The sequence below is a fragment of the Sphingomonas sp. genome (assembly GCF_964263785.1).
In the GTDB taxonomy this organism is placed as follows: domain Bacteria; phylum Pseudomonadota; class Alphaproteobacteria; order Sphingomonadales; family Sphingomonadaceae; genus Sphingomonas.
The window spans coordinates 1-53,694 of record NZ_CAXVWL010000075.1; the positions used below are offsets into that span (position 1 = coordinate 1).

The 53,694-nt window shown below is 67.5% G+C and carries 59 protein-coding genes, 1 tRNA gene and 1 pseudogene; 21 read left to right on the forward strand and 40 right to left on the reverse strand.

Translation table 11 applies throughout. From position 1 onward, the window contains the following. Window positions 1–235: 235 nt before the first annotated feature. Both ACE5C1_RS10215 and ACE5C1_RS10220 read right to left on the reverse strand, forming a co-directional pair. Window positions 236–907, reverse strand: coding sequence for a carbonic anhydrase (locus ACE5C1_RS10215; protein ID WP_374943971.1), 672 nt, complete (start codon window positions 905–907; stop codon window positions 236–238). Next, entirely contained in the window at window positions 904–2,484 is a 1,581-nt protein-coding gene (locus tag ACE5C1_RS10220; protein WP_374943972.1) for a SulP family inorganic anion transporter, read from the reverse strand. The genes ACE5C1_RS10215 and ACE5C1_RS10220 overlap by 4 nt, the downstream gene beginning before the upstream one ends. A gap of 182 nt (window positions 2,485–2,666) precedes the next feature. Between ACE5C1_RS10220 and ACE5C1_RS10225 the strand changes: the two genes are divergently transcribed. Both ACE5C1_RS10225 and ACE5C1_RS10230 read left to right on the forward strand, forming a co-directional pair. Further along, window positions 2,667–3,206 (forward strand): J domain-containing protein, encoded by a 540-nt coding sequence (locus ACE5C1_RS10225; RefSeq protein ID WP_374943973.1) that lies wholly within the window; start codon window positions 2,667–2,669, stop codon window positions 3,204–3,206. Next, window positions 3,203–3,502: a (2Fe-2S) ferredoxin domain-containing protein gene (locus ACE5C1_RS10230; RefSeq protein WP_374943974.1), complete on the forward strand. Its 300-nt coding sequence runs from the start codon at window positions 3,203–3,205 to the stop codon at window positions 3,500–3,502. The genes ACE5C1_RS10225 and ACE5C1_RS10230 overlap by 4 nt, the downstream gene beginning before the upstream one ends. 73 nt (window positions 3,503–3,575) lie before the next feature. Here the strand turns inward: ACE5C1_RS10230 and ACE5C1_RS10235 are convergent, their stop codons facing one another. The 10 genes from ACE5C1_RS10235 to ACE5C1_RS10280 are packed head-to-tail and all read right to left on the reverse strand — an operon-like array spanning window position 3,576 to window position 7,029. Further along, entirely contained in the window at window positions 3,576–3,980 is a 405-nt protein-coding gene (locus ACE5C1_RS10235; RefSeq protein ID WP_374943975.1) for a SufE family protein, read from the reverse strand. Between the two features lie 42 nt (window positions 3,981–4,022). Next, entirely contained in the window at window positions 4,023–4,259 is a 237-nt protein-coding gene (locus tag ACE5C1_RS10240; protein WP_374943976.1) for a hypothetical protein, read from the reverse strand. An 11-nt stretch (window positions 4,260–4,270) separates the two neighbouring features. Beyond that, entirely contained in the window at window positions 4,271–4,540 is a 270-nt protein-coding gene (locus tag ACE5C1_RS10245; protein WP_374943977.1) for a hypothetical protein, read from the reverse strand. A gap of 48 nt (window positions 4,541–4,588) precedes the next feature. After that, the gene (locus ACE5C1_RS10250) at window positions 4,589–4,879 is read right to left on the reverse strand and encodes a hypothetical protein (RefSeq protein WP_374943978.1); all 291 of its coding nucleotides are present in this window, start codon (window positions 4,877–4,879) and stop codon (window positions 4,589–4,591) included. A gap of 18 nt (window positions 4,880–4,897) precedes the next feature. Then, the gene (locus ACE5C1_RS10255) at window positions 4,898–5,176 is read right to left on the reverse strand and encodes a hypothetical protein (protein WP_374943979.1); all 279 of its coding nucleotides are present in this window, start codon (window positions 5,174–5,176) and stop codon (window positions 4,898–4,900) included. 13 nt (window positions 5,177–5,189) lie between these two features. Then, complete coding sequence (locus ACE5C1_RS10260) at window positions 5,190–5,483, reverse strand: hypothetical protein (protein ID WP_374943980.1); 294 nt, start codon at window positions 5,481–5,483, stop codon at window positions 5,190–5,192. Window positions 5,484–5,510: 27 nt separating this feature from the next. Further along, entirely contained in the window at window positions 5,511–5,888 is a 378-nt protein-coding gene (gene pspC, locus ACE5C1_RS10265; protein WP_374943981.1) for an envelope stress response membrane protein PspC, read from the reverse strand. A gap of 1 nt (window position 5,889) precedes the next feature. Beyond that, window positions 5,890–6,168: an envelope stress response membrane protein PspB gene (gene pspB / locus ACE5C1_RS10270; RefSeq protein WP_374943982.1), complete on the reverse strand. Its 279-nt coding sequence runs from the start codon at window positions 6,166–6,168 to the stop codon at window positions 5,890–5,892. Between the two features lies 1 nt (window position 6,169). Then, window positions 6,170–6,841: a phage shock protein PspA gene (gene pspA, locus ACE5C1_RS10275; RefSeq protein ID WP_374944035.1), complete on the reverse strand. Its 672-nt coding sequence runs from the start codon at window positions 6,839–6,841 to the stop codon at window positions 6,170–6,172. A 44-nt stretch (window positions 6,842–6,885) separates the two neighbouring features. Next, a complete protein-coding gene (locus ACE5C1_RS10280; RefSeq protein ID WP_374943983.1) occupies window positions 6,886–7,029 on the reverse strand; it encodes a hypothetical protein in 144 nt (47 codons plus the stop codon). Window positions 7,030–7,201: 172 nt separating this feature from the next. Between ACE5C1_RS10280 and pspF the strand changes: the two genes are divergently transcribed. Both pspF and ACE5C1_RS10290 read left to right on the forward strand, forming a co-directional pair. Then, window positions 7,202–8,245: a phage shock protein operon transcriptional activator gene (gene pspF / locus ACE5C1_RS10285; protein WP_374943984.1), complete on the forward strand. Its 1,044-nt coding sequence runs from the start codon at window positions 7,202–7,204 to the stop codon at window positions 8,243–8,245. Between the two features lie 67 nt (window positions 8,246–8,312). Further along, window positions 8,313–8,924, forward strand: coding sequence for a superoxide dismutase (locus tag ACE5C1_RS10290; protein ID WP_374943985.1), 612 nt, complete (start codon window positions 8,313–8,315; stop codon window positions 8,922–8,924). Window positions 8,925–9,054: 130 nt separating this feature from the next. On the opposite strand, the gene ACE5C1_RS10295 is transcribed toward ACE5C1_RS10290, so the two are convergent. The 6 genes from ACE5C1_RS10295 to ACE5C1_RS10320 all read right to left on the reverse strand — a co-directional run bounded on the left by ACE5C1_RS10295 (window position 9,055) and on the right by ACE5C1_RS10320 (window position 14,344). Further along, window positions 9,055–9,708, reverse strand: coding sequence for an inner membrane-spanning protein YciB (locus tag ACE5C1_RS10295; protein ID WP_374944036.1), 654 nt, complete (start codon window positions 9,706–9,708; stop codon window positions 9,055–9,057). 160 nt (window positions 9,709–9,868) lie between these two features. Continuing rightward, entirely contained in the window at window positions 9,869–10,798 is a 930-nt protein-coding gene (gene ftsY, locus ACE5C1_RS10300) for a signal recognition particle-docking protein FtsY (protein ID WP_374943986.1), read from the reverse strand. Further along, on the reverse strand, window positions 10,795–11,985 hold the full coding sequence (locus ACE5C1_RS10305) for a MiaB/RimO family radical SAM methylthiotransferase (RefSeq protein WP_374943987.1): 1,191 nt from the start codon (window positions 11,983–11,985) through the stop codon (window positions 10,795–10,797). The genes ftsY and ACE5C1_RS10305 overlap by 4 nt, the downstream gene beginning before the upstream one ends. Before the next feature lie 37 nt (window positions 11,986–12,022). Further along, window positions 12,023–13,594 carry a putative bifunctional diguanylate cyclase/phosphodiesterase gene (locus ACE5C1_RS10310; protein ID WP_374943988.1) on the reverse strand — a complete coding sequence of 524 codons (1,572 nt, stop codon included), beginning with the start codon at window positions 13,592–13,594 and terminating at the stop codon, window positions 12,023–12,025. Window positions 13,595–13,714: 120 nt separating this feature from the next. Beyond that, on the reverse strand, window positions 13,715–14,014 hold the full coding sequence (locus ACE5C1_RS10315; RefSeq protein WP_374943989.1) for an addiction module antidote protein: 300 nt from the start codon (window positions 14,012–14,014) through the stop codon (window positions 13,715–13,717). 24 nt (window positions 14,015–14,038) lie between these two features. Next, window positions 14,039–14,344: a type II toxin-antitoxin system RelE/ParE family toxin gene (locus ACE5C1_RS10320; RefSeq protein WP_374943990.1), complete on the reverse strand. Its 306-nt coding sequence runs from the start codon at window positions 14,342–14,344 to the stop codon at window positions 14,039–14,041. Window positions 14,345–14,557: 213 nt separating this feature from the next. On the opposite strand from ACE5C1_RS10320, the gene ffh reads away from it, so the two are divergent. The 4 genes from ffh to rimM are packed head-to-tail and all read left to right on the forward strand — an operon-like array spanning window position 14,558 to window position 17,200. Beyond that, window positions 14,558–16,054, forward strand: coding sequence for a signal recognition particle protein (gene ffh, locus ACE5C1_RS10325; protein WP_374943991.1), 1,497 nt, complete (start codon window positions 14,558–14,560; stop codon window positions 16,052–16,054). 30 nt (window positions 16,055–16,084) lie between these two features. Then, window positions 16,085–16,531: a 30S ribosomal protein S16 gene (rpsP, locus tag ACE5C1_RS10330; protein ID WP_374943992.1), complete on the forward strand. Its 447-nt coding sequence runs from the start codon at window positions 16,085–16,087 to the stop codon at window positions 16,529–16,531. A gap of 56 nt (window positions 16,532–16,587) precedes the next feature. Further along, a complete protein-coding gene (locus tag ACE5C1_RS10335; protein WP_374944040.1) occupies window positions 16,588–16,737 on the forward strand; it encodes a hypothetical protein in 150 nt (49 codons plus the stop codon). A gap of 7 nt (window positions 16,738–16,744) precedes the next feature. Then, window positions 16,745–17,200, forward strand: a complete 456-nt coding sequence (gene rimM, locus ACE5C1_RS10340) for a ribosome maturation factor RimM (protein WP_374944037.1) — start codon at window positions 16,745–16,747, stop codon at window positions 17,198–17,200. An 11-nt stretch (window positions 17,201–17,211) separates the two neighbouring features. Here the strand turns inward: rimM and ACE5C1_RS10345 are convergent, their stop codons facing one another. Next, complete coding sequence (locus ACE5C1_RS10345) at window positions 17,212–18,117, reverse strand: NAD(P)/FAD-dependent oxidoreductase (RefSeq protein ID WP_374944038.1); 906 nt, start codon at window positions 18,115–18,117, stop codon at window positions 17,212–17,214. Window positions 18,118–18,201: 84 nt separating this feature from the next. Here ACE5C1_RS10345 and ACE5C1_RS10350 point away from each other — a divergent pair, with 84 nt between their 5' ends. From ACE5C1_RS10350 to rplS, 4 genes and pseudogenes are all read left to right on the forward strand, one after another. Beyond that, the gene (locus ACE5C1_RS10350) at window positions 18,202–18,573 is read left to right on the forward strand and encodes a hypothetical protein (RefSeq protein WP_374943993.1); all 372 of its coding nucleotides are present in this window, start codon (window positions 18,202–18,204) and stop codon (window positions 18,571–18,573) included. A 5-nt stretch (window positions 18,574–18,578) separates the two neighbouring features. After that, window positions 18,579–18,944, forward strand: coding sequence for a type II toxin-antitoxin system VapC family toxin (locus ACE5C1_RS10355; protein ID WP_374943994.1), 366 nt, complete (start codon window positions 18,579–18,581; stop codon window positions 18,942–18,944). Continuing rightward, window positions 18,941–19,656, forward strand: a pseudogene (trmD, locus tag ACE5C1_RS10360) (tRNA (guanosine(37)-N1)-methyltransferase TrmD); the annotation flags it as partial. The gene ACE5C1_RS10355 and the pseudogene trmD, both read left to right, overlap by 4 nt. Before the next feature lie 16 nt (window positions 19,657–19,672). After that, complete coding sequence (gene rplS / locus ACE5C1_RS10365) at window positions 19,673–20,065, forward strand: 50S ribosomal protein L19 (protein ID WP_374943995.1); 393 nt, start codon at window positions 19,673–19,675, stop codon at window positions 20,063–20,065. A gap of 211 nt (window positions 20,066–20,276) precedes the next feature. Here rplS and ACE5C1_RS10370 read toward each other — a convergent pair whose 3' ends face one another. Then, on the reverse strand, window positions 20,277–21,356 hold the full coding sequence (locus ACE5C1_RS10370) for a helix-turn-helix transcriptional regulator (protein WP_374943996.1): 1,080 nt from the start codon (window positions 21,354–21,356) through the stop codon (window positions 20,277–20,279). A 208-nt stretch (window positions 21,357–21,564) separates the two neighbouring features. Here ACE5C1_RS10370 and ACE5C1_RS10375 point away from each other — a divergent pair, with 208 nt between their 5' ends. The 3 genes from ACE5C1_RS10375 to ACE5C1_RS10385 all read left to right on the forward strand — a co-directional run bounded on the left by ACE5C1_RS10375 (window position 21,565) and on the right by ACE5C1_RS10385 (window position 25,330). Further along, on the forward strand, window positions 21,565–23,820 hold the full coding sequence (locus tag ACE5C1_RS10375) for a DPP IV N-terminal domain-containing protein (protein WP_374943997.1): 2,256 nt from the start codon (window positions 21,565–21,567) through the stop codon (window positions 23,818–23,820). A gap of 65 nt (window positions 23,821–23,885) precedes the next feature. Continuing rightward, complete coding sequence (locus ACE5C1_RS10380) at window positions 23,886–24,911, forward strand: aspartate-semialdehyde dehydrogenase (protein ID WP_374943998.1); 1,026 nt, start codon at window positions 23,886–23,888, stop codon at window positions 24,909–24,911. 17 nt (window positions 24,912–24,928) lie between these two features. Continuing rightward, the gene (locus tag ACE5C1_RS10385) at window positions 24,929–25,330 is read left to right on the forward strand and encodes a hypothetical protein (RefSeq protein ID WP_374943999.1); all 402 of its coding nucleotides are present in this window, start codon (window positions 24,929–24,931) and stop codon (window positions 25,328–25,330) included. Between the two features lie 83 nt (window positions 25,331–25,413). Here ACE5C1_RS10385 and ACE5C1_RS10390 read toward each other — a convergent pair whose 3' ends face one another. The 14 genes from ACE5C1_RS10390 to ACE5C1_RS10455 form a co-directional block, all read right to left on the reverse strand. Beyond that, window positions 25,414–27,003: a DHA2 family efflux MFS transporter permease subunit gene (locus ACE5C1_RS10390; RefSeq protein WP_374944000.1), complete on the reverse strand. Its 1,590-nt coding sequence runs from the start codon at window positions 27,001–27,003 to the stop codon at window positions 25,414–25,416. Beyond that, window positions 26,990–28,063 carry an HlyD family secretion protein gene (locus ACE5C1_RS10395; RefSeq protein WP_374944001.1) on the reverse strand — a complete coding sequence of 358 codons (1,074 nt, stop codon included), beginning with the start codon at window positions 28,061–28,063 and terminating at the stop codon, window positions 26,990–26,992. Before ACE5C1_RS10395 ends, ACE5C1_RS10390 begins: the two co-directional genes overlap by 14 nt. Continuing rightward, on the reverse strand, window positions 28,056–28,502 hold the full coding sequence (locus ACE5C1_RS10400) for a MarR family winged helix-turn-helix transcriptional regulator (protein WP_374944002.1): 447 nt from the start codon (window positions 28,500–28,502) through the stop codon (window positions 28,056–28,058). Before ACE5C1_RS10400 ends, ACE5C1_RS10395 begins: the two co-directional genes overlap by 8 nt. Window positions 28,503–28,747: 245 nt before the next feature. Then, window positions 28,748–28,822 (reverse strand) — tRNA-Glu (locus ACE5C1_RS10405). A gap of 40 nt (window positions 28,823–28,862) precedes the next feature. Beyond that, window positions 28,863–30,629, reverse strand: coding sequence for a single-stranded-DNA-specific exonuclease RecJ (gene recJ / locus ACE5C1_RS10410; protein ID WP_374944003.1), 1,767 nt, complete (start codon window positions 30,627–30,629; stop codon window positions 28,863–28,865). A gap of 133 nt (window positions 30,630–30,762) precedes the next feature. Beyond that, window positions 30,763–31,467 (reverse strand): prolyl hydroxylase family protein, encoded by a 705-nt coding sequence (locus ACE5C1_RS10415; RefSeq protein WP_374944004.1) that lies wholly within the window; start codon window positions 31,465–31,467, stop codon window positions 30,763–30,765. Window positions 31,468–31,541: 74 nt separating this feature from the next. Beyond that, on the reverse strand, window positions 31,542–32,477 hold the full coding sequence (locus ACE5C1_RS10420) for an RcnB family protein (RefSeq protein ID WP_374944005.1): 936 nt from the start codon (window positions 32,475–32,477) through the stop codon (window positions 31,542–31,544). 92 nt (window positions 32,478–32,569) lie between these two features. Beyond that, window positions 32,570–33,142, reverse strand: coding sequence for a (2Fe-2S)-binding protein (locus tag ACE5C1_RS10425; protein WP_374944006.1), 573 nt, complete (start codon window positions 33,140–33,142; stop codon window positions 32,570–32,572). A 145-nt stretch (window positions 33,143–33,287) separates the two neighbouring features. Next, window positions 33,288–34,046 carry a class II aldolase/adducin family protein gene (locus ACE5C1_RS10430; protein ID WP_374944007.1) on the reverse strand — a complete coding sequence of 253 codons (759 nt, stop codon included), beginning with the start codon at window positions 34,044–34,046 and terminating at the stop codon, window positions 33,288–33,290. A 105-nt stretch (window positions 34,047–34,151) separates the two neighbouring features. Further along, window positions 34,152–34,715 carry an isochorismatase family protein gene (locus tag ACE5C1_RS10435; RefSeq protein WP_374944008.1) on the reverse strand — a complete coding sequence of 188 codons (564 nt, stop codon included), beginning with the start codon at window positions 34,713–34,715 and terminating at the stop codon, window positions 34,152–34,154. Window positions 34,716–34,741: 26 nt separating this feature from the next. Next, on the reverse strand, window positions 34,742–35,926 hold the full coding sequence (locus tag ACE5C1_RS10440; protein WP_374944009.1) for an acyl-CoA dehydrogenase: 1,185 nt from the start codon (window positions 35,924–35,926) through the stop codon (window positions 34,742–34,744). Between the two features lie 52 nt (window positions 35,927–35,978). Then, window positions 35,979–36,506: a molybdenum cofactor biosynthesis protein B gene (moaB, locus tag ACE5C1_RS10445; protein ID WP_374944010.1), complete on the reverse strand. Its 528-nt coding sequence runs from the start codon at window positions 36,504–36,506 to the stop codon at window positions 35,979–35,981. Then, entirely contained in the window at window positions 36,496–38,310 is a 1,815-nt protein-coding gene (locus ACE5C1_RS10450) for a lytic transglycosylase domain-containing protein (protein ID WP_374944011.1), read from the reverse strand. Before ACE5C1_RS10450 ends, moaB begins: the two co-directional genes overlap by 11 nt. Continuing rightward, window positions 38,307–39,026, reverse strand: a complete 720-nt coding sequence (locus ACE5C1_RS10455) for a uracil-DNA glycosylase family protein (RefSeq protein WP_374944012.1) — start codon at window positions 39,024–39,026, stop codon at window positions 38,307–38,309. The genes ACE5C1_RS10450 and ACE5C1_RS10455 overlap by 4 nt, the downstream gene beginning before the upstream one ends. 129 nt (window positions 39,027–39,155) lie before the next feature. On the opposite strand from ACE5C1_RS10455, the gene ACE5C1_RS10460 reads away from it, so the two are divergent. From ACE5C1_RS10460 to recA, 3 genes are all read left to right on the forward strand, one after another. After that, window positions 39,156–40,811, forward strand: a complete 1,656-nt coding sequence (locus ACE5C1_RS10460; RefSeq protein ID WP_374944013.1) for an electron transfer flavoprotein-ubiquinone oxidoreductase — start codon at window positions 39,156–39,158, stop codon at window positions 40,809–40,811. A gap of 159 nt (window positions 40,812–40,970) precedes the next feature. After that, entirely contained in the window at window positions 40,971–41,795 is an 825-nt protein-coding gene (locus ACE5C1_RS10465; protein ID WP_374944014.1) for a 4-(cytidine 5'-diphospho)-2-C-methyl-D-erythritol kinase, read from the forward strand. Between the two features lie 282 nt (window positions 41,796–42,077). Beyond that, on the forward strand, window positions 42,078–43,154 hold the full coding sequence (gene recA / locus ACE5C1_RS10470) for a recombinase RecA (RefSeq protein WP_374944015.1): 1,077 nt from the start codon (window positions 42,078–42,080) through the stop codon (window positions 43,152–43,154). A gap of 48 nt (window positions 43,155–43,202) precedes the next feature. Here recA and ACE5C1_RS10475 read toward each other — a convergent pair whose 3' ends face one another. Next, a complete protein-coding gene (locus ACE5C1_RS10475) occupies window positions 43,203–43,628 on the reverse strand; it encodes an NfeD family protein (protein ID WP_374944016.1) in 426 nt (141 codons plus the stop codon). 4 nt (window positions 43,629–43,632) lie between these two features. Then, a complete protein-coding gene (locus tag ACE5C1_RS10480; RefSeq protein ID WP_374944017.1) occupies window positions 43,633–44,595 on the reverse strand; it encodes an SPFH domain-containing protein in 963 nt (320 codons plus the stop codon). A 121-nt stretch (window positions 44,596–44,716) separates the two neighbouring features. Here ACE5C1_RS10480 and guaB point away from each other — a divergent pair, with 121 nt between their 5' ends. The 3 genes from guaB (at window position 44,717) to ACE5C1_RS10495 (ending at window position 48,021) form a co-directional block, all read left to right on the forward strand. Next, the gene (guaB, locus tag ACE5C1_RS10485; protein WP_374944018.1) at window positions 44,717–46,174 is read left to right on the forward strand and encodes an IMP dehydrogenase; all 1,458 of its coding nucleotides are present in this window, start codon (window positions 44,717–44,719) and stop codon (window positions 46,172–46,174) included. Window positions 46,175–46,321: 147 nt separating this feature from the next. Next, on the forward strand, window positions 46,322–47,491 hold the full coding sequence (locus ACE5C1_RS10490; protein WP_374944019.1) for an RsmB/NOP family class I SAM-dependent RNA methyltransferase: 1,170 nt from the start codon (window positions 46,322–46,324) through the stop codon (window positions 47,489–47,491). A 29-nt stretch (window positions 47,492–47,520) separates the two neighbouring features. Further along, window positions 47,521–48,021 carry a tetratricopeptide repeat protein gene (locus tag ACE5C1_RS10495; RefSeq protein ID WP_374944020.1) on the forward strand — a complete coding sequence of 167 codons (501 nt, stop codon included), beginning with the start codon at window positions 47,521–47,523 and terminating at the stop codon, window positions 48,019–48,021. Between the two features lie 81 nt (window positions 48,022–48,102). Here ACE5C1_RS10495 and rsmA read toward each other — a convergent pair whose 3' ends face one another. From rsmA to ACE5C1_RS10515, 4 genes are all read right to left on the reverse strand, one after another. Further along, window positions 48,103–48,930 carry a 16S rRNA (adenine(1518)-N(6)/adenine(1519)-N(6))-dimethyltransferase RsmA gene (rsmA, locus tag ACE5C1_RS10500; RefSeq protein ID WP_374944021.1) on the reverse strand — a complete coding sequence of 276 codons (828 nt, stop codon included), beginning with the start codon at window positions 48,928–48,930 and terminating at the stop codon, window positions 48,103–48,105. Beyond that, window positions 48,927–49,922, reverse strand: a complete 996-nt coding sequence (pdxA, locus tag ACE5C1_RS10505) for a 4-hydroxythreonine-4-phosphate dehydrogenase PdxA (protein ID WP_374944022.1) — start codon at window positions 49,920–49,922, stop codon at window positions 48,927–48,929. Before pdxA ends, rsmA begins: the two co-directional genes overlap by 4 nt. A gap of 9 nt (window positions 49,923–49,931) precedes the next feature. Next, window positions 49,932–51,278: a peptidylprolyl isomerase gene (locus ACE5C1_RS10510; RefSeq protein WP_374944023.1), complete on the reverse strand. Its 1,347-nt coding sequence runs from the start codon at window positions 51,276–51,278 to the stop codon at window positions 49,932–49,934. Between the two features lie 73 nt (window positions 51,279–51,351). Next, entirely contained in the window at window positions 51,352–53,595 is a 2,244-nt protein-coding gene (locus ACE5C1_RS10515; protein ID WP_374944024.1) for an LPS-assembly protein LptD, read from the reverse strand. Window positions 53,596–53,694: the final 99 nt, after the last annotated feature.

The window sequence follows — 53,694 nt, forward strand, 5'->3', positions numbered from 1 at the left end:
CGCCGCGGCATACAACCTTCAGCTGCTCGCCCGGCAGGCTGCGCCGGCCTGATACGCGGCGTATCCTCCGGTGGCCGGCGTCACCAGCCATCCGCCACGCCGGTTTCGCGCAGACCTTTTTCAACGGTCTCGGTAGTTTGCAGAAGCATGCCGCAGCTTTGCGGAAAATCGTTCTCCAGCGTCCGGCCGCTATTCCCTGCCGCGGGTGTCGCTCGACCGCAGCGTCGTTGATCCGCTAAGCTTCGCCCATTGCCTCCATCTCGTCCGTGGTCAGCAGCACCCGTTCGGGCCGCGCCACCTCGTGCGGCACGGTATCCCGGTCGATCTCCAGCAGCGGCTGGATCAGCCCGTCGCGGATGTCGTAGACCCAGCCGTGGATCCACAATTCCTGACCCCGCGCGAAGGCGTCGCGGATCGTCTGCGTCTGCGCCAGCTTCACCGCCTGGTCGCGGACGTTGCATTCGACCAGTCGGTTGACCCTGGCCTCCTCGGTCGTCTGCGCGTCGATCTCCTCGGCATGCGCGTCGCGCACCGCGCGCGCATTCGCCAGCCATGCGTGGACCGGTCCCTCGGTGCCACCCGACAGCGCCGCCTTGACCCCGCCGCAACCATGGTGCCCGCACACGATCACGTGGCGCACCCCCAGCACGTCGACCGCATATTGCAGCACCGACATCAGGTTCAGATCGTCGTCGTTCACCAGATTGGCGACGTTGCGGTGGATGAACATGCCACCCGGCGGCGACATCGTCATCTGTTCTGGGCTGACGCGGCTGTCCGAACAGCCGATCCACAGGAACTCGGGGCGCTGGCCGACGCTCTGGCGCGAGAAGAAGTCGTGCCTTTCCTCGGTCAGCTCGGCCGACCATGCCTTGTTGGCGAGCAGCAGCTGCTTGTATTGCTTCATGCGAAACGAACCCCGGTGGTGGGCGCCTGGATCAGCGGTGCGCTGCGTTCGGCGACGTCGCCGCGCACCGTCACGCCGATGCCGCGATAGGCGGCGCCCTTGATGAAGGCGTTGATGATGTCGACGTTGTCGAGATCGACGTAGCTCGTCGACGAAAGGTCGATCAGCAGGTCGGCGCCGTCGGGCACTTGCGCCAGCTTCTTCTGCAGCTCGTACTTGTGGATGAAGTACAGGTTGCGCCGTGCGCGGACCAGGCAGTCGCTGCCGTCACACGCGAAGGTGATCGCGGTGCGGAAGTTACGCGCGACCACGAACACGAAGCCGACTGCCAGCCCGATCACGATCCCCTCCAGCAGGTCGGTGAACAGGATCGCCGCGACCGTCACCACGAACGGCACGAACTGCGTCCAGCCCTGCTTGTAGCGTTCGGTGAACAGCTTGGGCTTGGTCAGCTTGTACCCCGTCGCGATCAGCACCGCGGCGAGCGCGGCGAGCGGGATGAGGTTCAGCACGGTCGGGATCAGCGCGACGCTCAGCAGCAGCCAGCCGCCGTGCAGCATCGTCGACGCCTTGCTCTCCGCCCCCGAATCGACGTTGGCCGACGATCGCACGATCACCGACGTCACCGGCAGCCCGCCGATCAGCCCCGATACGATGTTGCCGGTGCCCTGCGCCATCAGCTCGCGGTTCTTGTCGGTCGTCCGGCGGCGCGGGTCGAGCTCGTCGACCGCCTTGACGCTCAGCAGCGATTCCAGGCTGGCGACGATCGCCAGCGTCGCCGCGGTCGTCCACACCACGGATGTGCCGATCGCCGAGAAATCGGGCAGCGAGAACAGCGAGGGGAAGCGCGCGAGGCTGTCGACCACCGGCACCTGAACCAGGTGCGTCGCGCCGAGCTGCCAATCCGGCCGGATCGCGCCCAGCAGCAGATTGCCCACCACGCCGATGACGACGACCACCAGCGGCCCCGGCACGAAGCGGAGTGCGCCCTCCTTCGGCCGCGCCGCATCCCACCAGAACAGGAACGCCAGGCTCACCGCGCCGATCAGCACCGCGCCCGGCGTCAGGCTGCCGGTCAGGCTGGTCCACAGCGTCGAGAACGTGTTGTTGCCGTCCGAGCCCCAGAATTCGAAACTGCCCTCGAAATCGCCGTCGTAGCCGACCGCGTGCGGGATCTGCTTCAGGATCAGGATAATGCCGATCGCCGCGAGCATGCCGGTGATCACCGAAGAGGGCACGAACTCGGCCAGGATGCCTGCCCGCGTCGCCGAAAAGGCGAGCTGGAGGACGCCCGCGAGCATCACCGACAAAGTGAAGACCTGGAACGAGGGCATGCTCTCGATCGCCGCGAGCACGATCACCGTCAGGCCGGCGGCGGGACCGCTGACCGACAGCGGCGACTTCGACAGCGCGCCGACGACCACCCCGCCGACGATGCCTGCGATCAGCCCCGCGAACAGCGGCGCTCCCGAGGCGAGCGCGACGCCGAGACACAGGGGCAGCGCGACGAGCGCAACGACGATCGACGCCGGCAGATCGGCGCGTATGGAGGACAGGCGGGCAGGGGAGGTCGGCATCAGGGCTCCTTCGCGATGATGTCGGCTTCGCGTACGAAGATGACGGTAACATGACAGATATGTCATCTTCGCAGATGCACAACCCTTTTTTCCGGGACGATCGGAAGATAGCCGCGAGCCGTAGGCGGCGATCGGGCGCTTAGCGGTTGCCCGGCTCGTCCGATCGCCTATCTGGGGCGGCTATGGCCCGCACGCCCACACGAACGACCGATTGGGGCTTCCCGCGCTGGCGCGGCTACGGCGCGGACAGCGCGGCGATCACGGTGCGCCTGTGCGACCGCCACGGCTGCACCGAACGCGGCGACTGCCCCGCACCCAAGTCCCCCAACAGCCCCGAACGCTGGTATTTCTGCTCCACTCACGCGGGCGAGTACAACCGCGGCTGGAACTATTTCGAAGGGCTCGACGCCGAGGAAGCCGCGCGCCGCGAGGCGTCCGAAACCGGCGAGGGCGCTGCTTACGCAGCCTCCAGCCATTATGCCTGGGGCGGCCCGGGCGACGGCACGCGCTCACGCGACGAGATGCGCGCGCTCGATATCCTGGGGCTCGAGAGCGACGCCGACTTCGAGAGCGTGCGCAGCGCCTGGCGCCGCATGGCCAAGGCCAACCACCCCGATGTCCGCCCCGGCGACGCCGACGCCGCGACCAAGTTTCAGGCGGTGCAGGCGGCGTACGAGGTCCTGCGCGCCGCCGAGGATGCGCGCACCTGGCGGCCCCGATGAAGGATCACGTCCGCAGCGACTGGTCGGGCGCGATCCTGGTCTGCGGCAAATGCTCGAAGAAGGCGGGAGGCAAGTCGCTCGCCAAGGCGTTGCGTCGCGAACTCGGCGCCGGCAAGGGCCGCCGCGCTGCGCTCGGGGTGGTCGAAACCAAATGCCTCGGCGTCTGCCCGAAGCGGGGGATCGTAGTGATCGACACCGCAGCGCCTGGCCGCTGGCACATCGTCCCCGCCGACGCGACCGCGGCGGACTTGGCTGAGCGCCTTGAACGGACCGTATCGCCACCCCGTTCGCCCTGAGCGAAGTCGAAGGGCACTTACCGGGCGATGGGCTTCGACGTCGCCGGCACGAACGCAAACGGGACAACGTCCGTTAGGTATAGCGCGCCGCGGTCTCCCGGATCAGCGCGATCATGTTCGGAATGCCCTGCGTCCGCTTGGAGGTCAGGTGCCGGTCGAGCGCGAAGCGCCGCAGCGTTCCCTCCATATCCGTTGCAAGGACGTCCTCGGGGCTATGATCCTGCACCGTAGCCAGCACGAGAGCGACGACACCCTTGGTCAGTTCGGACGTGCTGTCGGCCAGGAAGTGGAGTCGGCCCGTCTTGGATTCCGTCGGATAAAGCCACACTGATGAAGAGCACCCCGGCACCCGCGTAACATCGGCCTTAAGAGCGTCGGGCATCGGCTCCAGTGCGCGCCCCAATTCGACGATCATCCTGATGCGGTCTTCGAAGTCGAGAAAGTCGTATTCGTCGTGAAGTTCGTCGATGGTCGCCATGTCGGCGCGGTAGAGCCTTCTACCGCCGCCGACAACGTCGTCCTACAAATCCACGCCCGCCGCGATCGCCTCCAGCTTCCTGATCCGCTCGCGCAAATCCGCGATCTCGATCCGCGCGCCCGCGCTCGGCACCGCGGCCTGCGACTCGTGCCCCTGAACCAGCGCCTCGCGCTTCAAGGCAAGCCAGCCGCGCCAGCCGGACAGTCCGGCGACCGTCACCATCCCCAACCCGGCAAGCCCCGCGCCCGCCATCGTCACGTAGAAGTCCAGGTTGCTCATGGCCCGCCTCCCTAGCGATCGCGCAGCCGCTCGATCTCGCGATCGAGGTCGATGCTGCCGTGGTTGTCGGTGACGACGCGCTCCAGCACGGCGATCCGCTCCTTCATCTGACGGACCTCGTCGCGCAGCCGCTGGGCTTCGCCGGCATCGGCGCCGCCGAACTGGCCGCGCATCCATTCCACCATCTGCTCGCGATTGCCGAAGCCGCGGCGACGCGAACTCAGGACCTTGCCGATCGTCGCGATCAACACGATCAGGACGACCATCGTGGTGCCGTTCATCGTCGTACGCTCCCTTTATGATTGTGTTCCGGTCAGTCGACCGCGTGCCTAATTGACCGAACTGGCATCGCGCAGCCGCTCGATCGTGTCGGACAGGTTGCCGCCGCGATCGGTCGCGATCCGCTCCAGCACACGCATCCTTTGCTCCAGCCGCTCGGTATGGGCGGCATATTGCGCCGCCTTCTCCGCGGTCTGGGCGTTGAGCGCCTGCGCCATCACCTCCTTGTGCCGCAGCCAGCCCTTGAACATCTCGCTGCCGATGCCGAGCACCACGATCGCAAAGACGATCAGCGCCAGGATGCCGATCAGTTCGGCATTCATCGCGACGAATTCGGTCATCGTTTGCCTCCCTGGCGATCAGTTGAGCGGGGTCGGGGCAGGGCGCTCGTCGCGCAACCGGTCGATCTCGTCCGACAGGTCGATGCCCTTGTCGGTGACGATCCGCTCCAGCACCCGTACCCGCTGCTCGAGTCGCTCGGTCTGCGCCGCATATTGCGCAGCCTTTTCGGCGACCATCGAAGCCTCCAGCTCCATCCGCCGCTCCTTCAGCTTCATCCAGGGGCGGACGAACACACCCCCGAAGATGGCGAGCAGTCCGCAGCAGATGCCGAGGATAGGGATCAGGATAGGGTCCATTTTCGTTCCTTTCTCAGCGGTCGCGCAGCGCGTCGATGGCGCGAGCCGTGCGATCGGCGGGATCGGTGGCAATGCGCTCCAGCACCGAGATCCGCTCCTCCAGCCGCCCGACCTGTCCATTCAAGCGCTCGTTCTCGCTGGTCAGCAATGCAACCTTTCGCTCCGCGTCGGGCTCGCGACTGATGTTGCGGCCCCAATCGTCGCTGATCGAATATCCGTGCTTGGCGCGGATCCAGTTGTTGATCAGCCAGCAGCCCATCGAAATGGCGACGATCGCGAGCACGAAGAACGGTCCACCGAAATTCATCTTCATTCTCCCTTGGGCTCCCGCGTCTCAGCGCAGGCTGTCGATCTCGTCGGCGAGCCGGCTGTTGCGGCTGGTGTAGTGCAGCTCCATGTCGGCGAGCCGGCGATCGACATCGCGCAGCTTGGAGCGGACCTCGGCGCTTGATCGCTTGGGATTGGAGCGCACGCCCTGCCAGAATTTGGCGTCGCCGGCGTCCTGGTACAGGTCCACCGGCTTGACCGGCGCCAGCCAGGCGGCGGCGACATAGGCCAGGATCACCCACCCGCTTGTGGCGAAGGCCAGGACCACCGCCAGCACGCGGACCAGCGTGACGTCGAGCCCGCTATAATCAGCAATTCCCGAACACACGCCTTTGAACTTGGCATTGGACTTGTCGAGGTAGAATTTGGTGCGGCTGGCAGGCATCTCAGTTGCTCCGGCTCGGGTTGCGATCGATCTGATAGGTCGGCTGCGGCGTGCTCAGCCCCGGCTTCCAGTCCGGGTTGTCGGCGGCGACGATCCGCTCGACGGTCATCAGCCGGTCTTCGAGACGACGCGCGAGATTGTACATCTCGTCGAGCATCTTCTCGTCTTCCTCGGTGATCTTGGGCGCCTGCTTCCACTTGGTGATGTAGTGCATGATCACCCAGGGCATGCCGATGAAGATCGCCGGGATGACGGTCATGGGAACGATAACGTCTTCCATCTCAACCCTCCCCATTCTTGTTCAGCCGGGCTTTGAGCGCAGCCAGTTCGGCGTCGACCCGGTCGCTGGCACGCAGCTCGGCGATTTCCTCCTCAAGCGTCTTCGGCAGCGCCAGGCCCATCGCCTCGGCGCGGCCCTCGGCCTCGTCGGCGCGGCGTTCCAGCACGTCGAAGCGGCTGAACGCGTCCTGCGTCTTCGCGCCCGCATACATGTCGCGCAGGCGGAAGCGATTGTTGGCGGTCTCCATTCGCGTCTGGACGCTCGCCTGCTTGGTCCGCGCCTCGCGCAGCTTGGTCTGCAGCTTGGCGATGTCCTCCTCCGACGCACGCAGCGCATCGTCCAGCACGCCGACTTCGGCCTTGAGCTGATCGACCATGTCCACCGCCTTCTGCCGCTCGACCAGCGCCGCCTTGGCCAGGTCCTCGCGGTCCTTTGACAGCGCCAGCTCGGCCTTTTCGGTCCAGTTGGCCTGAAGGTTCTCCAGCTTGGAGACATGCCGCCGCATCTCCTTCTGGTCCGCGATCGTCCGCGCAGCGGATGCGCGGACCTCGACCAGCGTCTCCTCCATTTCGAGGATGATCATGCGGATCATCTTCGCGGGGTCTTCCGCCTTGTCGAGCAGCTCGGCCATGTTGGCGGCGACGATGTCGCGGGTTCGGGAGAAAATGCCCATCGGATACTCCTGGATGGCGGTAAAGGCGGCTTTGGGAAGCTGGATCATGCCGTCAGGCGGGCCCCGGCCGCAACCGGAGAAACGGCCGGTCCGGCAGCGGGCCCGACCGCCGCGATCACTGCGGTGGCGCTGAAGACGATCGTGCAGGCGATGGCGGCGACGGTGCGGGCGATGTCGGTGCTGAACATGGAAACCTCCTGATGAACCTTGTGGACCGCCGCAGCGGCGGGATGCACAGTGCTTTGCAGGCAGCGTGCCAGTTTTGATTGCTCAAGCATTACCGACACTTAGCCAAAAGACGCCGGGCCGCCGTTTCGCGGGACTTGCCAACAGTCGGGATTTTGCGCCAACCGTCGGGGCATGGAGCGCGCCAGCCAGGTCATCGGTCAGTCCGGGGTCTTCCTCGACACGCTGGAGCGCGCCAGCCGCGCCGCCGCGCTCGACCGCCCCGTCCTCGTGATCGGCGAGCGCGGGACCGGCAAGGAACTGGTCGCCGAACGCCTCCACCGGCTCTCCCCGCGCTGGGATCAGCCGCTCGTCATCATGAATTGCGCGGCGCTTCCCGAGGCGCTGATCGAGGCAGAGCTGTTCGGCCACGAATCGGGTGCGTTCACCGGCGCGACCAAGGCACGGACCGGTCGCTTCGAGGAGGCGGACGGCGGCACATTGTTTCTCGACGAGCTCGGCACGCTGTCGATGGCGGCGCAGGACCGGCTGCTGCGCGCGGTCGAGTACGGCGAGATCACCCGCATCGGCTCCTCGCGCCCGATCCGCGTCGACGTCCGCATCGTCGCCGCGACCAACGAGCATCTGCCCGACAAGGTCGACCGCCACGAGTTTCGCGCCGACCTGCTCGACCGGCTATCGTTCGTGGTCGTGACCTTGCCCCCCTTGCGCGCGCGATCGGGTGATATCCTCGTGCTCGCCGACCATTTCGGCCGGCGGATGGCAGCGGAGATCGGCTGGGAACGCTGGCCCGGTTTCGGCCCCGCCGCGCTCGATGCGCTGACCGGGCATCGCTGGCCCGGCACCGTCCGCGAACTGCGCAACGTCGTCGAGCGCGCGGTATATCGGTGGGATGGCGACGGCCCCGTAGACGCGATCGAACTCGATCCCTTCCAATCGCCCTACCGTCCTCGGTCTCAGGCGGCCGCGGCGGTCAAGCCTGCAGAGCCCGAGCCCCCGGGCAACGACGACGAAGTCACCGCGTGCGAGGTCGGCCCATCCGACTTCAAGTCCCGCGTAGCCCGCTTCGAACGCGAGCTGCTCGCTTGCGCCTTGGCCGAAAATCGCTTCAACCAGCGCCAGACCGCCGACTCGCTCGGCCTCAGCTACGACCAGCTCCGCCACGCGCTGCGCCGCCACGACTTGATAGCGGCGGACGGCAAGGGGACGGTTGCGTAACGAACGCGGGGGAGCCATTTGACAGGCGCGAGCGTTTGAGACGCGACCAATTCAAAGGAGAACCGCAATGGCCTTCGAACTTCCCCCGCTCCCATACGCCTACGATGCGTTGGAACCGACGATCTCCAAGGAGACGATGACGTTCCACCACGACAAGCACCACTCCGCCTACACCGCCAAGCTGAACGAGGGCGTCGACAAGGACCCGGCGCTGGCGGGCAAGTCGATCGAGGATATCCTCGGCATGATCTCGTCGCAGCCGCCGCTGGTTCGCAACAACGGCGGCGGGTATTGGAACCACGATTTTTTCTGGAAGACGATGAAGCAGGACGGCGGCGCGCCGTCGGGCAAGCTGGCCGAGGCGATCGATCGCGACTTCGGTGGCCTCGACAAGCTCAAGGAAGAGTTCAACACCAAGGGCGCTGGGCAATTCGGCTCAGGCTGGGCCTGGCTGATCGCCGATGCGAACGGCAAGCTGAAGGTGACGAGCACGCCGAACCAGGACAACCCGCTGATGGACGACGCCAAGGAGCCGGGCACCCCGCTGCTCGGCAACGACGTCTGGGAACATGCCTATTACCTGACCTACATGAACGACCGGCCGGGCTATCTGAAGGCGTGGTGGGACGTGGTCGACTGGGACACGGTCGGCCAGCGGTACGAGGCGGTGGCGGGCTGAGCGCAGTTTCGAATAGATCGTCAACCCGGGCTTGACCCGGGGTCCCGCTTCTTCTTGCCCCACGGTAGAAAAAGAGGCGGGGCCCCGGCTCAGGGCCGAGGCGACGGGAGGATTTGAACCCAGTCGCGTGTCACTCCACCGGCGGCTCCGGCACATCCCCCGACTCCAACCCATGCCGCATCAGCATCGGCACGTTGGCGAAGGCGAACAGCAGGGTCAGCGGGATCGCGCCCCACAATTTGAACCCCGCCCAGAACGACAGATCGTCGGTCGGCAACGGCGCGGTCGTCCGCCAGACCGCTTCGTTCAGCGCCGCCATCGCCACGAAGAAGATCGCCCAGTTGCGCGTGACCTTGCGCCAGCCGGTTGCGGTCAGGCCGGGATAGGCGGACCCGAGCAGCCCCTGCAACAGTGGCCGTCCGGTCGCCAGCCCGAAGCCGAGCACCGCCGCCAGGCTGAGATAGACTATCGTCGGCTTCATCTTGATGAAATTGGGATTCTGGAAATAGATCGTCAGCCCGCCGAACACCACGACCAGCGCGCCCGAGATCAACAGCATCGGCGATACCGATCCCGTCTTCACCTTCGACACCGCAATCGCGATCACCGTGGCGATCATGAAGGCCGTGGTCGCGACGATGACGCGGGCGATGACGATCGCCCCGGCCTGGTCGATCGCGGGCAGGAACCCGGTCGTGCTCGCCACCAGCCGCATCATCGGCACGCCCGGCGCCAGCAGGTTGACCGCGAAGAACACGAGCAGCGGCCCGTAGTCGATCGCCATGCGCAGCGCGGGGGAGTGGCTGGTCGTTTTCGGCGAGGTCGTCACGCTTCAATCCCGTTCGTGCTGAGCGAATTCGAAGCACATGGCCCCAAACGACACGTCCGCGGCGCGGGGCAGGGCCCTACGACTTCGCTTAGGGCGAACGGCACCATCGAGCCGCTCACTTCCCCACCCCTTCCACACCCGCAATGATCCGGCTCACCTCGCGCGCATCGAAGGGCCGCAGGTCGGTCATCCCTTCGCCGAGCCCGATCGCATGGATCGGTAGGCCGAACCGCTCCGCCGCGGCCACGAGCACACCGCCGCGCGCGGTGCCGTCGAGCTTGGTCATCACCAGCCCGGTCACGCCCGCGACATCGCGGAACACCTCGATCTGGTTCAGCGCATTCTGCCCGGTCGTCGCGTCGAGCACGAGCACGACGTCGTGCGGCGATTCGGGATTGATCCGCCCGAGCACCTTGCGGATCTTGGCCAGCTCATCCATCAGCTCGCGCTTGTTCTGCAGCCGTCCCGCCGTGTCGACGATCAGCACGTCGATCCCGGTCGCGGTGGCCTGCTTGACCGCCTCATAGACGATCCCCGCCGCGTCGCCGCCCTCCTTGCCCGACACGATGGGCACGCCCACGCGCTGGGCCCAGGTCGCCAGCTGCCCGATCGCCGCCGCACGAAAAGTGTCGCCCGCCGCCAGCATCACCCCGTAATCCTGCTCCATGAACAGATGCGCCAGCTTGGCGATCGTCGTCGTCTTGCCCGATCCGTTGACCCCGATGACCAGGATCACCTGCGGCCGCGGAAAGGCCTCGATCTCCAGGGGACGCGCGACGGATGCCAGCACCTTCTCGACCTCCTCGGCCACCACCAGCCGGATGCCGAGCTCCTCCATGTTGCGCTCGAAGCTGCCCTCGCCGAGCCGCCGCCGGATGTGCCCCGCGGTCGCGGGCCCCAGGTCCGACGCGATCAGCGCCTCCTCGACGTCGTCGAGCGTCGCGTCGTCGAGCCGCCCGGTACCGAGCCCCGCCAGATTGCCGACCAATCGGTCCGACGTGCGTTTGAAGCCGCCGAGCAGCTTGTCGTGCCACGATGTGCTCATACGATCATGCCTTCGAGAAAGGTGCCGGTCGCGGCGGTCACGCGCACGCGCTGGATGGAACGGGGCGGGGCGGAAGGCAGCCGCACCTCGGCGAAACCGGCGGCATGGCCCCGGTCGCCCGAACGCTCGACCAGCACCGCTTGCTCGCTCCCGATCAGCGATGCCAGCCAGTCCCGCCGGCGCGCATTTCCCGCCGCGCGCAACCGCGCCGCCCGCTCGCGCACCACGTCGGGCGCGACCTGCGGCATCCGCGCGGCGGGCGTTCCCGCGCGCGGCGAATAGGGAAAGACGTGCGGGTGGACGACGTCGCAATCGTCGAGGATCGCCAGCGTGTCCGCGAACATCGCTGCGTCCTCGGTCGGGAAGCCCGCGATCAGGTCCGCCCCGATCGCCACGTCTCGCTTTGCCTTGACCCGTGCGACCAGCGCGATCGCGTCCGCGCGCGTGTGGCGCCGCTTCATCCGCTTGAGGATCATGTCGCTCCCCGCCTGCAACGAAAGGTGGAGATGCGGCATGACCCGCGGTTCGCCGGTGACCAGATCGAACAACCGGTCGTCGATCTCGACCGCATCGAGCGACGAGAGCCGTAGCCGCTCCAGCGCCGGCACATGGGTGAGAATGCGCTCGACCAGCGACCCGAGCGCCGGCGTCCCCGGCAGGTCGCTGCCATAGCTCGTCACGTCGACCCCGGTCAGCACCACCTCGCGGTGGCCCGCATCGACCAGTGCCGCGATCCGCTCGATCACCGCCCCCGCGGGCACCGATCGGCTCGCACCCCGCCCGAACGGGATCGCGCAGAAGGTGCAACGGTGGTCGCAGCCGTTCTGCACCTCGACGAACGCACGCGCATGGCCTGCGAAGGCGGGGGAGGCCGCGGCGACGGCGCCCCAGTTGGCAGGTGCCAGCTTGTCCAGATTGCCGACTATGCGCGTCACCTCGGGCATCGCCGCGAAGCCAGCCGGATCGATCTGCGCCGCGCATCCGGTGACGACGATCTCCGCGTCCGGCCGCCGCCGCCGCACGCGCCGGATCGCGACACGCGTTTCGCGCACCGCCGCGTTGGTCACCGCGCAGCTGTTGACCACGACGATGTCGCGCCCCGCGATGAGCGCGCGGATCGTCTCGCTTTCGGCGATGTTCAGTCTGCACCCGAGCGTCACCACCTCGGGCCCGGCGGCCAAGTCCATGCCCGCGATCTAGGGACCGCGCACGCCGGTGTCCACGTCAGCCCGCCAGACGCCGCCCGATCGTCTCGCCCGAGAAGCGCAGCAGCCGCCGCTCGGCGAGCAATTGCCGTGCCTTGGCAACGGGCAGGGGGCGGCCGTAGTGATAGCCCTGGCCCTTGGCGCAACCCAGCGCGCGCAATCGCTCCTCGATCGCCTTGTCCTCGATCCCCTCGGCGGTGCAGGGCAGGTTCAAACTGTCGCCGAGCCGCGCGATCGTGTTGACGATGGCGGCACTTTCGGCGTTGCCGACGATCGTCTGCACGAAGCTCTTGTCGATCTTGATCCGGTCGAACGGCAGCGCGCGCAGATGCGCCAGGCTGGAGTAGCCGGTACCGAAATCGTCGAGCGCGATGCGAATGCCCTGGTTCTTCAGGCTCCCGCAGATCGACTGCGCCAGCGCCAGGTTGTCGAACAGCGAACTCTCGGTGATCTCCACCTCCAGCCGGTGCGCGGGGAACCCCGTCTCGGTCAGTGTCTTGATGATCTTCTGCGCCAGCCACGCGTCGCGCAACTGGGTCGGCGAGATGTTGACCGACAGCGTCAGCGATCCGTCCCAGTCGCGCGCGGCGGCGAACGCCTGGCGCATGATCGACAGCGACAGCTCGCCGATCATGCCCGATTCCTCGGCGATCGGAATGAACTGGTCGGGGCCAATCAGCCCGCGCGTGGGATGTTCCCAGCGCGCCAGCACCTCGAAACCGCTGAGCTTGCCGGTGACCAGGTCGACCTGCTGCTCGAAATAGGGAACGATCTGCAGATCGGGAATGGCGCTGCGCAGGCCGTTCTCCAAGTCGTTGCGCACCTGCAGCGCGCGCTCCATCGCCGGATCGAACCACGCGAACCGCCCGCGGCCCGCGCGCTTGGCCGCGAACATCGCGATGTCGGCGGCGCGCAGCAATGCATCGCCCGAGGCACAATCGAAATCCGACCGCGCGATGCCGACCGAGGCGCTGAGATGGATGGTGATCGTGTCGAGCCTGAACGGCTGCGCGAGGCGCGCCACCAGCTTTTCGGCCAGACGCACGACCACGTCCGGATGGCCTGCGTCGAACAGCAGGCCGCAGGCGAATTCGTCGCTTCCCAGCCGCGCGGCGAGCGCCCCACTAGGCAACAAAGCGGCGATCTCGACCGCGACCGCGCGCAGCAGCAGATCGCCGACGGCGACGCCGTGCATGTCGTTGACCGATTTGAAGTGGTCCAGGTCGATGAACAGCATCGCCACCGCCTTGTTGCGCGTGCGTGCACGGGCGAGCATCGTCGCGCTGTCCTCGGACAGGCTGCGGCGATTGAGGAACCCGGTCAGCGGATCGCGCGACGCCAGCTGGTTGGCGCGCTCGTCCGCATCGCCCAATTGCACCAGCGTCCGGCTCAACACCTGATGGCGATGCCGGGCGAAGACAATGATGGCGACGTTGAGCAGCATCGCGATCAGCAACGTGCGGTCGACCGCGCCGCCACCACGCGCTTGCGCCACCAGCGTCGCCGCAACGCTGCCGCCGGTGGCGACGAACATCAGCAGCGACGTGCCGACGATCGCGCCGGTCACAAACGCGCCGCGCGTTCCCAGCATGGCCCGGCGTTCGGCATTCGGCGCAACGTCCATCCGGTCCTTCTCCGTCACTGCAGCGCGGTGCCACGGCGCGGGTGTAGAAGTGGTAAACGTCTGCCGGTGTGTCTGCGCAGCTCGGACTTATGCGGTTTGCGTCGCGGCGGTCGCTCCCAGTTTCAGGCCGAGAGCGTCGACCACCTTGAACAGCGTCTCCAGCGTCGGGTTGGAGTCCTCGGCAAGCGCTGCATACAGCGTGGTGCGATTGATGCCCGTCGCCGTCGCGACGCTGCTCATGCCCTTGGCACGCGCGATCGTGTTGAGCACGTGCGCGACAAGGCGGCGATCACCCGTGGCCAGCGCTTCGGAGAGCATTTCCGCCTGAATGTCGACATCGCCCAGATGGGCTGCCGGATCGAACGGCGTTGTGGAAATACGGGTCATGGTCGGCCTCCTTTTGCCGGATGTTCAACCTTCCGCAGCGTGGATCACCGCGGCCAACGCCTGAGCGGCGGCGATATCACGGGCTTGGGTGCCCTTGTCTCCGCCACCCAGCAGAACGATCAGCGTTTCGCCACGACGCGTAAAATAGACGCGATATCCCGGACCCGTGTGGATGCGCATTTCCGACACGCGGCGACCAACCGACCTGACGTCCGGGAAATGGTCTGCTTGCGCGTATGCGATGAGCTTCGCAATCTGCTTCTTGGCCGTCTCATCACGCAGGCCGTCGAACCACCCGGAGAATGCACGGGTCTGTTCGATCCTGTTCATGCGCTCTTGTAGCAGCCGCGGCAAAGCGCGTCTATTAAAAGAGACAACATCTTGCGATCCGCGTCCTTGCAGTAAGTGTCGATGTCGGCTAGGGCCGAATCACGTTTCCGTTCACCGGAGGCAGAAGTTCCAAGCGCCCTCGGGCGCCCGCTGGCCGGCGAGGTTTCGCCCGCCGGCGCTTTTGCGTTTGGGGACATGTCCGAGGTCAGGCTTATGTTCGACAGTCTCAGCGATCGGCTCGGCGGCGTCTTCGACCGCCTTCGCGGTCGCGGCGCGCTGACCGAAGCCGACGTCCGCACCGCGATGCGCGAGGTTCGCGTCGCGCTGCTCGAAGCCGATGTCGCGCTGCCGGTTGCGCGCAAGTTCGTGGACGAGGTTACCGAACAGGCGATCGGCCAGAACGTCCTGCGCTCGATCACCCCGGGGCAGCAGGTCGTCAAGATCGTTCACGACGCGCTCGTCGCGATGCTCGGCGCCGACGAAAGCGAGCTTTTGCTCGACGTCACCCCGCCCGCGGTCGTGATGATGGTCGGGCTCCAGGGCTCGGGCAAGACCACGACCACCGCCAAGATCGCCAAGCGGCTGGCCCGAGGTCATGGGGGGCGTCAGGGCAAGAAGGTGCTGATGGCGTCGCTCGACGTCAACCGCCCCAACGCGCAGGAACAGCTCGCGACACTGGGTACGCAGGGCGAGATCGCGACGCTCCCGATCGTCGCGGGCCAGCAGCCGGTCGAGATCGCGCGCCGGGCGATGCAGGCGGCGAAGCTCCAGGGCTACGACGTCCTGATGCTCGACACCGCCGGGCGCCTGCATGTCGACCAGGCGCTGATGGACGAGATGAAGGCCGTTGCCGACATCGCGCGGCCACAGGAAATCCTCCTCGTCGTCGATGCGCTGACCGGTCAGGACGCGGTGAACGTCGCGCAGAATTTCTCCGAGCAGGTGCCGCTGACCGGCGTCGTCCTCACCCGCATGGATGGCGATGCGCGCGGCGGCGCGGCGCTGTCGATGCGCGCGGTCACCGGCAAGCCGATCAAGTTCGCAGGCACCGGCGAGAAGATGGACGCGCTGGAGGCGTTCCATCCGGACCGGGTCGCCGGTCGCATCCTCGGCATGGGCGACGTGGTCTCCCTGGTCGAGCGCGCCGCGGAGTCGATCCAGCAGGACGACGCCGAGCGGATGGCCGCCAAGATGGCGCAGGGCAAGTTCGACATGAACGACCTGCGCGCGCAGCTGGCGCAGATGGGGCGGATGGGCGGCGTCGGTGCGCTCGCGGGGATGATTCCCGGTCTCAAGAAGGCGCAGGCGGCGATGGCGAACGTCCCCGGCGGCGACAAGATGCTGACCCACATGGACGCCATGATCGGATCGATGACGGTGAAGGAGCGGGTCAAGCCCGAGCTCATCAACGCCAAGCGCAAGATCCGCATCGCCAAGGGCTCGGGCACGACGGTGCAGGAGGTCAACAAGCTTCTGAAGATGCACCAGGAAATGGCCACCATGATGAAGAAGCTCAAGAAGATGGGAGGCCTCAAGGGCATGATGTCGATGCTCGGCAAGGGCGGCATGGGTGGATTGGGCAATGCGCTCGGCGGTGCCGGCATGGGCGATTTCATGAACAAGGCGGGCGGGGGCCTCCCCGGCCTCGGTGGCGGTGGCGCTACCCCGCAACTCCCTCCCGGTTTCGAGAATCTTCTCAAGAAAAAGTAACAACGACCTTAGAACGAAGGAATATATATTATGGCCATCAGCATTCGCCTGTCGCGCGGCGGCTCCAAGAAGCGTCCCTATTACCGCATCGTCGTCGCCGACGCGCGCTCCCCGCGTGACGGCAAGTTCATCGAGAAGATCGGCAACTACAACCCGCTGCTCGGCAAGGACGACGAAAAGCGCGTCGTGCTCGACGCCGATCGCGCCAAGCATTGGCTGTCGGTCGGCGCGCAGCCGACCGACCGCGTCGCGCGCTTCCTCGACGTCGCTGGCGTCCGCGAGCGTGCCTCGCGCGAGAACCCCAACAAGGGCAAGCCCGGTGAAAAGGCGACCGAGCGTGCCGAGGAGCGCGCCGAGAAGCTCAAGGCACAGCAGGACGCCGAGGCCGAGGCGGTGATCGCGACCGACGTCGAGGCCGCAACCGAGACACCCACCGCAGAGGGCGAGCAGGTCGCCGACGCCACCGCCGAGCAGTAGGCATCGAATGGCATCGTCGTGCGTTTTCCGGGGCCAGTCTCCAGGAGCGCATGACGATGCCCGATACCCAACACGCCGACCCAGCGTTTCCCGATCCCAGGACCCAGCGCGATGACGACGAAGACGCCACCAACCACGGCGTCTCCGCCCAAGAGCCCGCCGAAGGCGCCGACGACAACGCCACCCCGGGCTCGCCCAGCGGGTGAGGTCGTCCTGGCGGTCGTGATCGGTGCGCACGGCATCGCAGGCGAAGTGCGGCTGAAGGTCTTCGCCGACGACATCGCACCCTATCGCAGCTTCAATGCAGGCGCGCTGACCCTCAAGTCGGTGCGTCACGGCGGCAACGGCACGATCGCGCGCTTCGCCGAAGTCGCCGATCGCAACGCCGCCGAGGCCGTGCGCGGCACCGAGCTGACGGTGCCGCGCGACCTCCTGCCACCGCTCGGCGAGGACGAATATTATCACGCCGACCTGATCGGCCTGCCCGCGGTCTCGATCGATGGCACGCCGTTCGGCCACGTCGTCGCGGTCGAGAATTTCGGAGCGGGCGACGTGATCGAGATCGAGCGCGAAGGCGGCAAACGCTTCATGGTCCCGATGCGTCCCGAAGCGGTGCCGGACTGGAATACCGAACGGCTGGTGATCGACGCCGCATTCGTGGATGCCTAGTTGTTCTGCGCCTACCGTCGCAGCGGCCGCCGCTCGTCGAGCAGGTTGCGGATCGTCGTCGCGGCGACACCGGCCTCGCCCATCGCGTGGCTGATCTGGTCGAGTCCCTTCACCACGTCGCCGGCGGCGAACAGTCCGGGAATCGAGGTCCGCTGATGCTCGTCGACCTCCAGACAGCCTTCGTCGGTGGCATTCGCCCCCGCCGCAACCGCCAGCTTTGATCGGATGACCGACCCCATTGCCGGATAGACGCTGTCGAACGCCAGCCGCCCCTCGGCGGTGTCGAAGGCGATCCGCTCCTTCTCGATTCGCCAGTCCCCGCACGGTCCGTCCACCCGCGCGACGCCCGCACGCTCCAGCGCATCGCGACACGCGTCGTCGAGCTCCAGCGATCCATCGGGCGCGATCAGCGTCACGTCCTTGGTGTAGCCGCGCAGGAATAAAGCCTCGCGCATGCCGTGGTCGCCGTTGCCGACGATGCCGACCCGCTTGTCGGTCACCTCATAGCCGTCGCAGATCGGGCAATAGCGGATCAGCCCGCGCTGGAGCGCCGGGTCGTGCACCTCGACGGGAATGTCGGGGCGGTTGTTGACCACGCCCGTCGCCAGCAGCACTGTGCGTGCGGGATAGCGCCCGTGATCGGTCACGACGAGGAAGTCCTCCCCCGATCGCTCGAGCGCGGTCACCTCCACGCCTTCGCGCGTGGCGCCATAATGCTCCGCCTGTGCCAGCATCCGCCCGAGCAGGTCCGTGCCCGCGATCCCCTCCGGATAGCCCGCATGATTGTGCGTACACGGGATCAACGCCGCCCGGCTCGATCCGCAATCGAACAGCCGGATCGAAAGGTGGAACCGCGCGAGATAGATTGCGGCGGTCAGCCCCGCAGGGCCCGCCCCGATGATGATGCAATCGTCCATGGCGGGCAAGCGCATACCGGGGACGCTGGTTCCTTGCACGACATGGGACGCAAGTATATACAGTCTGTAGATACGGAGGGTGTCATGGCGGAAGGCAGAAGTTCGTCGGGCGAATGGAAGAGCAACGAACTCGAGCGGGTCTATGGCTCCATCCCGTGGCTCAAGCCCATCGAGACGCAGCGCTATCGCGCCAAGGTGTTCAAGTCCGGCAATTCTCTGGCCGTTCGCATTCCGGCGGGAACGAAGCTCGTCGCCGGTATGGAGATGGACCTGACCGTCGAAGATGGACAATTCCTTTCGCTCGGACCTGTCGAGCAGCCGAAGCGCAAGTTCAACGTTGCCAAAGTGGCGGGCTCGGCCATGAATCTGGAGCCGATCAAGGACGAGGACAGATTGTTCGAAGAGCGCCCGCTCGTCAGGGATACCCTGCGCAAACCGGCGGATGCCGAGCGGTGAGATACATGCTCGATAGCAACATCATCATCTATCTCGTCATGAACTCGGACGAGCGGGTGGTTCGGCGCGCTGGTGAGTGCGACGCCGGCGATCTGGTCACATCCGCGATCGCCTATGCCGAAGTGATTTATGGATCACTCAAGAACCTGCCGCCGGCGATCGACCAATTGCGCGCCTTCGTCGAGGAAGTGCCTATTCTCGATTTCGACTACAAGGCGGCGCTCGCCTATGCGACCCTGCCCTTCAGGCGCGCCAGCTACGACCGGTTGATCGCCGCCCACGCGTTGTCGCACGGCCTTACCGTGGTCACGCACAACGTCGACGATTTCAGCAGGGTACCCGGCTTGCAGGTCGAGAACTGGACGCTGTGACCTTCCGCGCGACCGTCCTCACGCTCTACCCCGACATGTTTCCAGGCCCGCTCGACCTCGCAATCGCGGGGCGGGCCCTGCGCGAGGGGCGGTGGAGCCTCGACCAAGTCAACATCCGCGACTTCGCGACCGACCGACACCGCTCGGTCGACGACACGCCGGCGGGGGGCGGGGCAGGGATGGTCCTGCGTGCAGACGTCGTCGCCGCAGCGCTCGACCCGCAAGCGGATGGCCGCCCGGTGCTGGCCATGACGCCGCGCGGCCGTCCGCTTACCCAGGCGCGCGTGCGCGATCTGGCGGCGGGGGAGGGCGCCGTCATCCTCTGCGGCCGTTTCGAAGGCTTCGACGAACGCCTGTTCGACGCCCGCGCCATCGAGGAAGTGTCGATTGGCGACTATGTCCTGTCCGGCGGAGAGATGGCCGTGCTGGTGCTGCTGGACGCTTGCGTCCGGTTGCTTCCCGGCGTAATGGGCGCGGCTTCGAGTGCGGATGAGGAGAGCTTCGAGAGCGGCCTCCTCGAATATCCGCACTTCACCCGGCCCGCTGAATGGGAAGGGCGCACGATCCCGCAAGTGCTGCGATCGGGGGATCATGCGGCGATCGCGGCCTGGCGACACGCCCGGGCCGAGACCGATACACGGCTAAGGCGGCCGGACCTCTGGGAGCGCCACGTCGGCGCTCGGGTCGGTCGCCCTCTGGCGCGCGGCGACGAACGGGACTGAAGACACATGAACCTGATCCAGACGCTCGAAGCCGAGCAGATCGCCAAGCTGACTGCCAAGCGCGCGATCCCCGAATTCCGTGCGGGCGATACGCTCAAGGTCGGCGTGAAGGTCGTCGAGGGCGAACGCACCCGCGTCCAGAATTACGAAGGCGTGTGCATCGCGCGCTCGAACCGCGGCATGGGCTCGTCCTTCACCGTCCGCAAGATGAGCTTCGGCGAGGGTGTCGAGCGCGTCTTCCCGCTGTTCTCGCCCAACATCGAATCGATCGACGTCGTCCGCAAGGGTGCCGTGCGGCGCGCCAAGCTCTATTATCTGCGCGGGCGTACCGGCAAGTCGGCACGCATCGCCGAGCGCCGCGATACGCGTCCGGCAAAGGGTATCGCGCCCGCCGAGTGACCGGTTCGGGTGGGCGGTGATCGACGGGGCGCGGGAGGCATCCTCCCGCGCCCCGTTGGCGTTGCGACGATCGTGCTGTCCTACAGGCGTGCGTCGTGACATGGGTCTCGCCGCTGTTTCTCATGACCGGTTCTGCGCGGCGACGCACACCGTCGCACGCTGGCAAGGATGCGCATTGGCCTCACCTTAGCCTCACCTTCCGCGCTTGCCGCTACCGCGACAGCCGGTGGAGCAGCGCCACCAGTTCCGCCTGCCGCCCCGTGCCGGTCTTGCCGAAGACATTGCGCAGGTGGGTGCGGATCGTCCAGGCGGACAGCCCCAACGCATCGGCATGCCGCTCGATCGTGTCGCCGTGCATCAGCCGGCCGCACAGCGCGGCCTCTGCCGCTGTCAGGCCGAACAGCCCCGTCGCGCGCTCGATCGCCCTTGCCTCCACCGCGCGTCGGTCGGGGAGGTGGAGCAGCGCCAGCGGCTCGCGCCCGCCGGTCCAGGGACACGGATCGACCAGGATGAAATCGTCGCCAAGGCGAACCGCGCCGCTGAGTTGCGGCCGTCGCAACGTCGCCTCACCGACGGCGCGCAGCAGCGCATTCTGGGTCGAGGGATCGAGCACCTCCACATGCGCGAAGCCGGCGGGACGATGGCGGATGGACAGCCCAGGCGTCGCACGCAGATCGTCGCCGCTCATCCAGCGCACCGCCAGGTCCGCGGTTACGAGAACGTGGACGACATCCGCGTCGGCACCCAGCGATACCGGTCCCGCGTCCCCACGCCACTGCCGGTCGAGCCGTTCGCGGGTAGCAAAGGCGCGGCGCAGATGCGGCGACCAGCGCGCAAAGCGGCGCTCCTGCGAGTCATCGAAATCGGCCTGCCCGCCGACCCGCATGAACGTCAGCGAATACCGCGCATCGTCGGCCGCGAACATCACGCCCATCAACTGGGTGGCGTCACCGTGTCCGCGCATGAAATCGCAGTAGAATTCGCTTTCCAGGTACACGTCGCGCGGCACCAGATGCTCGACGTTCATCGCCGTGCCCAAGGGTTGCGTCATGCCTGCCGCAATCCACGGATCGGTACGATGGTAGTGTTCGCGATAGGATTGCATCGCCGCGGGATCGAAGCCTACCGACGACACTGGCGTGAGCGTATCGCCCATACGGATCATCGTCGAAACCGGCGAGTCGAGGGTGGCGCTCAACAAATGCTGGAGATCGTGCATCGACGACGCTTCCAGGATGGAAGCATAGATACCGTCGATCACCGTATCCGGATCGGTGCCCTTGTTCGCCATCGCCCCCCGCCGACATGCCCACGACATCATGCCACTTTGTCGGGAACGTACAAACCTTATTCATTCAGATGGACATCAAGTCTGCCTCGAAGGAGGACTCGTCGGGATCGCGCGACGATTTGCGGTATGCGCCGCCTTTGACGCAACGCGTTCGCCCGGCGATAAGCCGTCGCGCGTCCAGCATTACCGGACGAGCATGGAGAGACGGATGCGCGCATGGTTGCTGGGACTGGCCCTTGCTTCGACAGGAACCGCGGCATTGGCGGCTGACCAGGAACCGCGCGCGGCGGTGCCGGTGGCCGCTCCGGCCGAGGACGGCACGCTGACCTTCGCCGCGCTGTTCGGCGCCACCGACCTGTCCGGGCGCCAGCCGCGCGCCTTGCGCCTGTCGCCCGATGGGACATTGCTGACCTCGCTGCAGCCGCGCCCCGACGACCGCGACCGGCTGGACCTGTGGGCGCAGGACACCCGCACCGGGGAAGAGCGGATGCTGGTCGACTCGAAGGCGGTCGGCAGCGGCGCCGAACTGACCGAGGCCGAGAAGATGCAACGCGAGCGCGCCCGCATCGGCGGTTCGCGCGGCATTGTCGCCTACGATTTCGCGCCGGACGGCCGTTCGATCCTTGTCCCGCTCGACGGCGACCTCTACCTCGCGACGCTCGACGGCAAGGCGCGGCGGCTGACCGACACGCCCGGCGGCGAACTCAACCCCGTCGTTAGCCCGAAAGGCAGCTTCGTCAGCTTCGTGCGCGACCAGAATTTGTTCGTTCAGCCGCTCGCCGGCGGCGCGGCCCGGGCCGTCACCACCGAGGGCGGCGGCACGGTGCACTTCGGCGAGGCGGAGTTCGTGGCGCAGGAGGAGATGGACCGCCGCACCGGTTATTGGTGGTCTCCCGACGAACGCTTCGTGGCGGTGGAGCGCTTCGACGAGGCCCCCGTCCATGTCGCCACACGCGCCGCGATCGGTGCGACGGGCACCAAGGTGTACGAACAACGCTATCCCGCGGCCGGCACCCCCAATGCGCTGATCGATCTGTACGTGATGAAGCCCGACGGCTCGGCCCGCGTGAAGGTCGACCTCGGCCGCGATTTCGACATCTATCTTGCGCGCGTCGATTGGCTGCCGGACGGGTCGGGGCTCCTGGTCCAGCGCGAGTCGCGCGACCAGAAGCGCCTCGACATGCTGCGGGTCGATCCCGCCACGGGCAAGGCGACAATCCTGTTCACGGAACGGGCGGGCGCACGCAGCTGGCTCAACCTGTCCGACGCCTATCAGGCGCTGGACGATGGCAGCCTGATCTGGCGGTCCGAGCGCGATGGCTACGGCCATCTCTACCGCTTCGCTCGCGGCAAATGGACTCAGCTGACCAAGGGCTCGTGGGTCGTCACCGAGCTTGTCGGGGTCGACCAGGCGAAGGGCAGGGTCTTCTTCACCGGCAACCGCGACGACGTGCTCGAGCAGCAGCTCTACTCGGTCGACATCGCCAAGCCCGACACGCCCGTCCGGCTCACCGAGCGCGGGTGGTGGAATTCGGCGACGATGGACAGCGCCGCGACGCGGCTGATCGTGTCGCGCTCGAACCCCAACCAGCCGACCCAGGTCTATCTCGCCGACACGACCGGCAAGCGGCTGTCGTGGATCAACGAGAACGCGATCGTGCCGGGCCACCCCTACCAGCCGTATCTCGCCAGCCACCAGCCCTCGCAATTCGGGACGTTGAGGGCGGCGGACGGGTCGACGCTGCACTGGAAGATGATTACGCCGCCGCTCGTGCCGGGCCGGAAATATCCGGTGTTCTTCCAGCATTACGGCGGCCCCGGCACCGGCCAGCAGGTCACCCGCGGCTGGGCGGGTGCACTGCCGCAATTCCTGGTCGATCAGGGCTGGATCTGGTTCCAGATCGACAATCGCGGCAGCTACAATCGCGGCAAGGCGTTCGAGGACCAGATCTATCCCGCGATGGGCAGCGTCGAGGTCGAGGATCAGCTGGCAGGCGCCAATTACCTGAAGTCGCTGCCCTTCGTCGACGCGACCAAGGTGGCGACCTATGGCTGGTCCTACGGCGGCTACATGTCGCTCAAGATGCTGGAGAAGAACCCGGGCGCCTATGCCGCCGCGGTTGCCGGCGCGCCGGTCAGCGACTGGAAGCTCTACGACACGCATTATACCGAGCGCTATCTCGGCGATCCTGCAAAGGACCCCGCGAGCTACGAGGGCTCGGCCGCGGTCCGGGACGCATCGGCGATCCGCGATCCCCTGCTGCTGATCCACGGCATGGCCGACGACAATGTGTTCCTCGACAACTCGACCGCGGTGGCGGCGAAGATGCAAGCGTCGGCGACGCCGTTCGAGATGATGTTCTACCCCGGCCAGACCCACGCCGTCGGCGGGTCGGGAGTGGCCGAGCACCTGTGGCGTACGATCCTGGGCTTCCTCGATCGCACCGTGAAGGATCGCAAGTAGCGCGCGCGCGCGCGGGCAGCTATGCGGCGCTGCACAAGCAAGCATAAGCGGGCAGGGAACGAGCAATGGGCTATCGCATAGTGGTCGCGGGCGCGACGGGCAGCGTCGGGCGCGAGATGATCAACATCCTCGCCGAGCGCGAGTTTCCCGCCGACGAGATCGTCGCGCTCGCCTCGTCGCGCAGCCAGGGCGACGAGATCGAATACGGCGACACCGGGCGGATGCTCAAGGTGCAGAACATCGAGCATTTCTCGCCCGAAGGGTTCGACATGGCGCTGTTCGCGATCGGTTCGGAGGCCACCAAGGTCTACGCACCCCGCTTCGCCGCGGCGGGCTGCACGGTGATCGACAATTCGTCGCTTTACCGCATGGATCCCGACGTGCCGCTGATCGTGCCCGAGGTGAACCCGGAGGCGATCGCCGGGTACAAGGTGCGCAACATTGTCGCCAACCCGAACTGCTCGACCGCGCAGATGGTGGTGGCGTTGAAGCCGCTCCACGATGCGGCGCGGATCAAGCGCGTCGTCGTCGCGACCTATCAGTCGGTGTCGGGCGCGGGCAAGGCGGGGATGGACGAGCTGTTCGAGCAGAGCCGCAACATCTTCGTCGGCGACCCCGCCGAGCCGCGCAAGTTCACCAAGCAGATCGCCTTCAACGTCATCCCCCATATCGACAGCTTTCTCGACGACGGATCAACCAAGGAAGAGTGGAAGATGGTCGCCGAGACCAAGAAGATTCTCGATCCCAAGATCAAGGTGACCGCGACCTGCGTACGCGTGCCGGTGTTCGTCGGCCACTCGGAGGCGATCAACATCGAGTTCGAGGACGAGATTTCGGCCGAACAGGCGCAGGACATCCTCCGCGAAGCGCCGGGCGTCATGCTGATCGACAAGCGCGAGGACGGCGGCTACATCACCCCCGTCGAATGCGTCGGCGACTTCGCGACCTTCGTCAGCCGCGTGCGCGAGGATCCGACCGTCGACAGCGGCCTGTCGCTGTGGTGCGTCAGCGACAATCTGCGCAAGGGCGCCGCGCTGAACGCGGTCCAGATCGCCGAGCTGCTCGGGCGGCGGTACCTTCAGAAGGGATGAGGACAACCGCGGCCCTGATGCTCGGCGCGGCACTCGCGGGGTGCGTGCCGAATCCACGCAACGAAATACCCGCGGTACTCGCCGCCGCCGCCGCACGACTGGTTGCGGGCACGCCTCGACCGGTCTGCGTGGAGCGTGAAGTGCTGCGGTTCGCCGATGAAACGCTGACCGATCCGCCGCCAGAGTTCACTGACCTCCTTGCTAGTCGGTTCCGCGGCGGCGGGGGGATCAAGGGACCGTCGATCGCAGGCGTTCCCATCCGGCATGACGGGCAATGCCACCAGCTCTACGGCCCGGTCATCGCGAAGGATCGAGCACTGGTACGCGCCACGCTTTCCGGCCGCCGCAGCGAGGACGTGTGGTTACGGCGAACGGGCGGGCGTTGGCAGGCTCTGTCGGCGGAGCAGCGGGACCGTTAACGGCCGCCATGCCAGTGGAGCGTTACGCACGTCCCCTCACCATGCTCTCGCCAACCGATGGCCCACTGCGCCGGTGGCGATGCTCAATGCCCCATGGCGTCGACATCCGCCTTCATCGGCCCGGCAGCCTTGGGCCGCTTCAGCAGAACGACCAGCGGGATCGCGACTGCGGTCAGGATCATCATCAGCTTGAAATCGTCGAGATAGGCGATCATCGCCGCCTGCCGCGTCACTTCGGCGTTGATCATCGCGGTGACGGACTGCCCCGCAGAGCCCAGGGTCGCGGTCACCGAAGGATCGACCGCGTCGATGCTGTAGCCAGTGATATGGCCGCCGATCTCCTGATGGCTCGTCTGCATGTTGCGCGCGAGCAGCGCGGTGACGACCGATATGCCGACCGAGGCGCCGATGTTGCGGAACAGGTTCATCAGGCTCGACCCTTCGGTGCGGTAGCGCGGATCGAGCGTGGCAAAGGCCATGATGTTGAGCGGAATGAAGATCAGGCCGAGCCCGGCGCCCTGGATCAGCCCGACGACGACGAAGTGGGTGCTGTCCATCACCAGTGTCCAGCCGGTCATCTCCCACAGCGACAAGGCCGCGACGACCAGTCCGGTGCCGACCATCAGCCGCGGATCGACCTGGCGCTGGATCAGTTGCCCGGCGACGTACATCGTCGCCACCATGCCGATGCCGCGCGGCACCAGCAGCAGCCCGGTGTCGAGGACCGGATAGCCGTACAGCGATTGCAGCATCGGCGGCAGGAGCGCCATCGTCGCCATCATCAGCACGCCGACGACGAGCATGAAGAACAGACCCGTCAATAGATTGCGATTGGCGAGCAGGGCGCGGTCGAACATCGCATGCTTGGCGGTGAACAGGTGGACGAAGAACATCCACGCCGCGCACAACGCCACCATCCCCTCGATCCACACTTCCCACGACTGGAACCAGTCCTCGGTCTGCCCCCGATCGAGCATCAGCTGAAGGCTGGCGACCGCGATCGCCAGCAGCGAGAAGCCGAACAGGTCGATCTTGCGCTTCGCGATCGGCCGGGAGGGTAGCAGCGCCCACAGGATCGCAAAACACGCGACGCCGATCGGCAAATTGACGTAGAACACCCAGCGCCAATTATAATTGTCGGTCAGCCAGCCGCCGAGCACGGGTCCCATGATCGGCCCGACCATGATCCCCATGCCCCAGATCGACATCGCCTTGGCCTGCCGCTCGGGCGGGTTGATGTCCATCATCACCGTCTGGCTGAGCGGGTTCATGAATGCAGCGGCAATGCCTTGCGCAACGCGGAAGGCGACCATTTCGGGCAGGCTGGTCGCTAGGCCGCAGAGCATCGATGCAACGATGAAGCCGCCGATCGACACCAGGAACAGGTTGCGGCTGCCGATACGGTCGGACAGCCAGCCGGTCAGCGGAATGGCGATCGCCGACGCGACGATGTAGCTCGTCAGCACCCAGGTGATGGTGTCCGCGGTGCCGCCGAGCGACGTCTGCATGTGCGGCAAGGCGACGTTGGCGATCGTCGAGTCGAGGATCTGCATCACCGTCGCCGCCATGACTCCCACGGTCAGCAGCCCGCGATTGACCACCGGGAGCGCGGCTTTTCCCGTTGCCGACGTCCGAGAGGCGCCGGCGGTGCGCGCCGGACTAGCGGCCGCCACGCACGTCGACCTGGACATCGGCGGAGAGGCCCGCGATCAGCGGCCGCGGGCTGCGCTGGTCGATCGCGATCCGCACCGGCACGCGTTGCGTCACCTTCACCCAATTGCCGTTGGCGTTCTGCGCCGGCAGCACCGAAAACTCGGACCCCGTGCCAGCACCGAGCGACGCGACATGTCCCTTGAGCTTGACACCAGGGTAGGCATCGAAGGTGACTTCGGCGGGCTGGCCGACGCGCATGTGATTGAGGTCGGTCTCCTTGAAATTGGCGTCGACCCAACTCCGCTGGTCGGTGACGATGCTGACCGCAGGCAGGCCGGAGATCATCATCTGGCCGACCTGAAGCCGATCCGACTGGCTGATGATGCCCGACGTCGGCGCGCGCACCGCGGTCCGCGACAGATCGAGTGCCGCCTTCGCCCGCTGCACCCGTGCCGCGGCGATGGCCGGGTTCTCGCCCGGCACCGCTGCGCCCGTCGACACTTTCGCGCGCGCCTCGTCCGCGGTCGCCTGTGCGTTGAGCAGGGTCGCGCGTGCCTGTTCGAGCGAATGCTGCGACTGTTCGAGCCGGGCCCGCGTGGTGAACCCGCGCGCCATCAGTTGCGACTGGCGATCGTAATCCTGCTGCGCCGACAGGATCGTATCGCGTGCTGCCTGGATATCGGCACCGGTGCCGCGCAGGTTGGAGCGCAGCGTCGCCAGCTGGACCTGCGCATTGGCAATGGAGGCGTCGGCTTGCGCGACCGCAATGGAGTAGGGGGCCGGATCGATGCGGAACAGCAGGTCGCCTGCCTTCACCGGCTGGTTTTCCGCCACCGCGACCTCCACGATCCGCCCGGCGACGTCGGCCGATACGGAAACCTTGTCCTGCGCGACATAGGCGTTGTCGGTGGATACGAACCGCCCCGCGGTTGCCCAGAAATAGGCCGCGACCGCCACCACGATCAGCGGCACGCTGACCAGCAGCAACGGACGCAGCCAGCGCCGCGGCGCCTTCGCCTGCCCATCGTCGAGGGCGACGGCATCGATGCGCAGGTCGCGTTGGGGATCGGCATCAGCCATTGGCGGTCTCACGGGCAGGGGATTCGGTGGAGAGGTTGGCGCGCATGCGCTCCAGCGTCGCGGTGAGCACGGCGCTGTCGTGATCCTCGACGCCATCGAGTGCGGCAGCGACCAGATCGTCTGCGACGGCACCAAGCCGATCGAGAAGCGGACGCGAGCGGTCGGTCAGATAGATGTTCCATGCTCGGCGATCGGCCGGATCGCGGCGCCGCTCGACCATGCCGGCCTCGGCAAGACGGTCGATCATCCTGCACAAGGTGATCGGCTCGACCTCGATCCGTTCGGCAAGGACGCCCTGCTGGAGCCCCTCCTCGCGTGCCAGCGTCACCAACGCACGCCACTGCGGACGCGTGACGCCGATGGTGCGCGCGCGTTCGTCGAACCGCCGCCGCATCATTCGCGACACGTCGCCGATCAGAAAGCCGATTCCGTCGTTCATGTACGCGATATAATAAGCATGCTTATGATACGGAAGACCTGTCGCATGCGGACTTTGCAACCATGCGTGCACGGTGTGCATCGAGCCCGGCTGGAATTGTCCGGGCGCGGGCGGACGCGGGCGGCACTTCGCCAATACGCGGCTCCGTCTCGTTCATCTGTCAGGGTGTTCGACACGATGCGAGCATGCCGGGCTTCGGTCCGGCCACCGAAACGGACACGAATGAACAGCCGTTAGTCAAACGATGGTGACCCCTACGGGGCTCGAACCCGTGTTTCAGCCGTGAAAGGGCCGCGTCCTAACCACTAGACGAAGGGGCCGTCGTGGTGGGCTGGCGACTAAGGCGTAGCGCCAACGCGGTCAAGCCGCTCTGTCGGCCCAGGCGGCGTCCTCGCAGTGCAGCTCGGCCGAGGCGCGCCCGTTCCATTCATCCACCTTGGCGCGGCCCGCTAGCCACAGTCGGCGGTTGGGCCCCGCACCGAGCAGCGCCTGGCCGAGCGGGGTATCGGCATGGCGGAACGCCATGGCCTTGAGGCTCTGTCCGTCGTCGCCCGCCACCACCGCGCGGACATGGCCGTTGCCGACGATGTCCGCCTTGATGATCCGAACGGGGCCCGCGGCGATGCGCGGAGCGGGCCAGCCCATGCCGTAGGGGCCGCCGACGTCGAACGCCTCGACCAGCGCAGGGTTGACTCCGGCGGGCGCGACCACCGCGTCGAGCAGCAGCGCGCGGTCCGCCGTCGCGTGATCGACGGTGGCGGCGAGGCGGTCCTCCAGGAAATCGGCAAAGGCCTGCACCCCGTCGGCGGCGATCGTCAGCCCCGCCGCCATCGCATGGCCGCCCCCCGCGACCAGCAGGCCGTGCTCCCTCGCGGCCATCACCGCGGCACCGAGATCGACGCCCGCGATCGAGCGGCCCGATCCCTTGCCCACGCCCGCATCGTCGATCGCAATGACGATCGCGGGGCGGCCGAGTTTCTCCTTCAGGCGGCCCGCGACGATGCCGATAACCCCGGCGTGCCAGCCGTGGCCCGCGACGACTGCGACGCGGCGGTCGCCGGTCATCGCGTCCGCGGCCTCCTGGACCACCGATTCGATGCCGCGGCGTTCCTCATTGAGCCGGTCGAGCTCGGCAGCGATCGCACGTGCCTCATCCGGGTCGCGGGTCGTCAGCAGCCGGACTCCGAGATCGGCGCGGCCGACCCGGCCGCCGGCGTTGATCCGCGGGCCCAGCGCAAAGCCGAGATCGGTCGCGGTCGGCGCGCGCGTCAGCCGCGATGCCTCGATCAGCGCGGCCACGCCGGGGTTCAGCCCACGCGCCATGACCTTGAGCCCCTGCGCCACGAACGCGCGGTTCAGCCCTCGCAGTTGCGCGACGTCGGCGACGGTGCCGAGCGCGACGATGTCGAGCAGGTCGAGCAGCCGCGGCTCGGCACGCCCCGCGAAATACCCGCGGACGCGCAGCGTCCGGACCAGCGCGGCGGCGAGCAGGAAGGCGACCCCGACCGCGGCGAGATGGCCGTGGGACGCGCCCTCCGCACTCTCGTCGAGCCGGTTGGGGTTCACGATCGCGTGCGCGTGGGGCAGGGTGGTGGCGCATTTGTGGTGGTCGACGACGATCACGTCGACGCCCTCGTCGCGCGCCGCCGCCAGCGCCTCGAACCCTTGCGCGCCGCAATCCACCGTGACGATCAGCGACGCGCCCTCGCGCGCCAGCCGGACGAGCGCATCGCCCGACGGCCCATAGCCTTCGAGCAACCGGTCCGGAATGTACGGACGGGCTTCGATGCCGAGATCGCGCAGGACGAGGATCATCAGCGCGGCCGAGGTGGCGCCATCGACATCGTAATCGCCGAAGATCGCGATGCCTTCGCCGCCCTGCACCGCATCGGCGAGGCGCTCGGCGGCGCGGTCCATGTCGCGGAAGCACGACGGATCGGGCATGAACGCACGGATCGACGGCATGCGATGCGCGTCGAGCGCGTCGGGCGGGCACCCGCGCGCCAGCAGCAACTGGGTGACCAGATCGCCGTCGCCCATGCCGCCGTCACGCGCATCCGCAGCGCGCGCACGCCACCGCCACGGCTGGCCTAGGATCGAGGACGCGATGCCGAGTACAGGGGTCACAGTCGAAAGGTCACGCAAAAGTCACGTCCTACAGGCATGCATGCAACGTCGTCGCCAGTCGTTCGCGGCGATGCATGCGGGGTAGGCAGGGCGTTACAGCGATCTGCGTCCTGTAGGAAAGCGCGCTGAGTCGTCAGCTGACCCAGAAGCCTTCGCGGAACCACTTGGTAACGATGTATTTGACTCCCTCGACCACCGGCATGCCTTCGTGGAGGGTGCGTTCGTTGGGGCTGCCGTCGGCCTTCATGTTGTTCCACGCGAGCAGGAGCCCGCGTTTCGGCGCAACGCGGATGCCCGCCTGCGGGAACCAGGTCGCGCCGCCCTCTTCGACGTCGTTCAGATAGATCATCGCGGTCCAGGTGCGCTGGCCGCCGCAGCGTTGCATGTCCGCCCAGTATTTCTCGACCTCGTGGAAATAATCGTGGTGGGCGCGGAATTGCTGGCCGACAGCGTAGCGCTGGCCCTGCATCGTCTCGCCGTTGCGCGGATCTACGCCGAGCAAGTGGGCGATCGATTCGTCGATTCCGCGGACCTGCGGCGACCAGCGGTCCATGTCGCAGCTGTCGCTGGTGCGAAAGCCGACCCCGCCGCGATCCGAAAGCAGCGTGGAGGGGCGGCGCCCCGCATCGATCAGCGCGATCAAGTCGCCGCACTGTTCGGCAGTCAGAAAATCGACCTGGTGGTAGAATTGCACGCCCTCGATCGGGGTGCGGGTGACCGCCCCGGTCGCATCGAGCCGTGCCGCGACGTTTGCGCCGATCTCCGTGCGCGCCGGCGAAGGACCGCCGCCCGATGCGGCGCTGCGCGGCGCGGCGGAGGATTTGCCGAAGAACTTCATCGCCGTCCGAAATTGCGCGCTCGGACGGGAAACGCAAGAGGGACCGGCAGCGCGATGCCGCCGGTCCCGCGAGTTTACCGGAAGATGTCGTATACCGTATCGACGACGCGACCGTAGCGGACATCGACCAGCAACGCGTCGTTGTAGTAGCGCACCCAACGGTACGGGCCGTAGGCGGCGGGCAGGCGATAGTCGTACGGATCGTCGATCCAGTAATTTTCGCCGAACAGCACCGAGCTCAAGGTGACCCCGACCGAGAACCGCCGGTAGCCATAGCCCGAGCCGTAGGGCGCGTAGTAGCGTGGCAATCGGTAGGCGCCGCGGTTTTGGTCACGATAGCCACCGTAATCGTAGCGGCGGTCGTTGCGCCAATCCCGGTTCCACGTGCCGCGGTTCCACGCGCCGCGGTTCGCGGCGCGGTTTTCGTCGCCACGCCACTGTCCGGTGTTGTCGCGATCGCGGGTCCAGTTCTGGTCTCGCTGGCGATAGGTGCCCGCGTCGGCGCGGCCGGTGCCGAACCCGGCCCGCTCGCCAGGGTCGCCCCGATCGCCGCGGAGGCCGGGTGCGGGCCGCTCGTCGCGCCGCCCGATTCCGCCCGGTCGCTGGATCGCACCCGGATCGCCTGCGGCACCGAAGGCTACTCCGGGATCGCGACGGAACGTGCCATCATTCGGTCTCCGGTCCGAGTCGATCCGTCCCGGAGCGTCGGTGCGGCGACCGGGATCGGTACCCGAGACGGAGGGGAGCGTCTGGCGGCGGGCGCTCCAATCGCCGCGCTGCGACAGGTCGCGATCGGTATGAATCCGGGGTGCCTCGGCCGGTGCCTGCCGCACGTCGGGGCGCTCGCCGCCGCCGCGCCGCTCCCCGCCACTCCGCTCACCACTCCGCTCGTCGCCGCCCCGATCGCCGCCACCGCGCCACTGCCGACCGTCCGCCTGCTGCGCGCTCGCTGCCGTGGCGAGGGGAACGAGCGCGGTTGCCGCCAGCAGCGCCTTGAACAGGAACCTCATGGTCTTTGTCCTCCATTGCCGGCGCACGAGCCGGCCCCGATGATGAGGACGCGTTTGCCGGATCCGCGGCGAACCGATGCTGAATTGGTTCGTCAGCGTTGCGACAGCTTCAGAACGCGGGGGGGGTCCTGAGGCGGCACCAGCGCGGGCACCGCACGTGCCGAGTCGGCGGGGTCGATGCCGGGACGGGCGCCCGCGGGAATCGTCTCCTCGCCGCGCATCGCTCGTCCTGCGCGCTGAACCGCCTCGACGACGCGCGGGTACACGCCGCAGCGGCACAGGTTGGTGATCGCGCCGCGGATCGTCGCGTCGCTCGGATCGGCATCGCGGCGGAGCAGCGCGGCGGCGGCCATTACCATGCCGGGGATGCAGAAGCCGCATTGGACAACGTTCTCGGCCAGAAAGGCGAGCTGGACCGGGTGATTGCGCTCGCGCGACAGCCCCTCGATCGTGGTGACGTAGCTCCCCTCGATGCTGCCGATCGCAACCTGGCAACTGCGCACCGCGCGGCCGTCGACATCGACCGTGCAGGCCCCGCAATGCCCGGTGCCGCAGCCGTATTTGGTACCCGTGAGGTTGGACGCATCGCGCAACGCCCACAGCAGCGGCGTGGCGGGATCGAGCCGGTAGCGGACCGGCTGGTTGTTGACGGTGAAGCTGGTCATGTCATTCCATTTACCTCCCCGGCACGGGGATGGGGACCGGCGCGAAGCGGTGGTGGAGGGGCAGCCCCAAGCGATAATCCCGCTTGGCTGCCCCTCCACCAGCCTGCGGCTGGTCCCCCTCCCCGTACCGGGGAGGCATAGCTGATCAATCCCGCCAGCTTCTATCCTTGCGATCGACCAGCCGGACCATCGCCGCGAAATCGGCCGCACCCGGGCCGCCGGGCGGCTGGGTCTGGTGCAGGTCGCGCTGGTGGACCGCGACGACCTCGTCCGAAACGTCGAGCGGCTTGCCCATCGACAGCGTCGCGAGCTGGATCTCGCATGCTCTCTGGAGTGCCCAATGCTTGATGAACGCCTCTGGCAGGGTGCGCCCCATCACCAGGATACCGTGGTTCTTGAGCAGCATGACGCGCTTGTTGCCGAGGTGCGCCAACAGCCGCTCGCCTTCCTCGTCGCGGACCGTCACGCCCTCGAAATCGTGGTACGCGATCTGGCCGGCGAAGTTGCAGGCGTAGAAGTTGATCGGCCGCAGACCGCCTTCGAGCGAGCTCACCGCCATGCCCGCCGTGGTGTGGGTGTGCATGATGCAATGCGCGTCGGGCAGGTGACGGTGGAACAGCGCGTGCTGGACGAAGCCCGCGCGGTTCACGCCATAGTCGCTGTCGGACAGCGTGTTGCCGTCGATGTCGATCTTGACCAGGCTAGACGCGGTGACCTCGGAGAAATGCAGCCCGAACGGGTTGATCAGGAACGCGCCGTCCTCGTCCGGGATCTTCAGCGTGATGTGGTTGTAGATCATCTCGGACCAGCCGAGCAGGTCGAACACTCGGTAGCAGGCGGCGAGCTGCTGACGCGCCTCCCATTCGCTCGTGCTCATGTGCGGTTTCGCCAATGCGGTCGCCATCGTCGCTCTCCGTCCCAGCCTAGTTTCGATTGTCCGGTATCGCATGCAACGCCGGGATTGCCAATTCGGGACGTGCGGCGACAGCGGCCGGACGCCGCCGAACGGTCAGGCGAAACGTGCGAGCAGCGCTGCGATTTGCGCACAGGTTCCCGTTTCGCCGAACCGCGGAAAGACGCGCTCGATGCTGTTGGCGTGCACCGCGGCGTCGCCGTCGACCATCGCGTCGATCGCGAACGTGACGTTGAAGCCAAGCTCATAAGCCTGTCGCCCGGTGGTTTCGACGCCGATGCCCGTGGAAACCCCCGCGACGACGACCTGGGTCACGCCCGCGTCCTTTAACCTCGCTTCCAGCCCCGTCGCGGTGAATGCGCCGGGGGACCGCTTGGTCACGCGCCAGTCGCTCGCCTGCGCGCGCAGCCCGGGCGCGAGCTCGGTCCATCCTGCGGGCGGTGGCCCCTTCATCGCATCGTGCTCGCGGCGACCGGGTGCGAAGCCGTCGACGTTGACCAGCACCACCGGCAACCCGCGCGCCCGAAACGCGTCGGCCAGGTCCGCCGATCGTTGGACGACCCCTGCGGCGGCTTGCGCGACGGCCGGGAGCGCCAGCACACCCTTCTGCAGGTCGACGGCGATCAGCGCCGTCCGGGGGTCCAATGTCGTGAGCGCCACTGTTCGTCCTCCTTGTTCAAAGCGCGTCAGAAGGCAGCAATACCGGTAATGGCCCGGCCGAGGATCAGCGCGTGGACGTCGTGCGTGCCTTCGTAGGTGTTGACCGTCTCCAGGTTCATCAGGTGGCGCATGACGTGATATTCGCCCGAGATGCCGTTGCCGCCGTGCATGTCGCGCGCGTCGCGGGCGATGGCGAGCGCCTTGCCGACATTGTTGCGCTTGACCAGGCTGACCATCTCGGGCGCGAAACGCCCTTCGTCCATCAGCCGCCCGACCCTGAGTGACGCCTGCAGCCCGAGCGCGATCTCGGTCTCCATGTCGGCGAGCTTCTTCTGGTAGAGTTGGCGCCCGGCGAGCGGGGTGCCGAACTGCTTGCGGTCGAGCCCATATGCCCTCGCGGCGTGGAAACAGAATTCCGCCGCACCCAGTGCGCCCCATGAAATACCGTAGCGCGCGCGATTGAGGCAGCCGAACGGGCCCTTCAATCCCTGCACGTCGGGAAGCAAAGCGTCCTCGCCGACCGCGACCTCGTCCATCATCACCATGCCGGTGATCGACGCGCGTAGGGACAGCTTGCCCTCGATCTTGGGGGTCTCCAATCCCTTCATGCCGCGTTCGAGAATGAAGCCGCGGATGCCGCCTTCGTGCGCGTCGCTCTTGGCCCAGATCACGAAGACGTCGGCGATCGGCGAGTTGCTGATCCACGTCTTTGCGCCGGAAATGACGTAGCCGCCGTCGACCTTCTTGGCGCGCGTCGTCATGCCGCCGGGATCGGAGCCCGCGTCGGGCTCGGTCAGGCCGAAGCAGCCGATGAACTCGCCGGTCGCCAGCTTGGGCAGGAACTTGCGCTTCTGCTCTTCGGAGCCGAAGGCGTTGATCGGGTACATGACCAGGCTCGACTGAACACTCATCATCGAACGGTAACCCGAATCGATCCCCTCGACCTCGCGCGCCACCAGGCCATAGGCGACATAGCTCGCGCCGACCCCGCCGTACTCCTCGGGGATGGTCGGGCCGAGCAGCCCGAGCTCGCCCATTTCCCGGAAGATCGAAGGATCGGTATGCTCGTGCTGGAACGCATCGACGATCCGCGGCAGCAATTTGTCGCGGGCGTAGGCGCGTGCGGTGTCGCGCACCATGCGCTCGTCGTCGGTTAACTGTTCGTCGAGAAGGAAGGGGTCTTCCCAGTCGAACCTGGACATGCCTGACATTCGCGCGCTCCTGCTGCCGTGCGGCGGCCTTAGCGTTCATGCGGGCGGTACGCTACCGCTCCATCAGCCGCGGCATCAGCTCGACGAAATTGCACGGCCGGTGGCGGCTGTCGAGTTGGGCGACCAGGATGCCGTCCCACCCGTCCTTCACCGCGCCCGTCGAACCCGGCAGCGCGAAGATATAGGTGCCGCGTGCAACGCAGGCGCAGGCACGCGACTGGACGGTCGAGGTGCCGATCTTGGCGTAGCTCAGCCAGCGGAACAGTTCGCCGAAGCCCGGGATCATCTTGTCCGCCACGCGCTCGACCGCTTCGGGGGTAACGTCGCGCCCCGTCACGCCGGTGCCCCCGGTCGTAATGACGCAGTCCACGTCGCGGTCGTCGATCCAGGCATGGAGCCGCGCGACGATGACGTCGGTGTCGTCGCGGACGATCGCGCGGTCCGCCAGCACGTGCCCCGCCGCTTCGATCCGCGCCACCAGCGTGTCGCCCGAACGGTCCTCCGCCAGGCTCCGCGTATCCGACACGGTCAGGACGGCGATGCGGACCGGCAGAAAGCGGGCGCTCTCGTCAATCGGCAAGCGTCGCCACCTTCGGGCCAGCCGTCGCGCTCACCGCGACCGTGCTGGCGGTCGTGCGCGGCGAGGGCTGGGCGTTCATCCGTACCGCGGTCGCACCCGGGAGCCCCGGAAAGCGCGGCCACATGCCCTGCGCCAACGCGGCGCGGCTCGCCGACTTCGGCTTTCCCGCCTGTCCCTCGTACATCCAGTAATTGCGCAGCACCGTCGTGACGTAGCCGCGCGTCTCCCAATACGGAATGCTTTCGATATACAGCAAAGGATCGCCGCCATCGCGGACGATCGCGTTCCACGCGCCGACCGGCTTCAGCCCCGCATTATACGCCGCGATCACCTTGGGCAGCAGCCCGCCGGTCGCGCCCGAATCGCGCATCCGCTCCAGGCTCCGCTGGCCGATGTCCATGTTTACCGAGGGCCGGGTCAACGCATCCTTGTCGAGCGTCGTGCCGCGCTCGCGCGCGAAATCGGTCGCCGCGGCGGGCATGATCTGCATGAGACCGTAAGCGCCAGCCGGGCTGACCACCCGGTTGCGAAACCCCGATTCCTCCAGCGTGTGCGCATAGACCAGCGCCTTGTCGACGCGCCAGCCGCTGTCGGGCGTCCAGTTCGGCGTCGGATAGCGCGCCTCGGCGGTCGCGGCGACGCCTTGCGGGCAATTGTGTGCGAGCCAGACGGTGGTCGCGGGCAGGTCGAGCGATTCGGCGAGGCGCACCAGGCTGCCGAACTCCGCTGGCTCGCCGATCCGCGCCTGCTGGCGCACCACGGTCTCGGCCAAGCCGGTCTCGCCGACCTCGACCAGCGCGGCGGCGACACGGACGTTGGGGCGCCGGTCGAGCGCGGCCCAGTCGCTGGCGACGAGCTGCCCGAGCTTCATCGGCTTCTGCCGCATGCCGAGCGCCTGCCGCGCGAGCTGGCCGTAGAAGCTCTCGCCGAATTGCGCGGCCGATTTCAGCCTCGGCTCGATCTTCTGCGGGCTTCCGCACACCATGTCGGCACGCGCGGCCCAGTAGAGCGCGGCGGCGCGCAGGTCGACGTCGGTCGCGCGTGCGGCGACTCCTTCGAACCCGGCGCTTGCGCCCGCGCAGTCGCGGCTGCGCCAAGCGGCAAGCGAATCGACCCAACGGCCCTGGATCGCCCAGTCGCCGGTGCCGCCCGCCGCCTTGCCCGCCATGTCGCGTGCACGCACATCGTCGCCCTGGAGGAAATACATCCACGCGACCTTCTGCTGCCACTCGGTCAGCGCCTCGGGAGTCAGCCCCTCGGTCGCCTCGAGCAGCGCCTGCGCGCCGGTGCCGTCGTCGACCTTAACCAACGGCTGCATCCGCACGGCGAGGTCCGCGGCGATCAGGTCGCTCTTGTTCGCCTTGGTCCGCAGGCGGCGCGGCGCGCCGTCCTGCCAGATCAGCGCGCGGGCGGCGGGGAGGGGGGGCAGCCCGGTCACGCCGCGGCTCCGCGCCAGTCGGGCGAGCTGCTCGGCCTGCGGCAGTTCGGGCGCCTCGTTCAGCAGCGCGACGATCGCTTCGGCCTCGACCCTGGGCGAATCCTTGGCGGTGTAGAGCTGCGCGCGTGCGATCGCGTGAAGCGGTCCCGGCTTCATCGCGTCGAGCCCGATCTGCGCGTCGGTCCAGCGGGCGTCGCGGATCGCCTGGAACACCGCGGCATAGGCCGCGCGCTGCGCTGCATCGAGCTGCACCGGGATGTGCGCGGCGGCAACCGTCCGCGCTTCCCCGCCAGGATCCGCAGGCAGAGCCAGGGCAGGGACGGGAAGTGCCAGCAGCACCGCACCGATCAGAGACCGCATCGTCATTCCCCCGTTTCGCTCTCGCGCACCAGCATCCTGAGGTCGCTCCAGCTTTCGGCCTTGCACGCCGGTTTCTCGATCAGGAAACGCGGGTGGTGGCTCGCCACGGCGCGCACTCTTCGGCCATCATGGTTAACGAAGTGTAAACGCCCGCGCGCTTCGGCCAGATGAATGCCCAGCACCGCCCGCGCCGCGCCGTCGCCGAGCAGCAGCAATCGCTTCGGCTCGACGAGCGCGACATGGTGCCGCGCGATCTCCCCCAGCCGCGCCTCGGCGTCGCGCGGCATGCGGCCCGCGGTCGGGCGGCGCCAGCAGGTCGCGGCCATGTGGACGTCCTCGCGCGCGACCCCGATCGCCGCGAGCATCCGCGTGAACAGCCTGCCCGCCGCGCCGCCGCTCAGCAGCACGCCCGCGTCGTCGCGATCCGGGCAGTCGGCCAGGATCATCAGCTCGGCGGTGTCCGGCCCGCTCGCCGCGATCGACGCGCCCGTCCAGGATGCCTCGGGCATGTCGCTGCCCATCCGCCAGTCGAGGAACACGGCCAGCGTCGCGGGCATTGCTGCGGGTGCCACCGCCGCCGGAGCCGGGGGGATCGCGGGCACTGGCGCCGACAGCCAATCGCGCGGAGCATCCTCGACGAGCACGTCGACCCCGGCGTCGCGCCACCATTCCAGCGCGCTGGCGGTCGCCGCCGCCCAATCGAAATTCTGGTCCGCCCCCATTGCCCGTCCTTCATGCGCGGCAGTTGACGTTTCGGTCAACTTCCTCAATCGGATATACGGTCAGGACGTGGTGGCCGCGCGCCCAGCCGGGTGACGCTAGGGCTGCTGCCAGGAGTGTGGATAAAAGTCATGAGCGAACGCGAGTCGATGCCGTATGACGTCGTGATCGTCGGCGCGGGGCCAGCGGGCCTGTCGGCGGCGATCCGGCTGAAGCAGTTGGCCAACGAGGCCGGTGCCGAACTGGCGGTCTGCGTGCTCGAAAAGGGCTCCGAAGTCGGCGCGCACATCCTGTCGGGCGCGGTGATCGATCCGCGCGCGATGGACGAGCTGATCCCCGATTGGCGCGACACGGACTGCCCGCTCGGCGAGACGCCGGTGACGCAGAACCACCATTGGGTGCTCACGCCCAGTAAAAAGTTCAACCTTCCCCACCTGTGGACCCCGCCATTCCTGCACAACAAGGGGACGTTCACCTGCAGCCTCGGCAATCTGTGCCGCTGGCTCGCCGGGCGGGCGGAGGAGCTCGGGGTCGAGATATTCCCCGGCTTCGCGGCGGCCGAAGTGCTGTTCGACGAGCAGGGCCGGGTAAAGGGCGTCGCAACCGGCGACATGGGCGTGGCACGCGACGGCACCCACAAGCCCGATTATACGCCCGGACTCGAGATCCACGCCAAATACACCTTCTTCGCCGAAGGCGTGCGCGGCCACCTGACCAAGGAGGTCATCCGCACCTTCGACCTCGCGAAGGACGCGCAGCCGCAGGTTTACGGCCTGGGGGTCAAGGAATTGTGGGACGTCGATCCGGCCAAGCACGAGCCCGGCAAGGTCGTCCACACCCAAGGCTATCCGCTCGGCGACGACGCCAACGGCGGCGGGTGGATCTATCACCAGGCGAACGGGCAGGTCAGCATCGGCTTCGTCACCTGGCTCAATTACACCAACCCCTACATCTCGCCGTTCCAGGAGATGCAGAAGTGGAAGACCCATCCCGCGGTCGCCGAGCTGCTGGAGGGCGGCAAACGGGTCAGCTACGGCGCGCGCGCGATCAATGACGGCGGGTTGCAGGCGATCCCGAAGCTGGTCTTCCCCGGCGGCGCGCTGATTGGCTGTTCGGCGGGGTTCCTCAACGTGCCGCGGATCAAGGGTACGCATGGCGCGCAGAAATCGGCGATGATGGGTGCCGAGGCCGCCTTCGCCGCGATCCAGGCAGGCCGAGAGCATGACGAGCTGAGCGCCTACCCGGAGGCGTTCGACAAATCATGGCTCAAGAAGGAGCTGTCGGTCGTCCGCAACGTCGTGCCGCTGGTGAAGAAATTCGGCGACTTCATCGGCTCGGGCCTGTCGGGGATGACGATGTGGCTGGAGCATCTCGGCATCAAGATGCCCTTCACGATGAAGCATCATCCCGATCACGAAAGCCTGTGGCGCAAGGATCTGGTCAAGCCGCCGGTCTATCCCAAGCCCGACGGCGTCCTCACCTTCGACCGGCTGTCGTCGGTGTTCCTGTCGAACACCAATCACGAGGAGGACCAGCCCGTCCACCTGACGCTGCGCGACCCCGACATTCCGGTAAACTACAATCTGCCGATGTACGACGGACCGTCGCAGCGCTATTGTCCGGCGGGGGTGTACGAGTTCGTCGGCGTGGAGGAAGGCAACCCGAAGTTCGTCATCAACGCCCAGAATTGCGTGCATTGCAAGACGTGCGACATCAAGGATCCGTTACAGAACATCAACTGGGTGGTGCCTGAGGGCGGGGGTGGTCCCAACTATCCTAACATGTAACGCACACCGGTCGCCCAACATCCTCCGTCACCCCCGACTTGTTCCGGGGTCCAGCGTGCGGCAGACATCGAACTCAGAGCCTCTATCCGCACCACTCGCCGAACCCTGGGCCCCGGAACACGTCCGGGGTGACGCTGGAGTGAGCCGAACAGGCGAGCAATGATCACCGAACCCGCCCCCGCCAAGATCAACCTCGCCCTCCACGTCCGCCGCCGCCGCGCGGACGGCTATCACGACATCGAAACCCTGTTCGCCTTCTGCACCGACGGCGACGAGGTGACTGTTGGATCATGGGACACGGAAGCGTTACTGCTGACCGGACCGTTCGGTTACGCGCTGGCGAAAGAGTGCGACAACTTGGTCTTACAGGCGTCACGCAGATTTCGTGATGCATTCGGCATCGCCAGGGATCACGCCATTACCCTCGACAAGCGCCTCCCCGTCGCCTCGGGCATCGGCGGCGGATCGGCGGACGCCGCCGCGACGCTGCGCGCGCTCGCCCGCCTTCATGACGTCGGCCTCGACGACCCCCGTCTCACCAAGCTCGCCGCCTCGCTCGGCGCGGACGTCCCCGCTTGCCTCGACGGCCGCACCACCCTCGGCACCGGCCGCGGCGACGCCCTGGTCGCGCTCGAAGGCCTCACCGGAACCCCGGTGCTGCTCGTCAACCCCGGCGTGGCGGTATCCACCGCCGCGGTCTTTGCCGCATGGGACGGCGTCGATCGCGGCCCGATCGGCGAAGGCGCGCTGCTCGACCGCGCACGTGAAGGCCGCAACGACCTTGAACAGCCCGCCCGTACGCTCGCGCCCGTGATCGGCGAGGTGCGCGCCATGCTCGATGCCGCTCCCGGCGCGATATTGTCGCGCATGTCCGGATCGGGCGCGACCTGCTTTGCCCTGTTCGCGACCGCGGATACGCGCGACGCCGCTGCCCGGCAGGCCGGCGCGCGCGGCTGGTGGAGATTGTCCACGACGCTCGCCTGACGGCTCTGTCCTACACGGCCCATGCGTGCCATGTGGAGGCCATGCGCCCCGGCCCGGCCTTTGCCACCCGTCACCTTCACGCAACGAAATTTCCAGCATCGGCAACGGAATTGCCGAACGGACGCGACATGTGCGTCACGTCGGTGGGCGCGGTCGATCACGCGCTCCGATGAAAGCGCGTGCGACTGTTCGTTCTTCTCTTGTTCCCAGCGAACAAAGCATATACATGCCGAACAGACGCGTTGCCGCCGCCACGCGCATGTTCTAGCGAAGGGGTTCCTCATGGCCGCTAAACTTCAGGTGATCGACAACGTGGCAGCACCAGCAGTGAACACCGATCGTCAGAAGGCGCTCGACGCCGCGCTGGCGCAGATCGACCGCGCCTTCGGTAAGGGCTCGGCAATGAAGCTCGGCTCCAAACAGTCGATGGAGGTCGAAACGATCTCGACCGGGAGCCTAGGGCTCGACATCGCGCTCGGCGTCGGCGGCCTGCCGCGCGGTCGCGTGATCGAGGTCTACGGCCCCGAATCGTCGGGCAAGACGACGCTCGCGCTCCACGTCATCGCCGAGGCGCAGAAGGGCGGCGGCACCGCCGCCTTCGTCGATGCCGAGCATGCGCTCGATCCGGTCTATGCCAAGAAGCTCGGGGTCAACATCGACGAGCTGATCGTCAGCCAGCCGGACACCGGCGAGCAGGCGCTCGAGATCGTCGACACGCTCGTCCGCTCCAATGCGATCGACGTGCTGGTGGTCGATTCGGTCGCAGCGCTCGTGCCGCGCGCGGAGATCGAGGGCGAGATGGGCGACAGCCATGTGGGGCTCCAGGCGCGCCTCATGTCGCAGTCGCTGCGCAAGCTGACCGGATCGATCAGCCGTTCGCGCTGCATGGTGATCTTCATCAACCAGCTCCGCATGAAGATCGGCGTCATGTACGGCAACCCGGAGACGACGACGGGCGGCAACGCGCTGAAATTCTACGCCAGCGTCCGCCTCGACATTCGCCGCACCGGCGCGGTCAAGGCCGGCGAGGAAGTCACCGGCAACGCGACCCGGGTGAAGGTCGTCAAGAACAAGGTCGCGCCGCCGTTCAAGCAGGTCGAATTCGACATCATGTACGGAGAGGGCATCTCCAAGATCGGCGAGATCCTCGATCTCGGGGTCAAGGCCGGAATCGTCGAGAAGTCGGGTTCGTGGTTCTCCTACGATTCGGTTCGCATCGGTCAGGGCCGGGAGAACTCCAAGACGTACCTCAAGGAAAACCCCGACATGGCCGACCGCCTGGAACGCGCCATCCGCCAGCGCACCGAAAAGGTCGCCGAGGAAATGATGGTGGGGGCCAGCGAAGACGACGACACCTGACGCCGGGATGACCGGGCCTGGATGACGCTGTCACCCGGGCCCGGCTGGTCAACGGACGGGTTCGACCGTCACCACCCCGCCCTCCACCGCGACGATCCGGACCTGCTCGCCCGGCGCAGCATCGGCGCCATGTGCAGGCCACGAACCGTCGCCGACTCGCACCCGGCCCATGCCGCCATCGACTGCGGTCTCGACCTCGACGATCTGCCCGATCATCTGGCTCACCCGATCGTTCAGCCGTGCGTCGGCGGCAACCGGGTAGTCGCTGTACCAGCGTCGCCCGATCACCACCGTCACCACGCTCCAAACCCCGAACGACGCCAGCTGCGCGGCCAGTGGCAGGTCGAGTGCGAGCAGCGCCACGCCGGTGATCGTCGCCGCGATCGCCAGGAAAACGAGGAACACGCCCGGGACCGCCAGTTCGGCGATGCCGAGCGCCAGTGCCGCGATCAGCCACCACCCGGCGTCGCTCACCGGCTCAGCTCCCCGGCAGCTCGAACGGTCCCCGCTTCGGTGCAGGCGGACTCGCCACCGCATCGCCCAGCGCATCCTTGGCGAGCTGGCCGATCCCGCCCAGCGTCCCCATTAGCTGCGTCGCCTCGACCGGGAACAGGATCGTCTTGGCGTTGGGGCTGGTCGCGAACTTGCCGATCGCCTCGACGTATTTCTGCGCGATGAAATAGTTGATCGCTTGGGTATTGCCGCCCTCGATCGCCTCGGACACCGCCTTCGTCGCTGCGGCCTCGGCCTCGGCCGCGCGTTCTCGCGCCTCGGCGTCGCGGAAGGCGGATTCCTTGCGTCCCTCGGCCTCCAGGATGCGCGCCTGCTTCTGCCCCTCGGCGCGCAGGATCTCGGAGGCGCGCGTCCCCTCGGCGTCGAGGATGTTGGCGCGCTTCTCGCGTTCGGCCTTCATCTGGCGGCCCATTGCGTTGACAATGTCGGCCGGCGGGCGGATGTCCTTGATCTCGACGCGGGTGATCTTCACCCCCCACGGCGTCGTCGCGTGATCGACGACGCGCAGCAGCCGCGCGTTGATTTCGTCGCGCTTCGACAGCGTCTCGTCGAGGTCCATCGATCCCATGACGGTGCGCAAATTGGTCGTCGTCAGCTGGAGCAGCGCGACATACAGGTCCGACACCTCATACGCCGCCTTGGGCGCGTCGAGCACCTGGAAGAACACGACCCCGTCGGTCGAGATCATCGCATTGTCCTTGGTGATGATCTCCTGCCCCGGGATGTCGATCACCTGCTCCATCATGTTCACCTTGCGGCCGACACGATAGAAGAAGGCGGGGTAGAAGTTGAACCCCGGCGCCGCGGTGGCGGTGTAGCGGCCGAAATGCTCGATCGTGTACTGATAGCCCTGCCGGACGATCTTGATCGACGTGAAGAGATACAAGAGCACCAGCGCAAGCGCGAGGGCTGCGGCAATCAGGGGCATGCAAGCGGTTCCTTCGTGTCCGGCGCGCAGATTAGCAGGTGCGGGGGCGGGGGCCTAGCGGTTCGCAGCGTACGCGGTTACATGGCCCGCCACTTCCTCGCGCACGGATTCGGCACACCCCATGGACATTCGCCTCGGTCTCACCTTCGACGACGTCCTGCTGTACCCGGCAGCATCCGACGTGCTGCCGACCCAGGCCGACACGCGGACGCAGGTAACGCGCACCATCGCGCTCAACGTGCCAATGCTGTCGGCGGCGATGGACACGGTGACCGAGGGCAGCATGGCGATCGTCATGGCGCAGCTCGGCGGCATTGGCGTCCTGCACCGCAATCTGACGGTCGAGGAACAGGTCGCCGCAGTCCGGCGCGTGAAACGCTTCGAGAGCGGCATGGTCGTCAACCCGATCACCATCGCGCCCACCGCGACGCTGGCGCAGGCCCGTGCCCTGATGGTCGAGAACCGAATCAGCGGCATTCCGGTGGTCGAGGCGAACGGCAGGCTCGTCGGCATCCTGACCAACCGCGACGTCCGCTTCGCCGCCAACCCCAATCAGCCCGTCGCCGAGCTGATGACACACGAGAACCTGGCGACCGTTTCGACCGACGTGGGTCAAGAGGAGGCGCGCCGTCTGCTCCACCAGCGCCGGATCGAAAAACTGCTGGTCGTCGATGAGAACTACGCGTGCGTCGGCCTCATCACCGTCAAGGACATCGAGAAGGCGGTGATGTATCCGGACGCGACCAAGGACGCCGCCGGGCGTCTGCGCGTGGCGGCGGCGACGACGGTCGGCGACAAGGGCTTCGACCGCACCGAAGCGCTGGTCGACGCCGAATGCGACCTGATCGTCATCGACACCGCGCACGGCCACAACCGCGACGTCGCGCGCGCGGTCGAGCGTGTGAAGCGTCTATCCAACCATGTCCAGGTCGTCGCAGGGAATGTCGCCACCGGCGAGGCGACGAAGGCGCTGATCGGCGCGGGCGCGGACGCGGTGAAGGTCGGCATCGGCCCCGGATCGATCTGCACCACCCGCGTCGTCGCCGGGGTCGGCGTGCCGCAATTAACCGCGGTGATGGACTGCGCCGAGGAAGGCCATCGCCACGGCGTGCCCGTCATCGCCGACGGCGGCATCCGCACCTCGGGCGACATCGCCAAGGCGCTGGCGGCAGGCGCGTCGTGCGTGATGATCGGGTCGCTGCTCGCGGGTACCGAGGAAGCGCCCGGCGAGACCTTCCTCTACCAGGGCCGCGCCTACAAATCCTACCGCGGCATGGGATCGATGGCGGCGATGGCAAAGGGTTCGGCAGACCGCTATTTCCAGCAAGACATCAAGGACCAGCTCAAGCTCGTGCCTGAGGGCATCGAAGGGCAGGTGGCGTTCAAGGGCCCCGCGCGCGACGTCATCCACCAGCTCGTCGGCGGCATCAAGGCGTCGATGGGCTACACTGGCTCGGCGACGCTGAGGGACCTGCGCGAACGCGCGCGTTTCGTCCAGATCACCGGTGCGGGGCTGCGCGAGAGCCACGTCCACGACGTGACGATCACCCGCGAAGCCCCGAACTACCCGTCGCATTGAGGATGAAGCGCAGCGTAGTCTTGTTCAACTCCTCCCCGGCACGGGGAGGGGGACCAGCCGCAGGCTGGTGGAGGGGCAGCCCAGCAGGACCGTCGCTCGCGGCTGCCCCGCGACTTCCCCTTCCCGTTCCGTGAACAAATTAGGCAGATGACACCACCCGCCCGCACCCAGGCAGCGATCGAGCTGCTCGACGCCGTCATCGCCGCCGCGTGCGAAGGCGGTGCCGCGGCCGATACGCTGGTCGCGCGCTATTTCGCCACCCGCCGTTACGCCGGATCGAAAGACCGCCGCGCGGTCCGCGATCTGGTCTATGCTGCAATCCGCCAGGCGGGGGAGGTGCCCGCCACCGGGCGTGCCGCGATGCTGGCGCTCGCCGACGCCGATCCGACGATAGCCGCCACGTTCGACGGCTCGACCCACGCTCCGGTGACGATTACGCCGGACGAGCCCCGCGCGCAGCCCGGTGCCGCGCCCGAATGGCTGGTGGAGATGCTGGCCGCCTCGCAAGTCGACCCGGCGACTCTGACCGATCGCGCGCCGCTCGATGTGCGCGTCAACCGGCTGAAGGCGGCCCGGGAGTCGCTCAGCCTCAACGCCGAACCGACCCGGTACGCGCCCGACGGTCTGCGCCTTGCCTCGGGCACCAACGTCGAGGCACTCCCGGCTTTTCGCGAAGGGCTGATCGAGGTGCAGGACGAGGGCAGCCAGATCGTCGGCATGGCGATCACGGCACAGCCCGGCCAGCGCATCGTCGATCTGTGCGCAGGAGCGGGGGGCAAGACGCTGGCGATGGCCGCAGCGATGGCGGACGATGGCGCGATCCTGGCCTGCGACATCGACCGGGGGCGGCTGTCGCGGCTGGCTCCGCGCGCCGCACGTGCGGGCGCGACGGTCGTCGAGACGCGGCTGCTCGACCCCAACCGGGAAAAGGACGCGCTGGCCGATTGGCACGACGGCGCCGACGGCGTGCTTGTCGATGCACCGTGCTCGGGCACCGGCACCTGGCGGCGCAATCCCGAAGCGCGGTGGCGGCTGACGCCCGCGCGCATCGACCGACTCGTCGCGACGCAAGCCCATGTCCTCGATATCGCCGCGACGCTGGTCCGCCCCGGCGGCGCGCTCGTCTACATCGTCTGTTCGCTGCTCGACCGCGAAGGACCCGATCAGGTCGAGGCGTTCCTTGCCGCACGCGCAGGCTGGAGCGCGGAGCCCCTCGATCTGCCCTGCGGCGACGCACGCGGCAAGGGGCTGCGGCTCACGCCCGCGACCTGCGGCACCGACGGTTTTTTCGTCGCACGGCTGCGGCGCGCGTGCTAATTCGGCGCGTGCCCAGTCTGGAGACGATCATGCGTACCTCGTCCGTCGCCCTAGCCGCCGCGCTGGCGGTGGTGTCGATCACGACATCGCTCAGCGGTCAGAAGACCGACACGGCGATCGATCCGCGATCGATCCAGTTGCTCGAACAAGGCCGCGCGCAAAAGGCGTCGGGCAATCTCGACGGCGCCACCGACACGCTGGAGACCGCGGTCGCGGTCGACCCGCGCAACCGCGCCGCCTTCGTGACGCTCGCCGAGGTTGCCGATGCACGCGATCTGCCCGGCAAGGCGATCCGGCTGTACCGCGAAGCGTTGCTGCTGGAGCCCAACGACGTTGCGGCGCTGCGCGGGCAGGGCGAAGCGCTCGTCGCCAAGGGTGCGGTGATCCGCGCGCGCGAGAATCTGGTCAAGATCCGCAAGCTCTGCAAAACGGGCTGTACCGACGCGACCGTGCTCGCCGCGGTGATCGCCAAGGGCCCGCCGGTGACCACCGCCGCGGTCGTCATCAAGCCGGCGGTCGCCAAGGAATAGCTGTTAGCTAAAGCAGCTCCAAGCCTTCCGTTCGCCCTGAGCGAAGTCGAAGGGCATCAGACCCCTGTGCTTCGACTTTGCTCAGCACGAACGCGGTGTAAGCGCCCGCGCCAGCCCCACGAACTCCGCCACCGACAACGTCTCCGCTCGCCGCGTCGGGTCGATGCCGACGAATGCCATTGCGTCCTGCGCGCCCGCAACTCCCTTAAGGCTCTGCCGCAGCATCTTGCGCCGCTGCCCGAACGCCGCGCCGGTGAGGCGCTCCAGCGTTGCAAAGTCCACCCCTTCGGGCGCGGCGGTGGGCACGATATGAGTCACAGCCGACATGACCTTTGGCGGGGGCGTGAACGCCGATCGGTGGACCGGCATCGCGATCCGCGCCGCGCTCCGCCATTGCGCCAGCACCGCCAGCCGCCCATAGGCCGAGGTGTCGGGCGCCGCGACGATGCGGTCGGCGACTTCCTTCTGGAACATCAGCGTGCACGACTGCCACCACGGCGCCCACGCCCCCGAAAGCCACCCGACCAGCAGCGCGGTGCCGACATTGTACGGCAGGTTCGACACGATGTGCGGCTTGCCCGCAAACAACGACGGCGCGTCGACATTGAGCGCGTCGGCCTCGATCACCCGCAGCATACCCGGGTATGCCTCCGTCAGTTCGGCGAGCGCAGGGATGCACCGCCGGTCACGCTCGATCGCGGTCACCCGTGCGCCAGCCGCGAGCAGCGCGCGGGTCAGCCCGCCGGGCCCCGGACCGACCTCCAGCACCTCGGCCCCCAGCAGATCGCCGGGGACCGCCGCGATCCGCGCAAGCAGCTGGCCGTCGAAGAGGAAGTTTTGGCCCAGCGCCTTGCTGGCCGACAGGCCGTGGCGCGCGATGACCTCACGCAGCGGCGGCAGCGAGGTCACGCGTCCGCTAGGGCGCGGCGGTCGGCGGCCTCGCCCGCCATCGCGATCGCCGCGATCATGGCGCCGGGATGCGCGATGTCGCGCCCGGCGATGCCGAATGCGGTGCCGTGATCGGGGGCGGTGCGCACGATCGGCAGCCCCAGCGTCATGTTGACGCCATCGTCGAAGTCCAGCGTCTTGATCGGCACCAGCGCCTGATCGTGGTAGCAGCACAGCGCCACATCGTACCGCGCGCGCGCGCGTGGGTGGAACATCGTGTCCGCGGCGAACGGTCCGGTCGCGTCGACCCCCTCGGCCTGCAATTGCGCGATCGCGGGCTCGAGGATGTCGATCTCCTCGCGCCCGATCGCACCGCCCTCGCCGGCATGGGGGTTCAACCCCGCAAAGGCGAGCCGCGGCGCGTCGATGCCGAAATTGCGGGTCAGCCCGCGTGCCGTCGCGCGCGCCTTGGCCAGGATCAGCTCGACCGACAGCAGCCCCGATACGCTCGCCAGCGGCACGTGCGTCGTGATCGGCACGACCCGGAGCGAAGGCCCTGCGAGCAGCATCACCGCATTCTCGCCCGCAATGCCGCAGCGTTCGGCGACGAACTCGGTCTGCCCGGGATAATCGAAGCCGATCGCGTAGAGCTGCGCTTTAGACACCGGCCCGGTGACCAGCGCCCGCGCCGCGCCCGACCGCACCAGCCCCGCGGCGAGCTCCAGCGCATGGAGCGCGCAGCGTGCGCCTTCGACATCGGGCACGCCGGATACGATCTCGCCCGCATCCTCGACCTGGAGCACCGGTAGCGCATCATCGAACCGCGCCGCCCCCGCGGCGAGCCCATCGACGATCGCGATCGGCCCGGCCCAAACCCGCGCCACCGCCCGCGCATCGCCGATCGCGACGAACGGCGGCAGCGCGCGCTTCGTCCGCGCCTCCCACGCCTTGGCGAGGATCTCGGGCCCGACCCCGGCGGGATCGCCCATCGAGACGGCGAGCGGCGCGGTCATCCGGCCACCTCAGCGATACTCGATCACCGCGTCGCGGCGCAGGTCGCGCAGCTTCTGCTGGGCGCGCAGGTTCACGCGTTGCTGCTCGAGCTGCCCCTGGACCTGATCGGCCCGCGGTAGCGCCCCCGCCGCCGGCGCGTCGATGCCGCACAGCACCAGCCCACGCACGCCCTCGGCGGCCGAACCGAACGGCGGGCTGGCCTGGCCGACCTGCAGTTTCAGCATGATATCCTGGAGCTGCGGCGGCAGGTCGCGGATGCGCACCGTGTCGTTGTCGACCACCTCCGCGCCCACCGTCGCGGCAATCTTGGCGCCGCTGCCGCAGCCCTGAACGGTCTGGAGCGCCTTGCCGAACGCGGCGGCGCGCGTCGCCGCCTCCGCCTGATTGGTCCCCACGGGAAAGCGCACGGTCAGCTGCTTGAGGCTGAGGCGCGAATCGCGCGGGTCGGCGGTGCCGATCCGGCGCTTGTCGGTGAGATACAGGATCGAATAGCCGCCCGGCGTCGGGATAGGCCCGGCGACCTGACCGACCGACATCTCCTGCGCCGCGGATGCCAGCGCGTCGGGTAGTTGCGCGGCACGCACCCAGCCCAGATCTCCGCCGACTCCGCGGGTGGACGCGACCGAGAATTGTCGCGCATAATATTCGAACGGCTGCTGGCCCTTCTGAACCTCGGCCATGATCGAACGCGAGGTGGCGAGCGAGGCCTGCGGATCGGCGCCTTCCTCGGTGTAGATTTCCTTGAGCGCGAACTCCTCGGTGCCCTGCGACGCCTTTACCCGCTCCAGAATCGCATTGACCTCCTCGTCGCCGACGTTGACGAACGGCTCGACACGGCGGCGCAGATAACGCGTCCAGGCCAGCTCGCCCTCGATCTGACGGCGCAGCGACCGGTCCGAAGTCCCCGCCTTGCGCAGGAACGCCGCCAGACCGCTCACCGGCTGGCCGAGCCGCTGCGCAACACCCGCATAGCTGCGCGTGATCTCCTCAGGCGTTACGACGATGTCGGCGGTCTTGGCCTCCTGGATCTGCAGCGTCTCGTCGATCAGCTGGCGGAGCACCTGGATCTTCAGCCGTTCGCGCTCTTCGGGCGTCAACGTCGCATTGTTGGCCACCGCGATCAGCCCGACACGCTGGTCGACGTCGGTGCCGGTGATGACCGACCCGTTGACGATGGCGGTCGCCTTGCGGATGTTGGGGTCGACCTTGCCGAAGATCTGGAGGTTTGCCGGGATATCGAGCCCGCCGGTTTCAGGCACCTGGCTGTCGGGGACCGTCTGCGCGATCGCGCCGCCCGCAAGCGCCGCTGCCAGCACGAACCCTGCCGCACGGCCAAAAACCATCTGCTTCGTCACGCCTGTACCTTCGTCGAACGGGATCGGTGCTGGCCCCGGCCACCCACCTGCCGCAAAATGCCTGAACCGCGGCTTAGCGGCCGAGGTTGGTGAATGCCAGCGTCAAGAGGAAGCTGTTGCCCGCGCGCGCGTCGCCGGTGGCCTGGTAGTCGCGGCGCCAGGTCACGCCGAAGCGCAGGCAATCGTCCTCATATTGCACGCCCAGGCGGTGGCGCACGGGATCGAAGCCGTCGGATAGCGACAGCGAATCCTCGCGCCGATCGGTCAGGTCGATGACCGCGGACGCGAACGCCGACCAAAAGCGCGCGAACTGCACCCGCCCGGCAACCCGCGCTTCCTCGCGGTCCTGCAGGTCCTCCACCGCGGGAAAGATGTCGCGATTGAGCCGTAGATAACCGAGCAGCACATAGGTCGATCGCGATCCGATCGTCGCATCGATCTCGTTGCGCCGCACCGCCAGGCCGTCCTTGTCGAGCCGGTAGCGGTGGACGATCGAGGTGAAGTCGCGGAACCGCAACTCGCTGCGGCCGACGATGTCCGAGAAGCGATCGGCGAGACCAGTGCCGGGATAAAGGATCGTCGGCCGGGTATCGAGGCGATAGCTCTGGCCGATGACCGTGTCGAAGGTGAGCCCGGGCAGATCGATTGCCCATTGCGCGCCATAGGTCACTCGGGTCGAATCCTCGAACCGGTCGTAGCCGGGGAAGCGATTGAGCGCGAACAGGTTCGAATCGTCCAGATCGACCGAGCGCGAATCCTCGTTGGGGATCGTGAAATTCTTGACCCGCGGCGCCGCGACGATCTGCAACCGCGGGGTCAGCCGCTGAGTGCCGCCCAGGAACGACCCGACGAACGGCCACTTCACGTCCGCCGCGACCGCGCCGATTGCGCGCGTCTGGAACCCACCTTCGCCGCTGTAGATCGCCGGGCTGGTGAGCAGGTCCGACGAATTGTAGAGGTCGCCGCGCGCAAAGGCGGTCAGCGTCAGCTCCTGGCCCCAGCGCGTCACCCGCCGCAGGTCCCACTCCGCGCTTGCGAACGCACGCTGCGTATCCTGTCCCCCTGAGCGCCCGATCGCGAGCGTATTGAGCTGCAATTGCACCACGCCGCCCAGCAGCGGATCGGCAACGCGGCGGCGATAGTCGATCTCGGGAAAGGCGACCGGCTGCAATCCCTGGCGGTCGTTGACCCTGAGCGTCTGCACCGCCCAGCCGTTGATCGCGAGATAGCTGTCCGCGTCGATATGCTGGAGCGACAAGGTCGTGCGCAGCCGGTCGTCGCGCGAGATGTCGTAGCGGCGCAGGAAGGTACGGTCGGTCACCAGCCGCAGCGACGTCGACAGGCTCCACTCGGGGGTGAACTGGAACCGGCCGATGCCGTCGAGATAGCCGCGAAACGCCGATTCGGTCGCGGCAATCGTGTTCGTTCGCAGATCGTCGCTGCGGCGGCTCGACGTGGCATAACCGGTAATGCTGATCGCGCCGGTGTCGGTCAGCTGCTGGTATTGCGCCGACAGCATCGGCAGCACCGCCGAATACACCCGCGGCGTGATCGTCAGCCCCTTGTCGGGCGCCAGCCGCCAGTAATAGGGCACCGCCACGGACAGCCCGTTGACCCGGCCGTAGCGGATGTCGGGGCTCAGCAACCCGCTGTCGCTGCCGCCGCCGATATGGTGCGAAAACCTGGGCAGCGGCACCGTCGGCAGCCCGAACAGCTCGATGCGCCCGCCTTCGTAATATACCCGGGCCCGGTCGGGGCGGTAGGTGATGCGCACCGCGGTGATCTTCCACGTCGGCTCCTTGGGGCACCCCGCCGACGTCTCCACCGCGCACGGCGTGTAGGCGGCGTGCTCGAGCTCGACGGTGCCGTTCTCCTCACGCCGCCCCTTGTCCGCGGCCAGCCGCCCGCCGCGCTCCAGCACCACGAGCATGTTGGCGACCATTCCGTCCTTCAGCGTGTCGCCGAGTTCGATCGAGTCTCCATAAGCGATGTCGCCCTGCGGATTGGTGACCGCGATGTTGCCGGTCGCGACGACGCGTCCGGTCTTGCGGTTCCACACCACCTTGTCGCCGCGCAGCCGCTGGCCTTCGCGCGACATGCGGACATCGCCCGTCGCGGTGACGATGTCGGCGTCCGTATCGTATTCAAGCGTACCGGCGCTGAACTGCACCTGCTCGGTACCGTCCGCCGCGGTAGGAGGCGCCGGAGCCTTCGAAGGCGGCGGCGGCGCGACCGCGCGGTCCTGCAGATCCTGCGCCGCGGCGGGCGCGCAGGTCAGCGCCAGCGCGCAACCGGCCAACAGGTGGAAACGCGACACGATGATACGACCAACCCCATTCGGCGCGCCGGTCCCTGAGGCGCGGGGAAAGCCTATCGCATTCGCAGCCCGGCACCGCAATCGTCGAGCTTGGCTTCG

Excerpts from the sequence above, each read along its gene's own strand:
- ACE5C1_RS10215 (WP_374943971.1), bottom strand. The coding sequence starts at position 907 with ATGAAGCAATACAAGCAGCTGCTGCTCGCCAACAAGGCATGGTCGGCC.
- ACE5C1_RS10220 (WP_374943972.1), bottom strand. The coding sequence starts at position 2,484 with ATGCCGACCTCCCCTGCCCGCCTGTCCTCCATACGCGCCGATCTGCCG.
- ACE5C1_RS10225 (WP_374943973.1), top strand. The coding sequence starts at position 2,667 with ATGGCCCGCACGCCCACACGAACGACCGATTGGGGCTTCCCGCGCTGG.
- ACE5C1_RS10230 (WP_374943974.1), top strand. The coding sequence starts at position 3,203 with ATGAAGGATCACGTCCGCAGCGACTGGTCGGGCGCGATCCTGGTCTGC.
- ACE5C1_RS10235 (WP_374943975.1), bottom strand. The coding sequence starts at position 3,980 with ATGGCGACCATCGACGAACTTCACGACGAATACGACTTTCTCGACTTC.
- ACE5C1_RS10240 (WP_374943976.1), bottom strand. The coding sequence starts at position 4,259 with ATGAGCAACCTGGACTTCTACGTGACGATGGCGGGCGCGGGGCTTGCC.
- ACE5C1_RS10245 (WP_374943977.1), bottom strand. The coding sequence starts at position 4,540 with ATGAACGGCACCACGATGGTCGTCCTGATCGTGTTGATCGCGACGATC.
- ACE5C1_RS10250 (WP_374943978.1), bottom strand. The coding sequence starts at position 4,879 with ATGACCGAATTCGTCGCGATGAATGCCGAACTGATCGGCATCCTGGCG.
- ACE5C1_RS10255 (WP_374943979.1), bottom strand. The coding sequence starts at position 5,176 with ATGGACCCTATCCTGATCCCTATCCTCGGCATCTGCTGCGGACTGCTC.
- ACE5C1_RS10260 (WP_374943980.1), bottom strand. The coding sequence starts at position 5,483 with ATGAATTTCGGTGGACCGTTCTTCGTGCTCGCGATCGTCGCCATTTCG.
- pspC (WP_374943981.1), bottom strand. The coding sequence starts at position 5,888 with ATGCCTGCCAGCCGCACCAAATTCTACCTCGACAAGTCCAATGCCAAG.
- pspB (WP_374943982.1), bottom strand. The coding sequence starts at position 6,168 with ATGGAAGACGTTATCGTTCCCATGACCGTCATCCCGGCGATCTTCATC.
- pspA (WP_374944035.1), bottom strand. The coding sequence starts at position 6,841 with ATGGGCATTTTCTCCCGAACCCGCGACATCGTCGCCGCCAACATGGCC.
- ACE5C1_RS10280 (WP_374943983.1), bottom strand. The coding sequence starts at position 7,029 with ATGTTCAGCACCGACATCGCCCGCACCGTCGCCGCCATCGCCTGCACG.
- pspF (WP_374943984.1), top strand. The coding sequence starts at position 7,202 with ATGGAGCGCGCCAGCCAGGTCATCGGTCAGTCCGGGGTCTTCCTCGAC.
- ACE5C1_RS10290 (WP_374943985.1), top strand. The coding sequence starts at position 8,313 with ATGGCCTTCGAACTTCCCCCGCTCCCATACGCCTACGATGCGTTGGAA.
- ACE5C1_RS10295 (WP_374944036.1), bottom strand. The coding sequence starts at position 9,708 with ATGGCGATCGACTACGGGCCGCTGCTCGTGTTCTTCGCGGTCAACCTG.
- ftsY (WP_374943986.1), bottom strand. The coding sequence starts at position 10,798 with ATGAGCACATCGTGGCACGACAAGCTGCTCGGCGGCTTCAAACGCACG.
- ACE5C1_RS10305 (WP_374943987.1), bottom strand. The coding sequence starts at position 11,985 with ATGGACTTGGCCGCCGGGCCCGAGGTGGTGACGCTCGGGTGCAGACTG.
- ACE5C1_RS10310 (WP_374943988.1), bottom strand. The coding sequence starts at position 13,594 with ATGCTGGGAACGCGCGGCGCGTTTGTGACCGGCGCGATCGTCGGCACG.
- ACE5C1_RS10315 (WP_374943989.1), bottom strand. The coding sequence starts at position 14,014 with ATGACCCGTATTTCCACAACGCCGTTCGATCCGGCAGCCCATCTGGGC.
- ACE5C1_RS10320 (WP_374943990.1), bottom strand. The coding sequence starts at position 14,344 with ATGAACAGGATCGAACAGACCCGTGCATTCTCCGGGTGGTTCGACGGC.
- ffh (WP_374943991.1), top strand. The coding sequence starts at position 14,558 with ATGTTCGACAGTCTCAGCGATCGGCTCGGCGGCGTCTTCGACCGCCTT.
- rpsP (WP_374943992.1), top strand. The coding sequence starts at position 16,085 with ATGGCCATCAGCATTCGCCTGTCGCGCGGCGGCTCCAAGAAGCGTCCC.
- ACE5C1_RS10335 (WP_374944040.1), top strand. The coding sequence starts at position 16,588 with ATGCCCGATACCCAACACGCCGACCCAGCGTTTCCCGATCCCAGGACC.
- ACE5C1_RS10345 (WP_374944038.1), bottom strand. The coding sequence starts at position 18,117 with ATGGACGATTGCATCATCATCGGGGCGGGCCCTGCGGGGCTGACCGCC.
- ACE5C1_RS10350 (WP_374943993.1), top strand. The coding sequence starts at position 18,202 with ATGGCGGAAGGCAGAAGTTCGTCGGGCGAATGGAAGAGCAACGAACTC.
- ACE5C1_RS10355 (WP_374943994.1), top strand. The coding sequence starts at position 18,579 with ATGCTCGATAGCAACATCATCATCTATCTCGTCATGAACTCGGACGAG.
- rplS (WP_374943995.1), top strand. The coding sequence starts at position 19,673 with ATGAACCTGATCCAGACGCTCGAAGCCGAGCAGATCGCCAAGCTGACT.
- ACE5C1_RS10370 (WP_374943996.1), bottom strand. The coding sequence starts at position 21,356 with ATGGCGAACAAGGGCACCGATCCGGATACGGTGATCGACGGTATCTAT.
- ACE5C1_RS10375 (WP_374943997.1), top strand. The coding sequence starts at position 21,565 with ATGCGCGCATGGTTGCTGGGACTGGCCCTTGCTTCGACAGGAACCGCG.
- ACE5C1_RS10380 (WP_374943998.1), top strand. The coding sequence starts at position 23,886 with ATGGGCTATCGCATAGTGGTCGCGGGCGCGACGGGCAGCGTCGGGCGC.
- ACE5C1_RS10385 (WP_374943999.1), top strand. The coding sequence starts at position 24,929 with ATGCTCGGCGCGGCACTCGCGGGGTGCGTGCCGAATCCACGCAACGAA.
- ACE5C1_RS10395 (WP_374944001.1), bottom strand. The coding sequence starts at position 28,063 with ATGGCTGATGCCGATCCCCAACGCGACCTGCGCATCGATGCCGTCGCC.
- ACE5C1_RS10400 (WP_374944002.1), bottom strand. The coding sequence starts at position 28,502 with ATGAACGACGGAATCGGCTTTCTGATCGGCGACGTGTCGCGAATGATG.
- ACE5C1_RS10415 (WP_374944004.1), bottom strand. The coding sequence starts at position 31,467 with ATGAAGTTCTTCGGCAAATCCTCCGCCGCGCCGCGCAGCGCCGCATCG.
- ACE5C1_RS10420 (WP_374944005.1), bottom strand. The coding sequence starts at position 32,477 with ATGAGGTTCCTGTTCAAGGCGCTGCTGGCGGCAACCGCGCTCGTTCCC.
- ACE5C1_RS10425 (WP_374944006.1), bottom strand. The coding sequence starts at position 33,142 with ATGACCAGCTTCACCGTCAACAACCAGCCGGTCCGCTACCGGCTCGAT.
- ACE5C1_RS10430 (WP_374944007.1), bottom strand. The coding sequence starts at position 34,046 with ATGGCGACCGCATTGGCGAAACCGCACATGAGCACGAGCGAATGGGAG.
- ACE5C1_RS10440 (WP_374944009.1), bottom strand. The coding sequence starts at position 35,926 with ATGTCAGGCATGTCCAGGTTCGACTGGGAAGACCCCTTCCTTCTCGAC.
- ACE5C1_RS10450 (WP_374944011.1), bottom strand. The coding sequence starts at position 38,310 with ATGACGATGCGGTCTCTGATCGGTGCGGTGCTGCTGGCACTTCCCGTC.
- ACE5C1_RS10455 (WP_374944012.1), bottom strand. The coding sequence starts at position 39,026 with ATGGGGGCGGACCAGAATTTCGATTGGGCGGCGGCGACCGCCAGCGCG.
- ACE5C1_RS10460 (WP_374944013.1), top strand. The coding sequence starts at position 39,156 with ATGAGCGAACGCGAGTCGATGCCGTATGACGTCGTGATCGTCGGCGCG.
- ACE5C1_RS10465 (WP_374944014.1), top strand. The coding sequence starts at position 40,971 with ATGATCACCGAACCCGCCCCCGCCAAGATCAACCTCGCCCTCCACGTC.
- recA (WP_374944015.1), top strand. The coding sequence starts at position 42,078 with ATGGCCGCTAAACTTCAGGTGATCGACAACGTGGCAGCACCAGCAGTG.
- ACE5C1_RS10480 (WP_374944017.1), bottom strand. The coding sequence starts at position 44,595 with ATGCCCCTGATTGCCGCAGCCCTCGCGCTTGCGCTGGTGCTCTTGTAT.
- guaB (WP_374944018.1), top strand. The coding sequence starts at position 44,717 with ATGGACATTCGCCTCGGTCTCACCTTCGACGACGTCCTGCTGTACCCG.
- ACE5C1_RS10490 (WP_374944019.1), top strand. The coding sequence starts at position 46,322 with ATGACACCACCCGCCCGCACCCAGGCAGCGATCGAGCTGCTCGACGCC.
- ACE5C1_RS10495 (WP_374944020.1), top strand. The coding sequence starts at position 47,521 with ATGCGTACCTCGTCCGTCGCCCTAGCCGCCGCGCTGGCGGTGGTGTCG.
- pdxA (WP_374944022.1), bottom strand. The coding sequence starts at position 49,922 with ATGACCGCGCCGCTCGCCGTCTCGATGGGCGATCCCGCCGGGGTCGGG.